We start from the raw sequence: 57,671 nt of genomic DNA, 5'->3' as shown, positions 1-57,671 counted from the left end.
CCAGCTGTTCCCGCGGCTCGGCATGACCCGCTACTGGGCCAACTTCAAGGGCCTTGCCGACAACCGGCCGGCGATCGCCAGCTGGGGTATCTCGCTGATCTTCGGTTTTGGGCTCAATGTCCTCGACGTGATGCCGTTCTACTACCTGTTCCTGCCGACCTGGTTTGTGTCGATCCTGGTCTACGTGGTGCTGGCGCGAAGGGCCGGTGCCTGTGAGGCCTATCCAGAGAAGGAAAAGGCCCAGCAGGAGTTCAACGAGCGGGTGGTCGAACATCACCGGCGCAAGGCGGCGGAAAAGTACCGCGAAGGCGTGGAGGACAAGACACTGCTATCCAAGGGCATCAAGGTGATGTGGGGGATCGTTGGACTGGGTGTGCCAGCGGTGCTGGCCTGGCGGGTGATGTTTGAAAGCCCCGACCTGTATCAGTACTACGTCAATCGTGAGCTGTTCTACGACATCACCATCTGGTGCACGGTTATCTACTTCGTCTTCGCCTACTGGGGCCTGCAGCGCTCCAAGCAGTTCAAGCGTCGGGAGCCCGAGGGCACACCGTCCCAGGCATCGACAGGTTGAGTAGAAGCAGAAAATAGCCGGAGCCTGGCCTGCGGTGGACGCCAAGGGCAGCCACAGGCCAGCGACGGCGGAAGGACGGTGGATCGCAGCCCTGGAGCGTCAAGATGGGAGCTGGACGAAGAGAAAGGAAACGAAGCGAAGCGCAGAGCGAATGACAGCAAGCGCTGCAACAAGAAGGGGCCGCCCATGGGCGGCCCCTTCTCCTTTCTTTGGCCTGCCGGCAACCTCACGGCACCGCCTGCCTTGCGGTCGTTCAGGCGCTCAGTGGGGCGCCGTCGACGTACTTGGGTTCGAAGCGACGACCGTTGAGGCGCTCGTTGTCCGGGTCGTTCTCGATCAGCACCTGCAGCGTCTCGCTGGCGCGATCACGCAGGCCCATGCCGAGGTAGCCTTCGACCATCACCGCCAGGGCGTCGCGGGTAGCCTCGGCCTGGGGGTAGTTCTCCAACACCCAGCGACCCCGCTGCACGGCGGCCATGTAGGCCTTCTTGCGCAGGTAGAAGTCGGCCACATGCAGCTCTTGCTGGGCCAGCAGGTTGCGCAGGTAGATGATGCGCTGTTGCGCGTCGGGGGCGTACGGACTGTCCGGATAGCGGGTGATCAGGTCGGTAAAGTCGGTGTAGGCGTCTCGGGTAGCGCCGAGGTCCCGCTCCGAGATATCGATGACCTTGAGCGACTCCAGGCTGAAACGACCGGCCTGCCAGGCGGCCAGCCCGCGCATGTAGTAGGCGTAGTCGACCTGCGCATGGTTGGGGTGCAGGCGAATGAAGCGGCTGGCGGCGGCCCGGGCGGCTTCCCAGTCATCCATCTCGTAGTAGGTATAGATGAGTTCGAGCTGGGCCTGTTCGGCGTAGTCGCCGAAGGGGAAGCGGGTGTCAATGGCTTCCAGGCGGTTCATGGCCGTGGTAAAGCTGCCGTTCTCCAGGGCCTGGCGACCTTCCTGGTAGAGCTGGCGTTCGGTGGCGCCGTCGTAGCGCTCTTCCTCGACGTCGTTGCTGGCGCAGCCGCCGAGTACCGCGCCCATCAACACCAGGGCGCCCAGGCGAGCGGCGGAAGTAGTGAAAACGCGCATCTTGGTCCTCGTGTCAAACAACCCGGGTCGGCCGTGGTAGAATCGGCCGCGATCCGCCCACTATAAAGCACCTTGCCTGGAAACGCAGTCTTCCTGCTGCGGGCCACGTGTTTTGTGCGCGAGCTGCCATCAATCTTCGATCCCCACAGAGAAGTGTTCCGAACCATGTCACAGACCCTCGACGTCCACAGTCGCATTCCCCTCGACATGGCAGGCTATCGCCTGGACCAGGCCGCAGCGGAATTGTTTGCCGACTATTCCCGGGAGCGGTTGAAGGGTTGGATCAAGGACGGTTCCCTGACCCTGGATGGGGCTGCGGCCAAGCCCAAGGACAAGGTCCACGGTGGTGAAAGGCTGGTGCTCAAGGCCCTCATCGAGGACGACACTCGCTTCGAGGCGCAGGATATTCCGCTTGAGGTAGTGTTCGAGGACGACCAGGTACTGGTAGTCAACAAGCCGCCGGGGCTGGTGGTTCACCCCGCTGCGGGCAACCCCGACGGGACCCTGCTCAATGCCTTGCTGCACCACTTTCCCGACGCCGCCACCTTGCCTCGTGCCGGTATCGTGCATCGCCTCGACAAGGACACCAGCGGGCTGATGGTGGTGGCCAAGTCCCTGGCCGCCCACGCTGACCTGGTAGCGCAGCTGCAGGCGCGTAGCGTGTCGCGGGAGTATGACGCCATCGTGGTGGGCAAGATGACCTCCGGCGGCACCGTGGATGCGCCGATCGGCCGACACCCCAAGGACCGCAAGCGCCAGGCGGTTACCGCCTCGGGCAAGCCGGCGGTGACCCACTATCGTGTGGTGGAACGCTTTCGTGCCCATACCCACGTTCGCTGCAAGCTGGAGACCGGCCGTACTCACCAGATTCGCGTGCACATGGCGCACCGGCGCTTTCCATTGATCGGCGACCCGGTTTACGGTGGGCGACTCAAGCTGCCGCCCGGAGCGGAGCAGACGCTCAAGGAGATCCTGCGCGAGTTTCCGCGCCAGGCGCTGCACGCGCGTCGACTGGCCTTCGTCCACCCGAGTCGCGGTGAGGAGGTCAGCTTCCAGGCGCCGCTGCCGGATGACCTGCTGATGCTGCTGGACTTCCTGCGTGACGATGCGGAGACCATGCAATGATCGATGCCCTCGACCTGCGCCCCAGCGTGATCGTGCCCGACTGGCCTGCTCCGGCCAATGTCGGTGCCTTCGTCACCACCCGCGAGACCGGCCCCAGCCAAGGGCCCTACGCCGCCTTCAACCCGGCCAGTCACGTCGGCGACAAGCCGGAACATGTGGAGCTTTGTCGGCGTCAGTTGAGCAAGGAACTGGGCGATGAGCGTCCGCTGCTGTGGCTCGATCAGGTCCACGGTGCCAGCGTCCAGCATGGCTTCAGTGACACCATACCCAAGGCCGATGCCTCGGTGGCGACCACCCGTGACTACGCCTGCGTGATACTGACGGCGGACTGTCTGCCGGTGTTCTTCTGTGATCGTGGCGGAGAGCGCGTGGCGCTGGCCCATGCTGGCTGGCGCAGCCTGGCCGGTGGCGTGCTGGAGGCTACCGTGGCCTCCCTGGGCACTGCGCCTGGGGAACTGATGGCCTGGTTGGGGCCGGCGATCTCCAACGCTCAGTTCGAGGTTGGCCCCGAGGTGCGTGAGGCCTTCTGCGGCGTGCACCCCGAGGCAGCCAGCGCCTTTGAACCGAGCCCATATCGCCTGGGGCACTATATGGCGGACCTTTACAAGCTGGCGCGTCTGCGGCTTGAACGTCTTGGCGTCTCCCACGTCAGCGGCGGGCACTTCTGCACCGCCTGTGAATCACGCTTCTATTCCCATCGTCGTGACGACGGCGTCACTGGACGCATGGCCAGCGTGATCTGGCTGCGATAGAGCGGACCGACGTCGCACTTTTCCCGAGACTCCCCTCTAGACGTGAAACTGCTTCTCTAGACTTGAAACGTCCCTAAAGCACCGCCATATCTCTGTCAAGTCACATTGACAGGGTCAAGCGGTGCGTCCAAACGCATCGCCATCCCGAAAGGAGATATCGATGCGTTTTGACAAGTTTACCGCCAAGCTGCAGCAGGCTATCGCCGACGCCCAGTCCCTCGCCGTGGGGCGCGGGCACAATCAGATGGAACCTGCGCACCTGCTGCTGGCGCTGCTCGACAACCGCGACACCGGCGTCAAGGCGCTGGTACAGAAGGCGGGGGGCGACGCCGGTCGGCTGCGTGACGCCCTGGCGGGCCAGATCGACGATCTGCCCCAGGTCGCCCAGTTCGACGGCGAAGTGCAGCCGTCCCGGGATCTGATCAAGCTGTTCAACCTCACCGATGCCGAGGCCCAGAAGCGTGGCGATCAATACATCGCCAGTGAACTGGTGCTGCTGGCGGCAATCGCCATGAAGCATGCCGTGGCCAAGGCGTTGACCCAGGCTGGCCTTGCGCGCAAGTCGCTGGAGGGCGCCATCGATAGCGTGCGCGGTGGCCAGAAGGTGGATGACGCCAACGCCGAGGACAGCCGCGAGGCGCTGGAGAAGTACACCCTGGATCTGACCCAGCGGGCCGCCGACGGCAAGCTGGATCCGGTGATCGGGCGTGACGACGAGATCCGTCGCACCATCCAGGTGCTGCAGCGGCGCACCAAGAACAACCCGGTGCTGATCGGCGAGCCCGGCGTCGGCAAGACCGCCATCGTCGAGGGGCTGGCCAGCCGCATCATCAACGGCGAGGTGCCCGAGGGGCTCAAGGACAAGCGCGTGCTGTCGCTGGACATGGGCTCGCTGCTGGCTGGCGCCAAGTTTCGCGGCGAATTCGAGGAGCGCCTGAAGGCGGTGCTCAACGAGCTGTCCCAGGAAGAAGGGCGGGTCATCCTGTTCATCGACGAATTGCACACCATGGTCGGTGCGGGCAAGGCCGAGGGCGCCATGGACGCCGGCAACATGCTCAAGCCGGCGCTGGCCCGGGGTGAGCTGCACTGTGTCGGTGCCACCACCCTGGACGAGTACCGCAAGTACATCGAGAAGGATGCGGCGCTGGAGCGGCGTTTCCAGAAGGTGCAGGTGGACGAGCCCAGCGAGGAAGACACGGTGGCGATCCTGCGTGGCCTCAAGGAGCGCTACGAGGTGCACCACGGCGTCGACATTACCGACGGCGCGATCATCGCGGCGGCCAAGCTGTCGACGCGCTACATCACCGATCGTCAGCTGCCGGACAAGGCCATCGACCTGATCGACGAGGCGTCGTCGCGCATTCGCATGGAGCTCGACTCCAAGCCGGAGGAAATGGACCGTCTGGATCGTCGCCTGATCCAGTTGAAGATGGAGCGCGAGCACCTCAAGAAGGAAACCGACGAGGCCTCACGCAAGCGCCTCGATACCCTTGAGGAACAGATCGGCGAGCTCGAGCGCGAGTACGCCGACCTGGACGAGATCTGGAAGGCCGAGAAGGCCAGCATCCAGGGCGCGGCCCAGTTCAAGGACGAGCTAGACCGGGCGCGGGTCGACCTGGAGCAGGCTCGCCGCCAGGGCGACCTGGGGCGGATGTCGGAACTGCAGTACGGGGTGATTCCGGAGCTCGAGAAGAAGATTGCCGAGAGCGGCGATGCCGAGGCGGACACTCGTCACCACAAGCTTTTGCGCTCCAACGTCACCGAGGAGGAAATCGCCGAGGTGGTGTCACGCTGGACCGGCATTCCGGTGGCCAAGATGCTCGAGGGCGAGCGCGACAAGCTCCTGCGCATGGAGGAGGCCCTGCACCAGCGGGTCATCGGTCAGGACGAGGCGGTCACCGCCGTGGCCAACGCGGTGCGGCGCTCCCGCGCGGGCTTGGCCGACCCCAACCGGCCCAACGGCTCCTTCCTGTTTCTCGGCCCGACCGGGGTGGGCAAGACCGAACTGTGCAAGTCGCTGGCCAACTTCCTGTTCGACACCGAGGAAGCCATGGTGCGCATCGACATGTCCGAGTTCATGGAGAAGCACTCGGTGGCGCGGTTGATCGGCGCGCCTCCCGGCTATGTCGGCTATGAAGAAGGCGGCTACCTGACCGAAGCGGTGCGCCGCAAACCCTATTCGGTGCTGCTGCTCGATGAGGTGGAGAAGGCCCACCCGGACGTCTTCAACATCCTGTTGCAGGTGCTGGAGGACGGTCGCCTGACCGATGGGCAGGGACGTACGGTGGACTTCCGCAATACCGTTATCGTGATGACCTCCAACCTTGGCTCCGACATCATCCAGCAGTTCGGTGGTGACGACGCCGACTACGACAGCATGCGTCAGACGGTGATGGAGGTGGTTGGCAGCCACTTCCGGCCTGAGTTGATCAACCGCATCGACGAAGTGGTGGTGTTCCACGCCCTCGGCCAGGATCAGATCCAGGCGATCGCCGGTATCCAGCTTGAACGTCTACGCGCCCGACTGGCGGACCACGATCTCGGGCTCACGGTCTCCGACGAGGCGCTGGCCCTGTTGGCGGTGGTCGGCTTCGACCCCGTCTATGGGGCTCGTCCGCTCAAACGTGCCCTGCAGAGCCGGATCGAGAATCCGCTGGCACAGGACCTGCTGGCAGGCAAGTTCAGCGCTGGCGACGTGATCCGCGTGGTCGCCGACGATGGCCAGTTACGTTTCGATCACTGACCACGGGCCGGTCACGCAAGAAGGCCCCTTCGTCAAGGAGGGGCCTGATGCCTTCGGCTGACAGTCGTTCGTGATTGGTAATTCGAATACCCATTCTCAAGCAAATGGTTAATCGGTCGCTATACTGAAGGTCAGGTTGCGTCCTGTGACCCCCTTGCCCGCCCGGTTCCCCACCCGGCGGGCTTTTTCGTGGCGTTCATCAAGGCTTGGGTTCTGCCCGAAAAGGCAGCGAGCGCGGGCGCGTTTCAGAAAAGTGCTAGCGCGCCGCCCGGGCGCCGGACAAGTGCACGCGACGCAGACGCACGTTGTCGCCGACCAGATGCTTTTGCAGTTCCTCGAGACTGACGTTCTTGGTCTCAGGCATCAGGAATATCACGAACACCAGTTGCAGCAGCATCATTACCGCGAAGAAGGCGAATACCGGCCCGCCGTTGAAGGTGCCCAGCACCCAGGGCATGACCAGGGTGATCAGCGCGGCAAAGACCCAGTGGATCGAGGCACCGAAGGACTGACCACGGGCACGCACGTGGTTGGGGAAAACCTCGGAGATGAACACCCAGATGACCGCGCCCTGACTGATCGCGTGGGCAGCGATGAACAGCCCCAGCAGCAGCGGGACTTCGAGTCCGCCGAGTGCGTCGGCGAAGAAGGCGCGAGAGATCAGCACCAGCGACAGCAGATAGCCGGCCGAGCCGATGAACAGCAGGGTACGGCGGCCAAAGCGGTCGATCAGCGACATCCCGATCATGGTGAAGACCAGGTTGACCAGACCGATGCCGGCGGTGGACAGAAGCGCTGCCTGGCTACCGAGTTCGGCGGCTTCGAGCACCCGGGGGGCATAGTAGATGATGAAGTTGATGCCCGAGAGCTGGTTGAAGAAGGCGATCAGGAAGGCCAGCAGAATCGGCAGACGATAGCGACGCGAGAAGAAGGGGGCCTTGGCGGACGCTTCGTCGGTTTCGGCGGCGCGAATGGCGTTGATCTCGGCGTCGACATCGGCGTCAGGGTTGATCTGGCGAAGTACCTGGCCGGCTTCCTCGATAGCGTTCTTCTTGAGGATGAGCCAGCGCGGACTGCGCGGGACACGGGTGATCATCAGGGTGTAGATCAGTGCAGGGATGGCCTCGATACCCAGCATCCAGCGCCAGGCGTCGTCGCTCATCAGGCTGCCGATCACATAGTTGGAGACGAATGCCATGAGGATGCCGAAGACGATATTGAACTGGTACATGGCGACCAGAAAGCCGCGATGGCGCGGCGGGGCGATCTCGGAGATATAGGTGGGGGCCGCCACCGACGAGATGCCGACGCCGATGCCGCCGATCAGGCGGAAGAAGGCGAACAGCCAGGGGTCGGACACCACCGCCGAGCCCACCGCGGAGACCAGGTACAGCACACCGATCATCAGCAGGGTGGCGCGCCTTCCCAGCGCATCGGTGGGCCAGTTGCCGAAGATGGCACCGATCACGGTGCCCCAAAGGGCCATGGACATGATCAGCAGGCCATGCTGCAGGTCGCTGAGACCCCACAGCGCCTGGATGGGCTTGTCGGCCCCGGAGATGACCGCGGTGTCGAAGCCGAACAGGAATCCTGCCAGCGCCACGGTGATGGACCATTGCACGATGCGAGACATGTAGTGCTACCTCCTGTGAAAGGGGGGGCGTTGTTGTGGTTGTCTAGGGCTTGTCTGAAAAGTGCCTGCGCTCGGTAATACGGCGTTAAAAATCGGATCAAAATGCTCATTTACACCCCGTAAACTGCGCTGTCTCACCGATTTTTGCCTTGTCTAACCTTCGCTCGTCGACTTTTCGGACAGCGCCTAGAGACATCCTTGGGTGAATCGATTCTCTCTTGAGGCGTCAGCGATCCAGATGGCAAGTATCAGCGACCCGATTTGAAAGCGTCGGCGAGTCGTTCGCTGATCGTCAGCGGTGCCGATCAGACCCGGGGCGGGGCAGAGAGAAACTCTCCTGTCGTCATGCTCCGGCTGTCGTGGCGACTTTCCGCCGCACCCTCTCCATCGGTGTCTGGTAAAGTAAGTGAATCGTGTCACCTGGCGTCATTACAGCAGCGTCATGGCCAGATTTCGAGAAAACGGCGTTAGACATTGGTCTTGCTGCACCCGCGAAAAGAGGCCTTTCAGAGTGCTCTGACCGAGCGCGATGGGAACGGCGGTTGACAGTCACAGAGCGCTATTGGAATCTTGAGGGTTCCTGACTGCGGGCGCGGCACGATGGGTGACCCCCAACGCCGCGTGAAGGGTAGGCCAATGGGCCTCTACCCGCCGAAGGACTACCAGGTTCGGGTTAACCGCCCCGCCTGGCCAACGCCCCGACGCGGTGACCCGCCGTGATGAGAGTGCAGGCCCCAACCGGGCCGACGGACGCCAGGGTTTGGCATCAGGTGCCGGTGCGCCGGCAGCAGCATACCGCTGCACTCGACTTCGTACCCACGACAGGTGCGAATCGCACTCGAGACCTCCAGGGGAGATACATCTGTGGAATTGCTTTCAGGCGCGGACATGATCGCCCGCTTCCTCCAGGATGAGGGCGTGGAATACATCTACGGCTATCCGGGCGGCGCCGCACTACACATCTACGACGCCTTGTTCCGTCAGGACAAGGTCAAGCACATCCTGGTTCGCCACGAGCAGGCCGCGACCCACGCCGCCGACGGTTATGCGCGGGCGTCCGGCAAGCCTGGGGTAGTACTGGTCACCTCGGGCCCGGGGGCCACCAATGCGGTGACCGGCATCGCCACCGCTTACATGGACTCGATCCCGATGGTCGTGCTCTGTGGTCAGGTGATGAGCCATTTGATCGGTGACGACGCCTTCCAGGAGACCGATATCGTCGGTGTCACCCGGCCGATCGTGAAGCACAGCTTCTCAATCAAGCACCCGAGCGAGATTCCCGAGGTGCTCAAGAAGGCCTTCTATCTCGCCGCCACCGGACGTCCCGGTCCCGTACTGGTGGATATACCCAAGGACATGACGGCGCCCACCGAGCGCTACGAGTACGTCTATCCGAAGAAGGTCAAGATCCGCTCCTACAACCCGGTCAGTCGTGGCCATACCGGACAGATCAAGAAAGCCGTCGAGCTGATGCTCAAGGCCCGTCGTCCGGTGTTCTACACCGGTGGTGGCGTGGTCCAGGGCCGTGCTTGCGAGGGCCTGACCGATCTGGTCAAGCAGCTCGGCTTTCCGATCACCACCACCCTGATGGGTATCGGGGCCTATCCGCAGAGCGATGATCAGTGTCTGGGCTGGCTCGGCATGCACGGCAGCTACGAGTCCAACATGGCGATGCATCACGCCGACCTGGTAATCGCCATCGGTGCGCGTTTCGACGACCGTGTGACCAACAACACCTCGAAGTTCTGCCCCACGGCCAAGATCATCCACGTCGACATCGACCCCAGCTCGGTGTCCAAGACGGTGCGGGCCGACGTGCCCATCGTCGGACCGGCGGCCAGCGTCATCAACGAGATGATCAGCCTGGTGCAGGGCCATGAGATTGCCAACCCCGACGCAATCAAGGACTGGTGGAAGACCATCGACGAGTGGCGCGACGAGCGCAAGGGCAAGCTTTACGAACCGTCCAGGCCCGGTGAGGTGCTCAAACCGCAGGAGGTGATCGAGGCCATCTGCCAGGCGACCCGTGGCGAGGCGTACGTCACCACTGACGTGGGCCAGCACCAGATGTTCGCGGCTCAGTACTACAAGTTCGACAAGCCCAACCGGCTGATCACCTCCGGTGGACTCGGCACCATGGGCTTCGGTTTTCCCGCGGCCATGGGCGTCAAGCAGAACTTCCCCGATGAGGAGGTCGTCTGCGTGACCGGCGAAGGCAGCTTCCAGATGATGATGCAGGAACTCTCCACCTGTAAGCAGTTCGGCGGTGGGGTCAAGATCATCAACCTGAACAACGGCTCGCTGGGCATGGTGCGCCAGTGGCAGGACCTCAACTACAAGTCCCGCCACGCCCATTCCTACATGGAGTCGCTGCCGGACTTCCAGATGCTGATCGAGGCCTACGGTTTCACCGCGCTCAGGGTCGAGAAGAAAGAGGATCTGGAAGAGGCGCTGGCGCGTACTTTCGCTGACACCCATGAGCTGGTGTTCCTGGACGTCGCGGTGGACCCGCACGAGCACGTCTATCCGATGCAGGTGCCTCTGGGCTCCATGCGTGACATGCTGCTTTCCAAGACGGAGCGGACCTGATGCGACATATCATCTCGATTCTGATGGAAAACGAACCGGGTGCGCTGTCGCGGGTCGTGGGGCTGTTCTCCCAGCGCAACTTCAACATCGAAACGCTCAACGTGGCGCCCACCGATGACCCGACCCTGTCGCGTCTGACCGTGACCACCGTCGGGGATGACCGGGTGATCGAGCAGATCACCAAGCACCTCAACAAGCTGATCGACGTGGTCAAGCTGGTGGACCTTACCGAAGGCAACCATATCGAGCGTGAGTTGATGCTGGTGAAGGTCAAGGCGCTGGGTGCTGCCCGCGATGAGGTCAAGCGCACGGTAGACATCTTCCGTGCCCAGATCGTCGACGTCACCCCGAGTCTGTACACCGTGCAGATCACCGGCGATGCCGAGAAACTCGACGCCTTCCTGCAGGCGATGGGGCCCGTGGGCATACTCGAAGTAGCGCGCACCGGCGTCTCAGGTATCGCCCGTGGTGACAAGGTGCTGAGCCTCTAGCAACCCGCTGGCCCTGGTGGTCAGCCGGTAGCCTGATACGCCGCCTCTCGGGGCGGCGTTTTCGTGTCCGGCCTCAACGTTCCACGACTTCCTGCCACAGCGCGTCGATCAAGGGGCTCTTCAGGCGCCGCTCCAGTACACAAAGGCCCACGTCGTAGTGCGGCAGTTCCGGCTTGACCGGGAGTATTCTCACGCGTTCGGCCAGCGGGCTCGCCTCCAGCACGATGCGTGGCACCACACCGATGCCGAAGCCAAGCCCCACCATGCTGACGATGGCTTCGTGGCCGGCCACCTGGGCGTAGATGGTCGGCGTCACGCCCAGCGCCTTGAACCAGGTGTCGGCAAGTTCCCGCGATAGCCCAGCCTCCGACAGGATCATCGGCACCCCTTGCCACTGTGCCTGGCTCGGGCTCATCGGTTGCTGCGGCACCCACGGCCGTTGCTCCTCGGGGGCGATGAACACCAGTGCCGAGCGCCTCAGCGACTTGAAGGCGAGGCCATCGGGCAGTCGGCGCGGGCGCGAGGTGATGGCCATGTCTTCGTCACCTGCCAGTACTCGCTGGATGGCTCGGGCAGGGTCGCCGGTGTGCAGCTTGAGCTCGATGGCGGGGTAGCGTTGGCGGAAGTCGGCCAGCAGACTGTAGAGGAAGCTGTAGCTCGCGGTCACCGAGCAGTAGATGCTGATTTCACCACTGAGGCGCTTGGCCTCGCTCTGCAACGACAGGCGGACCTGTTCCCACTCTTCCAGGGCTTCCTTGGCATAGCGCTGGAAGCGCTTTCCCTGGGGGGTCAGCACCACGTGCCGATTGTCACGGTTGAACAACACCACGCCGAGTTGTTGTTCCAGTTGGCGAATGGAACGGCTCAGGGTCGATGGGCTCACGTGGCAGGCCTCGCTGGCGCGGCCGAAGTGCAGTGAATCGGCCAGCATCAGAAAGTGCTTCAGGGGGCGGAAGTCCATGGAGGAGTCCTGACCTGTAATTGCATATTTTGGCACGTAGTATTGCAAATATAGCGTTTTACGCAACACGGGCGCTGGCGTAAGGTGTGATGCATCGACGGAGGGCGAGCCCCCTCGTCAGCCCAGCGCCGCACAAGACGGCGCGGGTGGCCATCAACGCTGAACGCAACACGACACAGACAAGATCTCTTCTATCGCCGAGCAGGCACTCGTTTTCAGGAGCACCAGATGCGCGTTTATTACGACAAGGACTGCGATCTTCAGCTGATCCAGAACAAGCAGGTCACCATCGTCGGTTACGGCTCCCAGGGCCACGCCCATGCCAACAACCTGAAGGAATCCGGCGTCAGCGTCACCGTCGCGCTTCGCCCGGGTTCTTCTTCCGCCGCCAAGGCGGAAGCCGCCGGCCTGAAGGTGGCCTCTGTGGCCGAGGCTTGCCAGTCCGCCGACGTCGTCATGGTGCTGGCGCCGGACGAGAACCAGAAGGCCATCTACGAGCAGGAAATCGAGCCGAACCTCAAGGAAGGCGCTACCCTGGCCTTCGCCCACGGCTTCAACATCCACTACAACCAGATCGAGCCGCGCAAGGATCTGGACGTGGTGATGATCGCGCCCAAGGCGCCGGGCCACACCGTGCGCTCCGAATTCGCCCGTGGCGGCGGTATTCCTGACCTGATCGCCATCCACCAGGATGCCACCGGCCAGGCCAAGGAGCTCTGCCTGTCCTACGCCGCCGCCATCGGTGGTGGCCGTAGCGGCATCATCGAGACCACCTTCAAGGACGAGACCGAAACCGACCTGTTCGGTGAGCAGGCTGTCCTGTGTGGTGGCGCCGTCGAACTGGTCAAGGCCGGCTTCGAGACCCTGACAGAAGCGGGCTACGCCCCCGAAATGGCCTACTTCGAGTGTCTCCACGAGCTCAAGCTGATCGTCGACCTGATGTACGAAGGCGGCATCGCCAACATGAACTACTCCATCTCCAACAATGCGGAGTATGGCGAGTACGTGACTGGCCCCGAGGTCATCAACGACGAGTCGCGTGCCGCCATGCGCAACGCGCTCAAGCGTATTCAGACCGGCGAATACGCCAAGATGTTCATCAACGAGGGCAACAGCAACTACCCCTCGATGACCGCGCGCCGTCGTCTGAACGCCGAGCACGAGATCGAGCAGGTCGGCGAGAAGCTGCGTGGCATGATGCCCTGGATCGCCGCCAACCAGCTGGTCGACAAGTCCAAGAACTGATGGGTTCCTGGTAACCCATCGTAGGGCTTGCCCGACGATGGGGACAGCAACGGGGGAGGAGCACACTCAGTGCTCCTCCCCCGTTGCGTCATGGGTGAACGACTGAGAGGTCATGGTGCTGCCGCATGAATCCTGCGCTGTGCCTTGCGTTTGGCCCACAGGTGCCCGAGGCTGGGGGAGAGGGCGGCTGCCGCGAGGTTGGCGGTAACGGCCGGCCGGTCGTGTAGAATGATCCCATACTCGAAGCCAATGGATGACAGAGATGAGCGAAGACGCAGGCAAGCGTGAGCAGGAACCACGAGAGCCCCAGGATGAAGATCTGGCCAGCGCCTTCATGCGGGAATCCGAAGTCGTGGAAGAAGCGGTCGAGGATGGCAAGAAGGTACGACGGCGGGGGATCTACCTGTTGCCGAACCTGTTCACCACTTCGGCACTGTTTTCGGGCTTCTTCGCCGTTGTCGCCGCCCTGAATGGCGATTTCACCGCCGCCTCGGTGGCCATCTTTATCGCCATGGTGCTCGATGGCCTCGACGGCCGGGTAGCCAGGCTCACCAACACGCAAAGCGAGTTTGGCGCCGAGTATGACAGCCTCGCCGACATGATCTCCTTTGGCATGGCACCGGGTCTCGTCGCCTTTACCTGGATCCTGCAGGACATCGGCAAGACCGGCTGGGTGGTGGCGTTTCTGTACGTGGCCTGTGCGGCGCTTCGCCTGGCGCGGTTCAACGTGCAGATCGGCAGCGTCGACAAGAAGTGGTTCATCGGCTTGCCCAGTCCCTCGGCGGCGGCGCTGGTGGCCGCTAGCGTGTGGACCTTCCACAGCTTCGACGCCACCGCTCTTGGCTTCAAGCTATTGATGCTGCTGGTGGTGGGGGCGGCCGGTATTCTGATGGTCAGCAACATCCGCTATTACAGCTTCAAGGATGTCGATCTGAAGGGGCCGGTGCCCTTTGTCGCCCTGCTGGCCATCGTGCTGGGTTTTGTCGTGATCTCGATCGAGCCCTCGGTCATGCTGCTGCTGCTGTTCGGCACCTATGTGGCATCCGGCCCGGCGATGGCCCTGATGCGCAAGTTCAAGTCCTAGCCCACGACCTTGCGGCAATGATAGGGGCCGGTGCGAGCAGGAAGCCCACCGTTTCGTTATACTGACGACCAGACAGCAACGCCCGCCTAGCGCGGGCGTTGCTGTTCTTGTGTCAGTGCTGAAGGCGTCTTCCAGGTGAACGCCCGCAGTCATCCACAAGGGGTTGTCATGGAAGGCGTGTGGATAAGACAGCTTCGCTGCTGGGTCGGCACTTCTTCGATGAGTTGGCATTTTTTTGCGAAAAGCGCTTGCCAAGGTCGGCCCTGATCCGTAAAGTACGCATCCGCTGCCGGCGACGAGCAAACGTCACAGGCGGTGAAGGGTGGTAAAAGTGATTGTTTTGAAAAGGCTTTTTAAAGTCTTCGATAAATTCTCCACTTGACGGGCAACGAGAAATCGGTAAAATGCTCGCCACTCGATCGGAGTCGCCAGGACGGCATCGCAGGATGTGCGTCAGGCTCGCTTCGCTTTCTCTTGGGTCCTGCAGGCATCGCTTGCACGGCGAAAAAAGAAAGCCTTGACGAAACGCTTCGATTCTGTAGAATACGCCTTCTTCGCAGGGCGCTGTGACTAGCCTTCGGGCTGAGGCGCAGCAAAGCGAGACGCTCTTCCGGCCAGGTGCCGCAAGAGCCGCTCTTTAAGCTCTCTATAGAGTCCGGAGCACGCTCTTTAATAATTTGATCAGGTAATTCATGTGGGCGCTTGCCGATGAGTCAGTGACACTGTCACTGAAATATCAAGGCAAGCGACTCGTCAAACGAGACGTTTGAACCTTGAGCCAAGTTTGGTCCGCTTAACGGACTATCAGACTTTAAACTGAAGAGTTTGATCATGGCTCAGATTGAACGCTGGCGGCAGGCCTAACACATGCAAGTCGAGCGGAAACGATCCTAGCTTGCTAGGAGGCGTCGAGCGGCGGACGGGTGAGTAATGCATAGGAATCTACCCGGTAGTGGGGGATAACCTGGGGAAACCCAGGCTAATACCGCATACGTCCTACGGGAGAAAGCAGGGGATCTTCGGACCTTGCGCTATCGGATGAGCCTATGTCGGATTAGCTAGTTGGTGAGGTAACGGCTCACCAAGGCTGCGATCCGTAGCTGGTCTGAGAGGATGATCAGCCACATCGGGACTGAGACACGGCCCGAACTCCTACGGGAGGCAGCAGTGGGGAATATTGGACAATGGGCGAAAGCCTGATCCAGCCATGCCGCGTGTGTGAAGAAGGCCTTCGGGTTGTAAAGCACTTTCAGTGAGGAAGAAAGCCTTGAGGCTAATACCCTCGAGGGAGGACATCACTCACAGAAGAAGCACCGGCTAACTCCGTGCCAGCAGCCGCGGTAATACGGAGGGTGCGAGCGTTAATCGGAATTACTGGGCGTAAAGCGCGCGTAGGCGGCTTGATAAGCCGGTTGTGAAAGCCCCGGGCTCAACCTGGGAACGGCATCCGGAACTGTCAGGCTAGAGTGCAGGAGAGGAAGGTAGAATTCCCGGTGTAGCGGTGAAATGCGTAGAGATCGGGAGGAATACCAGTGGCGAAGGCGGCCTTCTGGACTGACACTGACGCTGAGGTGCGAAAGCGTGGGTAGCAAACAGGATTAGATACCCTGGTAGTCCACGCCGTAAACGATGTCGACTAGCCGTTGGGCTCCTTGAGAGCTTTGTGGCGCAGTTAACGCGATAAGTCGACCGCCTGGGGAGTACGGCCGCAAGGTTAAAACTCAAATGAATTGACGGGGGCCCGCACAAGCGGTGGAGCATGTGGTTTAATTCGATGCAACGCGAAGAACCTTACCTACCCTTGACATCGAGAGAACTTTCCAGAGATGGATTGGTGCCTTCGGGAACTCTCAGACAGGTGCTGCATGGCTGTCGTCAGCTCGTGTTGTGAAATGTTGGGTTAAGTCCCGTAACGAGCGCAACCCTTGTCCCTATTTGCCAGCGATTCGGTCGGGAACTCTAGGGAGACTGCCGGTGACAAACCGGAGGAAGGTGGGGACGACGTCAAGTCATCATGGCCCTTACGGGTAGGGCTACACACGTGCTACAATGGCCGGTACAATGGGTTGCGAATCCGCGAGGTGGAGCTAATCCCATAAAGCCGGTCTCAGTCCGGATCGGAGTCTGCAACTCGACTCCGTGAAGTCGGAATCGCTAGTAATCGTGAATCAGAATGTCACGGTGAATACGTTCCCGGGCCTTGTACACACCGCCCGTCACACCATGGGAGTGGACTGCACCAGAAGTGGTTAGCCTAACTTCGGAGGGCGATCACCACGGTGTGGTTCATGACTGGGGTGAAGTCGTAACAAGGTAGCCGTAGGGGAACCTGCGGCTGGATCACCTCCTTAAACGACACGTCATCTGACTGTCGGTAAGTGCTCACAATGAATTACCTGATCAAGCAAGAGTAACGACTGTTTGGGATTTATGCCCAATATTGCTCGGCAATGGGTCTGTAGCTCAGTTGGTTAGAGCGCACCCCTGATAAGGGTGAGGTCGGCAGTTCAAGTCTGCCCAGACCCACCATCTTCATAGGTTCAGCGAATGCACGCCTTTGGTGTAGTGAAGATCGGTGAGCTCGCCGGGTAGCATCGGATTTGCCCAGGCCCATCGTTTGATAGCTGGTTCTGGTCAAGCATACCCGACAGGATATGGGGCCATAGCTCAGCTGGGAGAGCGCCTGCCTTGCACGCAGGAGGTCAGCGGTTCGATCCCGCTTGGCTCCACCATTTCTCATCTCGAGTAAAACAGTCGTCAAGTTCTAAGCAAGATGCTTGTTCGCCATCAGGCGATATCAAGTCTCTCGCTTAGAGCTTTTGCTCTAACGCTCTTTAACAATGTATATCATGCTGACAAAGTAAGATACGTTTCAAGCGTATCCGGCAATTGTCGTGACATCATCGATTGACAGACCCTTTGGGGTTATATGGTCAAGCGATGAAGCGCATACGGTGGATGCCTAGGCAGTCAGAGGCGATGAAAGACGTGGAAGCCTGCGATAAGGTTCGGCGAGGTGGCAAACGACCTGCGACCCGGACATCTCTGAATGGGGAAACCCACCCAAGGTAACTTGGGTATCTCATGTTGAATATATAGACATGAGAGGCGAACCGGGGGAACTGAAACATCTAAGTACCCCGAGGAAAAGAAATCAACCGAGATTCCCCTAGTAGCGGCGAGCGAACGGGGACCAGCCCTTAAGCAACACAACTGGTAGGTGAACAGACTGGGAAGTCTGGCCATAGTGGGTGATAGCCCCGTAACCGAAACCTGAGTGTTGTGAAATCGAGTAGGTCGAGGCACGTGAAACCTTGACTGAAGACGGGGGGACCATCCTCCAAGGCTAAATACTCCTGACTGACCGATAGTGAACCAGTACCGTGAGGGAAAGGCGAAAAGAACCCCGGAGAGGGGAGTGAAATAGATCCTGAAACCGTATGCGTACAAGCAGTGGGAGCCAACTTGTTTGGTGACCGCGTACCTTTTGTATAATGGGTCAGCGACTTATTTTCAGTGGCGAGCTTAACCGTATAGGGGAGGCGTAGAGAAATCGAGTCTTAACTGGGCGACCAGTCGCTGGAAATAGACCCGAAACCGGGCGATCTATCCATGAGCAGGTTGAAGGTTGAGTAACATCAACTGGAGGACCGAACCAGGATCTGTTGAAAAAGATTTGGATGACTTGTGGATCGGAGTGAAAGGCTAATCAAGCCCGGAGATAGCTGGTTCTCCTCGAAAGCTATTTAGGTAGCGCCTCACGTATCACCGCCGGGGGTAGAGCACTGTTTCGGCTAGGGGGTCATCCCGACTTACCAACCCGAGGCAAACTCCGAATACCGGTGAGTGCAAGCGTGGGAGACACACAGCGGGTGCTAACGTCCGTTGTGAAAAGGGAAACAACCCAGACCGTCAGCTAAGGTCCCGAAATCCTGGTTAAGTGGGAAACGATGTGGGAAGGCTTAGACAGCTAGGAGGTTGGCTTAGAAGCAGCCATCCTTTAAAGAAAGCGTAATAGCTCACTAGTCGAGTCGGCCTGCGCGGAAGATGTAACGGGGCTCAAACCAGGTACCGAAGCTACGGGTGTGTTCGCATCACTTAAGGTGATTCGATAGTGTCAGTTCGCTGCCATCGCGAAGCGATGGCAAAGCGCTTCCCGAACGTTGAGTCGGGCAGGGCAAGGTGAACGGCCTGAGTCATTTTAAGGATGCGAACACGCGGTAGAGGAGCGTCGTGTAAGCCGATGAAGGTGTGTTGAGAAGCATGCTGGAGGTATCACGAGTGCGAATGCTGACATGAGTAACGACAAGGGGAGTGAAAAACTCCCCCGCCGGAAGACCAAGGGTTTCTGTTCGACGCTAATCGGAGCAGAGTGAGTCGGCCCCTAAGGCGAGGCCGAAAGGCGTAGTCGATGGGAAACGGGTCAATATTCCCGTACCTCACAGTATTGCGATGGGGGGACGAAGAAGGCTAGGTGAGCCAGGCGTTGGTTGTCCTGGTGAAAGCCGGTAGGCTGAGGATTCAGGTAAATCCGGATCCTCAAGGCCGAGAGGCGAGACGAACTGACTACGGTCAGGAAGTCATCGATGCCACGCTTCCAGGAAAAGCCTCTAAGCTTCAGATACTGTGAGACCGTACCCCAAACCGACACAGGTGGTCAGGTAGAGAATACCAAGGCGCTTGAGAGAACTCGGGTGAAGGAACTAGGCAAAATGGTGCCGTAACTTCGGGAGAAGGCACGCCGCATTAGGGTGAAGGTCCTCGCGACCGGAGCCTGACGCGGTCGAAGATACCAGGTGGCTGCAACTGTTTATTAAAAACACAGCACTCTGCAAACGCGCAAGCGGACGTATAGGGTGTGACGCCTGCCCGGTGCCGGAAGGTTAAGTGATGGTGTTAGCTCACGCGAAGCTCCTGATCGAAGCCCCGGTAAACGGCGGCCGTAACTATAACGGTCCTAAGGTAGCGAAATTCCTTGTCGGGTAAGTTCCGACCTGCACGAATGGCGTAATGATGGCCACGCTGTCTCCACCCGAGACTCAGTGAAATTGAAATCGCAGTGAAGATGCTGTGTACCCGCGGCTAGACGGAAAGACCCCGTGAACCTTTACTACAGCTTCACACTGGACGCTGATGTTGCTTGTGTAGGATAGCTGGGAGGCTTTGAAACCCTGTCGCCAGATGGGGTGGAGCCAACCTTGAAATACCAGCCTGGCATCATTGGCGTTCTAACTCAGGACCGTAATCCGGTTCGAGGACCGTGTGTGGTGGGTAGTTTGACTGGGGCGGTCTCCTCCCAAAGAGTAACGGAGGAGCACGAAGGTACCCTCAGCACGGTTGGAAATCGTGCAGTGAGTGCAAGAGCATAAGGGTGCTTAACTGCGAGACAGACACGTCGAGCAGATACGAAAGTAGGTTCTAGTGATCCGGTGGTTCTGTATGGAAGGGCCATCGCTCAACGGATAAAAGGTACTCCGGGGATAACAGGCTGATACCGCCCAAGAGTTCACATCGACGGCGGTGTTTGGCACCTCGATGTCGGCTCATCACATCCTGGGGCTGAAGTCGGTCCCAAGGGTATGGCTGTTCGCCATTTAAAGTGGTACGCGAGCTGGGTTTAGAACGTCGTGAGACAGTTCGGTCCCTATCTGCCGTGGGCGTTGGAGATTTGAGAAGCGCTGCTCCTAGTACGAGAGGACCGGAGTGGACGTACCTCTGGTGTTCCGGTTGTCACGCCAGTGGCATTGCCGGGTAGCTATGTACGGACGGGATAACCGCTGAAAGCATCTAAGCGGGAAGCCCCCTTCAAGATGAGATCTCCCTGAGGCCTTGAGCCTCCTAAAGGACCCAGCAAGACCAGCTGGTTGATAGGCCGGGTGTGGAAGCGCTGCAAGGCGTTGAGCTAACCGGTACTAATGGTCCGTGAGGCTTGACCATATAACACCCAAAGGGTTTTGGTCGATGATGTCTCGAATCAATTGACGGATACGATGAAACGTATCGTCGGCATGATATATATTGTCTTTTTTCCGCCTGACGACCATAGCGAGTGGGAACCACCTGATCCCTTGCCGAACTCAGAAGTGAAACCGCTCAGCGCCGATGGTAGTGTGGGGTCTCCCCATGCGAGAGTAGGTCATCGTCAGGCATTTATTCAGAAGAAGCCCAGTTCCGAGAGGAGCTGGGCTTTTTCGCATGCATGGGGCAGACCCCGCTTTTTATATGTGGGGCCGCACTGCGTGCGGTCCGGCCGCTCGCAGGCTCGCGTCGTTCGTCCCCCCTTGCGGCGTTGCCGCAAAACCCTGGGGTGACTCACCCCCATGCGAGCGACCTTGCTGTCTAAGCGTCATCGTCAGGTATCGATTCAAAAGAAGGCCCAATTCCAGGAGGAGTTGGGCCTTCTTTTTGTAAAGAGCGCATGCATTGGCTCTCTACAAATTTAGCCCCTCTCTTTATATGTGGGGCCGCGCCGATAACCCCCTCGGTGCGGTCCGGCCTGGCTCTTCTCAAGGGCGGGCTCGCGTTGTTTGTCCCCCTTTGCAGCTTCGCTGCAGCCCTTGTTAAGAGCGCTGGGGTGACTCACCCCCATGCGAGCGACCTTGCTGTCTAAGTATCATCGTCAGGTATCGATTCAAAAGAAGGCCCAATTCCGAGAGGAGTTGGGCCTTCTTTTTGTAAAGAGCGCATGCATGGGCTCTCTACAAGTCCAGCCGAATAAGGCGAGGTGACTCGCCCCCATGCGATTACCCTGTCGTGAACAGATCAGGCATGTATCACGAAGAAGCCCGCTTCCGAGAGGAGGCGGGCTTCTTTGGTTTCAGGCAAGTTTCAGCAAGACGGCTGTCGCGGCTCTGTGCCTAGGCGCTGTCCGAAAAGTCGACGAGCGAAGGTTAGACAAGGCAAAAATCGGTGAGAAAGCGCAGTTTACGGGGTGTAAATGAGCATTTTGATCCGATTTTTAACGCCGTATTACCGAGCGCAGGCACTTTTCAGACAAGCCCTAGAACGCGATGGTGGAGACGACCAGTTGGCTCGCTTGCAGCGAACGCAGGCCCAGGCGGTCGCCGGGTTCGATGACCAGAAGATCACCGGCCGCGAGTACCTCGCCGGAGACGAGTTCCACACGACCACTGATCAGGTACCAGGCTCGAAGTAGTGCGGGTTCCGGTGACAGGTGCAGGGTTTCCTGTTCGCTCAGCAGCTGGTGTGTGAGGTAGCCGCGACTGCCGTATCTCACCATCAGGTTGAAGTCGCGATAGAGCCCCTGGCTCAGGGTTTGCCAGGCGCCGTCAAAGGTGTCGACTTCGAAGTGCCTGAGGTCCCTGGAGCGGTGCCCTTGATGCTCAAGGTGGGCCGTGCCTTCCAATACCATGAGGTGTCGTTCGTAGCCTGCCAGTGGGGTGAACAGGCACTCTTCGGACTCTACCGTGGCGGTGCTCAGGCGGACCTGAAAGTTCCGGTCGGCATAGTCACTGTCAACGGGAGCGATGAACAGCTCCCGCGTCGTGCCGCCGGACCAGAGGCGCGCGGGTGTCTCGGATGAGCGTCGAATGATCATGGGAGGTTGGCCAGCGAGTGCTGCGCCTCCTTTTGCCAAGGATCGTTTCATCGTCTCAAGGGTTCAAGTCGATGTGCTTGATCTGGCTCAAGAGATGCTGGGGTAGAGCGACTCTCACTCGGCGCCGACTCCTGAATCACAACAGAACTGCGAAGAAATTGTGCTCACATCAAAATGATAGTTCTACGCCTGCATAGAAGGAACGGTCCGGCGCCGGTTCGAAATAGCGGTCGTTGCTGGCATTGATGCGGACATTGGCATAGTGGTCTTCGTCAAACAGATTGCGGATGCCGAGGTAGGTCGACAGTATCTGATTGCCGCCCAGTCGCCAGCCGTCACCCGCACGAAGGTTGACCAGCCAGTAGCTGTCGACGTCTACCCGGTTGGCATTGTCCGCGACCATGTCGCCCACATACTGGGTTTCCAGGGTGGCAAAGTAACGGGTGTCCTGGCTGCCTGTCCCGTACCAGGTGAGCTGGTTGACCCAGGTTGTCTCCGGAAGCCCGGGCAGACGGTTGCCGTCCAGGTCACTACCGGAAACCTGGTCGAACTCGTAGCGTGCCAGGGTCAGGGCGGTATTGAGCTCCAGACGCGCCGAGGGCTGCCATCCTAGCGCGACTTCGAGCCCGTCGCGGCTGGTGTCGCCAAGGTTTTCGTAGAAGGTGCGATCGCTGCCATCGATCTCGTAGGGGACCAGTTCATCGTCGACGTCGATCGAGAACAGGGTGACGTCGTAGTCCAGCCCGACGGGCAGGGTGCCGCGCACCCCGAGCTCACGGCTCCAGCTCTCCTGGGGTTCGACGTCGGGGTTGAAGCCACCACCTGCGGGATTGGCAAACTCCGAGAAGGTCGGTGTCTCGAAGGCGGTGGAGGTGTTGGCGTAGACCTGATGCAAGGGATGGAAGCGGTAGCTGATTCCCAGGCTTCCATTGGTTTCGTGGAAGGTGCGTTCACCGCTCTGGTCGCCATCGTTGTCGTAGTCGTCGTCGATCTGCATGTCGATGCGATCGAAGCGTCCGCCGGCCGACAGCGTCCAGTGCTCATTCAGGGCAAGGTCGCCCTGGGCGAAGATGCCCAGGCTGGTCGCCGTCTGGGTCTCGTCAGCCACTTCTCCCGTCACGCTGCCATCGAAGGCCACATCGCGGCGATGGCGGTCGTCTTCCTGGCGAGCGCCGTCGATACCCACCATGCTGTCCAGCGTCATGCCGGCGAGGTTGAAGTGTTGGTGATATTCGGCGCTGCCACCGAAGTGGTGACGTCGGTAGTCGATCAAGCTGTCGCCCGGATAGGGCAATTGCTGTTCGAAGTCTCGCCAGGTGGTAAATCCCTTGAGGTAGAGCTCCCCGGGGCCGAAGCCAAGATCCTCGTACTGCAATCCCACGACCTGCTGGTCCACCTCCTGGCCGGTGTCGTAGTCCTCGGTGAAGCGGCCCGCCTGTCGGCGATCTTCATCGACCTGGTCCTGGGTCAGGCCACCAGGATCTTCGGAACGGGGGTTGTCGAGCAGGTTGATGATGGCGGTGAGGCGGCGTTGATCGCCCATATCCCGTGAAAGGCTGGCGTTCAGCAAACGCTTCTCGGTGCGGCTGTGATCCCGATAGCCGGCTAGTTCCAGTCGCGAGGCACCCAGGTGGTAGGCCCAGCCGTCGTGCTCGCCGCCGGTGGAAAGGGATTGCTTGTTGTAGCCGTCGCTACCGATACCGGCACGTATCGTCGTCGAGTTGTCACCTTCGTCACGCCCGTCCGCTGTTGTGACCGAAATGACGCCACCGGCGGCATTGCCGTACTGAACCGCCGCCGGTCCCCTGATGACCTCGATCTGTTCTGCGTTGTCCAGGTCGATGGCATCGAGCTGGGCCTGGCCATCGGGGAGGGAGTAGGGAATACCGTCCACCAATATGGTGATGCCGCGCACGCCGAAGGGAGCGCGGGCACCAAAGCCCCTGATGGAGACACGAGCACCCTGGGCGAAGTTGTCGCGATTCTGGATGAAGACCCCAGGCACTCGAACCAGGGATTCATCGAGACGGACCCGCTGCTGACCTTGATGGATGTCGTCTTCATCGACCATCGAGACAGCCATCGGGGTGGTCAGCAGCTCGCGCTCCAGGCGCGGCGCCGACACCGTCAACACGGGTTGCTGCAGCTCGACGGCGCGGTCATCGGTTGCGACAGTCTGTGCGGTGACAGGCGTTGTCAGCGGGAGCAGCAGCAGGGTGGCGGCCGGGCGAGAGGTCATCAGGTTCATCCTTGAACGGCGAGGCGAGAAGGGAGTGGTGGCTCGAAAGAGCATCTTTATCGTTTAAGCACAATTCTAGAGAAGTCGCATCCTTGGCACCACTCTGGTGAAGAGAGCCTGGTTCCCGTCGGTGCCTGGCCTTCCGCTAGACCAAAGTCGCTTTTCGTTGTGTGGCCAGGTAGTTTATCTTTTGAGCTGGAAAACGAACAGAAGTTCACTATGCGAACGAGTGCCACTGGTCGAGTTGCCGGAAACGGTGTCGAGCGAGAGACCAATAATGAGCGCGCGTCGACGATAACGATAAAGTCCGGAGGATCCCCATGAAGACCCCCCTCGCGTGCCTGATGGCCGCATCCCTGACGGCCCTTTCCTGTGCTTCGGTTCAAGCGGCGACCACGCTGCGCATGGCCCACTTCTGGCCTGGTGCCTCTGGTATCAATACCCAGATCTTCGAGCAGTGGGCCAAGGCGGTGGAGGAAGACTCCGGCGGTGATCTGCGTGTTCAGGTCTTCCCTTCCGGTACCCTGGCCAAGGCTGACGACATCTATGAGGCGACCGTAAACGGCATCGCCGATATCGGCGCCACCGCTCAGGGCTATACCGCCGGGCGCTTCCCGCTGTCGCAGATCGTCGAACTCCCCGGGGTGGCCGATTCCGCGATACAGGGTTCATGCATCCTGCAGACGCTGCACGACGATGGCGGCCTGGGGGGAGAGTACGACGATACTCGCGTGTTGTTCATGTTCACCACCGGTCCCGGTTACATCCATACCGTGGATACCGACGTCCAGGTACCGGCCGATCTGGAAGGGCTGCGAATCCGTCGCCCGACCGCGGTGGCAGGCGATATCCTCGAAAACATGGGGGCAAGCCCGGTAGGCATGCCTGCCCCGGATATCTATACCTCCATGCAGCGGGGCGTGCTCGATGGCTTGAGCTTTCCCTGGGAAGGCATGAAGGGATTTCGTATCAACGAGCTGGTCGAATACCACACCCAAGTGCCGTTCTATTCGCTGATCTTTGTGGCGACCATGAGCCAGCGTGCCTACGATCGGCTGACGCCGGAGCAGCAGGCGGTCATCGATGCCAACTCCGGCATGCAGTGGGCACTCAATGCGGGGGAGGTGTTCCACGCCATCGACGAGGTGGGGCGGCAGGAAGCGGTGGATGCCGGCCACACCATTCGGGTGGTCGATGCGCCCCTCGACAACGCCGACTGGGCGCCGCCGCTCCAGCAGGGCATCGAGGATTACCTGAGCGGACTCGAGGAGCGCGGCTTGACCCAGGCGCATGACGTCTATCAGGCTGCGCTGGCGGCACGTGAAAGCTGCGTCGGGACGGAGTGACGCCATGCAAGCCTTTCTGGAAGGGGCCAGCCGTTGGCTGGCCCTGGTCTGTCGCTGGGTGGCAGGCGGCTGTCTGATACTGATGCTGGCGGTGACCATCGCCGACGTGGTGACACGCTACCTGCAGCGTCTCACCGATGGCGCCATCTCCTTTCAGGTCTTCGGCAGTGTCGAGCTTGTCAGCTACCTGATGCTGTTTGCCTTGCTGGCGGCCATGTCGGCCAGCGTGGAAAAGAGCCAGGTAGTGGTCGAGGCCTTTTCCCACCGTCTTCCTGCGTCCATCGCGGCGCGCCTGCATGGCGTCTATCTGCTGGGCTTTGCGGTGCTTGGCGGGGTGCTGGCGACGGGCCTGGTGGGAGCAGCCCACGCGGCTGTCGAGTACGGCGAGGTAACCCAGGACCTGAGGATCTCGCTCGGGCCGATCTATCTGATCGCTGCAGGACTCAGCGCTCTGCTGGCGTTGCGCAGCCTGCTGCACGCGCTCCTGGGGGCGCTGTTTGGGCAGAGTGCGGAGGTGTCCCATGGCGACTGAGACGATCGGCGGGTTCGGCCTGCTGCTGCTGTTGGTGCTGATGATCCTGCGAGTGCCGGTGGCACTGGCGATGCTATTGGTCGGCGTCGGTGGCTTTGCCACGATCATCGATCTTGGCGCGGCGGTATCGATGCTGAAGTCGGTGCCGGTTGAGGTATTGTCCAGCTACAGCTTCAGCGCGATTCCAATGTTCATTCTGATGGGCGTGCTGGCGGCACACTCCGGTATGGCCGGTAAACTGTTCCAGTCGGCGCGGGTGATCTGCGGTGGCTGGAAGGGCGGCCTGGCGATCGCCGCCGTCGGCTCCTGCGGTGTCTTTTCGGCGATTTCCGGCTCTTCACTGGCCACCGCCAGCACCATGACCCGGGTGGCCCTGCCGGAAATGGAACGATATGGCTACCATCGTGGCCTGGCCACCGGGGCGCTGGCTGCGGGCGGCACCCTCGGCATCATGATCCCGCCCAGTATCGCCCTGCTGATCTATGCCATCCTGACCGAGCAGTCGGTAGGCGACATGTTCATGGCGGGGCTGGTGCCCGGGCTGCTGGGGCTGGTGCTGTACGCCCTGACCGTCAGCGTGGTCATGCGGGTAAAACCGGATCTGGCGGTGGCAGGGGAAGCGACGGGCTGGGGCGAAAAGCTTGCCTCGCTCGGTGGCCTGGTGCCCTTCTTCGCGGTCTTTCTGGTCATGATCCTGGGTATCTACCTGGGCGTCTTCACTCCCACCGAGGGAGCCAGTGTCGGCGCCTTTGCCACCCTGATCTACGCTCTGGTCAAGGGGCTGCGTGCGCGGCAGCTATGGTCTGCGGTCCAGGAGACCCTGGCGCTGTCGGCGGTGGTGTTCTTCATGCTGGTCGGCGCCGAGGCGCTGGGCTACTTCATTTCGCTCTCACGCATCTCGTTCTCCATCAGCGACAGCCTGTTTGCCATGGAGCTGACACCCTTCGTTGTCGTGCTGTGCATTCTGGCGATGTACTTCCTGCTGGGCATGTTCATGGACTCGATCGCCATGCTGGTGATCACGGTACCGGTGGTGTTCCCGATCATCCAGAGCCTGGGAATCGACCCGGTGTGGTTTGGTATCGTCACGGTGCTGACGGTCGAGCTGGGGCTGATCACGCCCCCGGTGGGGATGAACGTCTTCGTGATCAAGGCCATGGCACCCCACGTGGGACTGGGGGAGATCTTCCGAGGCGTTTCTCCCTTTATCGTGTCTGACTTTGTGCGCCTGGCCCTGCTGTTGTTGTTCCCGACCCTGAGCACGCTCTTTTTGCTGTAGTCGGCATCGAAGTAGCGGCCAGTATTACGCTCAGCTCACCCCAAGCCCGCCATACGGCGGGCTTTTTTGATGTAACTGATGCCCGAAGGATGAGGACTCTGATATGCCGGTCTAATCCAATATAAGCCTGTGCTGAACCCACGTTTCACTAAGCTTACAGCGTAAAAAACATCGTAGTGACGCGAGGGCTTGAAGTGAGTGCGCGCAATATTTTTGTGGTGGGGCTGAACGATGACAATCATGAGCGCCTGCTGCGCTTGAAGGGTGCCGAAGAATGGCGCTTTCACCGCATTATTGCGCCGGAGGCGGTCTATGACACCGAAGAATTCGATATTCCTGCGATGCTCGAGGAAGCCGGCCAGACCCTGGACCGATTCGGCAGGCCGATAGACGCGATCATCGGCTACATGGACTTCCCGGTGTCGACGATGCTGCCGATCCTGTGCCAGCGATTCGGTACCCGCTCGACGTCGCTGGAAAGCCTGCTGAAGTGCGAACACAAGTACTGGAGCCGCTGTGTTCAGCGCGAGGTGGTGCCGCAGTACATCCCCGGGTTCACCGCCTTCGACCCCTTCGACGAGTCGGCGTTGGGTCAGATCGGTGCGGCGGGGCTGTCCTTTCCCTTCTTCGTCAAGCCGATCAAGTCGTCGGGATCACGACTCGGTTTCCGCATCGAGACGCCGGAAGATTTTGCCCTTGCCATCGGCCGTCTGAAGGCGGAGATCGGCTCCATCGCCGAGCCGTTCAACAGCGTGCTGGATCAGGCCAACCTGCCTCCGGAGATCGCGGCGATCGATGGCCATTACTGCATGGCCGAGGAAATCATCGGCGGCTGGCAATGCACGCTGGAAGGCTACGTCCACGATGGCGAGGTCGTGGTCTATGGTGTGGTCGACTCGATTCGCTACCCAGGGGTGTTGAGCTTCTTCCACTATCTGTACCCCTCGGCCCTGCCACAAAGGGTTCAGCAGCAGATGATCGACGCCACCCGCCTGGTCATGACCCGTACCGGCTTCGATCAATCCGCGTTCAACGTCGAGTTTTTCTGGGACGAACTCCAGGATCGCATCTGGCTGCTCGAGATCAACACACGCATTTCTCAGTCACATTGCGACCTGTTCGAGAAGGTCGACGGGATCAGCCATCAGCAGGTGACGGTGGACCTGGCGCTGGGGCAGCGTCCGAGACTGCCCCACCGGGAGGGCGCCTACGCGGTCGCGGCCAAGTTCTTCTATCGCGTGTTCTTCCATGACGCCACCGTCGAACGCCTTCCGTCGGCGCAGACCCTCGCACAACTCGAGCAGGACTACCCCGGCACGGTGATCAGTCTGCAGGTCGAGGAGGGGCAGCGTCTGTCGAGTCTGCCCGAGCAGGATAGCTACAGCTTTGCATTGGCCTATATTTGGATGGGGGGCGACGACTATCAGGCGTTGCTGCGTCGCTATCAGCAACTGGCGGCCCGGCTGACCTTCGACTTCGGCGATATCGATAGCTGAGCAGGAGTCGTCGCTGTACCAAACGCCACCGAGAGCGCTGGTGCGGCAGGGATGTGCTGGATAAGGCGATCTCCACCGGGTGGCATGCATAGGGCTAGCTCGACAGTGCAAGGAGCGACGATGCGGGTGGTCAGCGATTTTCCGCGCGAGGTGATGGAGCAGGAAACCTGGATTCCACTGGCCGATGGCACCCGGCTGGCTGCCCGCATCTGGCGGCCGGTCGACGCCGACGATGACCCGGTGCCGGCGATCCTCGAGTACCTGCCCTATCGCAAGCGCGACCTGACCGCGGAGCGAGACGCCCAGGTGCATCCTTACTGGGCCGGGCATGGCTATGCCGGGGTTCGTGTCGATATCCGGGGCACTGGCGAATCCGATGGCGTCCTCACCGACGAGTACCTGCAGCAGGAGCTGGACGACGGAGTGGCGGTGCTCGAGTGGCTGGAGCGCCAGCCCTGGTGCACGGGACACGTCGGCATGGTCGGTATTTCCTGGGGGGGCTTCAACGGCCTGCAGATCGCTGCCATGCGGCCACCGCAGCTCAAGGCGGTGATCACCATCTGTTTTACCGATGACCGTTACGCCGACGATATCCACCACATGGGTGGCTGCCTGCTGGCCGACAATCTTTCCTGGGCGTCGACCATGTTCGATGGCAATGCCATCCCGCCTGACCCGGCGCTGGTAGGTAGCGACTGGTTCAGGATGTGGCTCGATCGCCTGGACGGCAGCGGCCTCTGGCTTTCCCGCTGGCTTCAGCACCAGCGTCGTGATGACTACTGGAAGCATGGCTCGGTGTGCGAGGACTACAGCCGCATCCAGGTGCCGGTCTACGCCATCAGTGGCTGGGCGGACGGTTACTGCAACGCGGTCTTTCGGCTGTTGTCCGGCTTGACGTCGCCGCGCAAGGGGCTGGTGGGGCCCTGGGCCCACAAGTACCCCCACCTCGGGGTGCCGGGGCCGGCCATCGGCTTCCTGCAGGAAGGGCTACGGTGGTGGGACCAATGGCTGAAGGGGCAGGACACCGGGATCATGGACGAGCCGATGCTGAGGGTCTGGATGCAGCAATCGATGCCGCCATCGGCGCGTTACAGCGCTCGTCCCGGTCGCTGGGTCGCCGAGCCGAGCTGGCCCTCTCCCCATATCATGTCCCGGAGCTGGCGGCTGACGAGCGGCCATGACCTGTTGAGCGAAGACGGCATCGACGTGGAGGACGGCGATGATAGCGTGAGTCTGGATATCCGCTCGCCGCTGTCGGTGGGGCTTTATGCCGGCAAGTGGTGTTCCTACAACGCACCGCCGGATCTGCCCCACGACCAGCGTGACGAGGACGGAGGCGCCCTGATTTTCCAGACGCCCCGGCTCGAGCAGACGCTGGAAATCTGTGGTGCCCCGTCGGTACAGCTGGAACTGTCCGCCGACCAGCCGGTGGCGATGGTGGCGCTGCGTCTTGTTGATATCGCCGAGGACGACAAGGCGACGCGGGTGTCCTACGGGGTGCTCAACCTGACCCATCGTGACAGCGACGAGCACCCGGAGCCTCTGGTGCCGGGGCGCCGCTACCGGGTGACGGTGTGTCTCAAGCATATCGCTCAGCAGTTTCCGGCGGGGCACGCCATTCGGCTGGCGATCTCGACCAGCTACTGGCCATTGGTATGGCCTGCGCCAAGGCCGGTACGCCTGACACTGTGGCCCGGTGCCTGTCGTCTGGTGCTGCCGACCAGGGCCCCCAGGCCGGCGGAAGAAGCGGCGCTGCGTCCCTTCGAGGAGCCCGAAGGGGCGCCTCCGCTGGCCAAGACGCTGCTGCAGCCTTCCCAGGAAAGCTGGAAGGTGATTCGAGACCTGGCCAATGACCAGACCACGCTGGAGGTGTTCCACGACGAGGGCAGCTACCGGCTGGACGATATCGCGCTGGACATCTCCGGCTCGGTGACCGAGCGCTACAGCTACTCCTACGGCAACTACGACAGTGTCACCGGCTGGACCGAGTGGCAGCGTACCTTCCGCCGGGGGGACTGGGAGATCCATACCCTGACTCGCACTCGGCTGACCAGCGACGCCCACAGCTTTCGGGTGCGCGCCACCCTGGACGCCTGGCAGGGCGATACCCGAATCTTCTCGCGAAGCTGGGACGAGGTCTTCCCCCGGGATCTGGTCTAGGTTCTGTCCGAAAAGTCGACGAGCGCAGGCACTTTTCGGACAAGCCCTAGGGCGAGCTTGGCGATCCGTCGCCTTGATGATGGAACTGACGGCGGCGGAAGTCGCGAGGAGCCACTCCGCTGAGCCGCTTGAAGAAGCGGGTGAAGTAGGCGGGCTCGGAAAAGCCCAGACCATCGGCGATCTGGGCGATAGTCAGGTTGGTATAGGTCAACTCGCGCTTGGCTTCGAGTAGCAGACGCTGGTGCAGCACCGCCAGGGCGCTCTGGTCCGCCAGGCGCCGACACAGCGCGTTGATGTGGGCCGCGCTGACGTCCAGCTCGCGCGCCATTTCCTCGATGCTCGGCTGCTGGCGAAAGCGCCGTTCGATCAGTGCCTGGTAGCGGGCCAGGTGGCCGTGGCCGGGATCGGTGCTCACGGCAGACCTGGCCCGGGTGGCCGGATGCGTCGCCAGGCGAGCCGCTTCCACCGTCAGCGCCTGGATCAAGGCGTCGAGCAGCACGCCGCGGTCCCGTGCCGGCCGTCGATATTCCCCGTCGATATGCTCCACCAATGTCTGCAGTCGGTGTCTGGCGTCGGGCAGTGCGGTGACGCCCGCGCTGCGCCAGACCCTGCTGGCGTCCGGCATGACCCGCTCGAGGTGGCTGACCAGCGGTGCCGCCAGGGTCAGGATGTGGCCCTGGATGTTCGGGGCGAAGGCAAAGCCGTGAATAGTGAGCGCAGGTACCAGGATCAGCAGCGGGGCGGCCCGTCGTTGCCGACTGTCTTCCAGCTCCAGTTCGACCTCGCCCGCTTGCAGCAGCAGCAGGTGAGTCAGGTCGACGTGGCGGTGGGGATGGATGCGCCAATCGTGAAGCCGACTGCGTTCGGCGATGGATTCGCAGTGCAACAGGTCGGGGGTCGGCCAGCTACCGGTTTCCCCGTAAAGGGTAAAGGTGGGAACCGCTGACGATATCGTGGTGGACGGGGTCTCGGGGTTCATGGTCCGCGCTCCTGGCGGTTGCCGGGGATGGCTGAGGTGACTACGACAAATGTCAGGGTAGATTCCGCGAAAAGTCCAGTTTATGGCGGGGAATATGCCTTATCTGGGGTGGTGTTTCAGCGAAAAATACAAGGCATAACCATAACGTTCCGCTGACGAGGTAGCCACCATGACGACAACGCCTTCCCCCAAGCGTATCGATAGTGAACTCACGACCCAGGTCGCCATCATCGGGGCCGGCCCCTCCGGGCTGCTGCTGGGGCAGCTGCTCAGCCGGGCCGGAATCGACAACGTCATAGTCGAACGCAAGAGCGGCGCCTATGTGCTGGGGCGTATTCGTGCCGGCGTGCTCGAACAGGGCATGGTCGACCTGCTGCGTGAAGCCGGTGTCAGCGAACGCATGGATGCCGAGGGCCTGCCCCACCACGGCTTTGAACTTGCCTTCGACAACCGTCGGGTACGCGTCGACCTTGCCGGCCACACCGATGGCAAGCAGGTAATGGTGTACGGCCAGACCGAAGTCACCCGGGACCTGATGGAGGCACGCGAGCGCGAAGGCGGCATCAGCTACTACGAGGCCAGCGACGTCACCCCCCATGATCTGGACAGCGAGTCGCCCTTCCTCACCTTTCAGCATGAAGGCAAGGGATACCGTCTGCGCTGTGCCTATGTGGCCGGGTGCGATGGATACCACGGTGTGTCACGCCAATCGATCCCGCAGGAGCGTCTGAAGACCTTCGAGCGGGTCTATCCGTTTGGCTGGCTGGGGCTGTTGTCCGACACACCTCCGGTGACCGATGAGCTAATCTACGCGCGCCACGAGCGCGGCTTCGCCCTGTGCAGCATGCGGTCGGAGAACCGCAGTCGCTACTATGTGCAAGTGGGCCTCGATGAGAAGGTCGAGGACTGGTCCGATGAACGTTTCTGGGGCGAACTGAAACGGCGCCTGCCCGAAGATGTGGCTCAGAATCTGGTGACGGGGCCTTCTATCGAAAAGAGCATCGCGCCACTGCGCAGCTTCGTGGTCGAGCCGATGCAGTACGGTCGCCTGTTTCTGGTGGGAGACGCCGCCCATATCGTGCCGCCCACCGGGGCCAAGGGGCTCAACCTCGCGGCGAGTGACGTCAACACCCTGTATCGCCTGCTGGTGAAGGTGTTCAACGAAGGGCGCAGCGATCTGATCCCACGCTACTCCGAGGTGTGCCTCAAGCGCATCTGGAAGGCCGAGCGCTTCTCCTGGTGGATGACGTCGATGCTGCATCGCTTCAGCGACGAGGAAGACTTCGAGGCACGCATGCAATTGGCGGAACTCGACTACCTGACCGGCTCGACGGCGGGCCTGACCACCATCGCCGAAAACTACGTGGGGCTGCCCTACGAACCTCTGGAGTAGCGCCAGCGGTTGAGCCGCCGGCGAGGGGGAGGCAGGCGTCAGCCAGGCTCCTTGCCGAGACCTGGCCAAGACAGGGAAAGGCGCAATGGGGTCGTCGTTGACCAGGAGAGGGTGCGGCGGGCGTCGTGCCGCTAGGCAGCTTCCAGCGCATCGCGTAAGGTCGTGATTCAGTTTCCCGATCGATGTCGAACCCCATGAACCAAGAGCGTCTTTCTCCTTTTCAGATCCTGATTCTGATCCTCTCCTTTTACGTGCTTGGCGCCATGGCGGTACAGGAGCTGAACGACCTGCCGCCGGAGGTCGATGATCTGCTGTTCAAGCTGGACCTGGTGGTCTGCGGCTTCTTCTTTGCCGATTTCTGTATTCGCTTCCACCGCGCGGAAAGCAAGTGGCGCTTCATGCGCTGGGGCTGGATCGACCTGTTGGCGAGCATTCCGGTGAGCTACTTGATGGCCGGGCGCCTGATGCGCGTGGTGCAGATCATCCGCATGCTGCGCGCGATCAAGTCGGTACACCTGATCTGGAACCTGCTGTTTCGCAACAAGGCCAAGGGCATCTTCGCCTCGGTGGCGTCGGCCACAGTACTGCTGTTGATCTTCGGCTCGGTGGTGATCCTGGTGGTGGAAGGCCCCAACCCGGAAAGCGCCATCGATACCGCTGAAGAGGCGCTGTGGTGGGCCTTCGTCACCGTCACCACGGTGGGTTACGGCGACTACTATCCGGTGACGTCGCTGGGACGAGTCGTGGCGGCGCTGTTGATGGTGGCCGGTGTGGGTCTGTTCGGTAGCTTCGCGGCCTACGTCGGTTCACTGTTCATCGATGATCAGGAGGACGAGTCCGAACGGCTGCATCGGGTCAATCGAGACATGCTGCGAGAGTTGCACCGCGAGGTGCGGGAGCTCAAGGCCGAGGTGGTGGCCCTGAGGGGAGCGCTCGATGGTAGCAGCGGCGCCCCGTCAAGCGGGCAGGCTGTCGGTGAAGACCCGGCGGGCCGGTCTGATCAGGCGCCCGAGCCCGATCCCGAGCGGCTACCGGGAGGCGATCCGCGCGAGTGACGTCCACTCGTCGCTGCATCGCCCGCCGGGTGCTTCACTTGACTTCATACTGACCTTCCCAGACGCGGGCATCGTCCTGTTCGGGGGCTCGGGTGGTCGCCCCCGGGGTGATGTCGTCGGCATGATCGGCGCGGTAGGCCTCCATGCGCTTCTTCATGCGGTGACGCACCAGCGGCATCAGCGCCAGTCCCACCAGGCTCAGCATCAATGCCATCATGGTGGCCAGCACCAGGGTGGCGGCACCGACCAGGGTGGCGAGAGCCAGCTTGAGGCCACCCATCCGGCGCGTGGGGCGTGCCTGGCGGGCGCGTTGCTGCCAGCGGGACGCCGCCCTCCAGGCGGCGTTGTGCTGGTAGTCGTCGGTACTGAAAGAATGATCAGTCGTCATGCTGGACTCCGGTCACGTCAAAGGTATGGCGATCGAGGCGGACCTCGAGCTCCTGGTGCTGGGCGTCGTAGCCGTCGATCTCGATATCACCTGTACGGTCGACATCCAGCGAGCTGAACAGTTCCAGGCCGGCCGACTGGGCGGCGTCCAGCGCCTTGCCGACATCGTCGCCGCTGAGGCTCCAGGTCGGGATCTCGCTCTGGCGCCGCTGTTCGCCCAGCAGGCTGCCGTCGCGCAGATCCATGTCGACGTCCAGGCGCCAGCCGTCGCCGCGCCAGCCTTCCGCCTCGAAGCGATCGCCGTCGTCGATATCCAGCTCGTCGTAGTGGGTGAAGCCGTATTCCCCGGTGCTGGCCAGCAGGCGGTCGATCTCTTCCCGATTGACGGCCTCGTCGTCGGCCATGGCGGTGGTGGCGAGGGTGCCGCTCAAGGTCAGGGCGGCCAGGCTCAGGGTGACGGTCTTGTTCATGCTGGGGACTCCATTCGCTGTTGAGGTAAGCTCACCGTGTGCTTGGTGATCTCGGCGAGTGGGACCATCCTGACAGGGGGTACCTGTCGTCAGCCTGACGGGATCGTTCATCTTTCATTCATCTAGCGTGGGTCAGACTTCGCCTCATGACTTCCAGGACCCTTTTCTTGCTATGCATGTCCGTGATGGCCGCGAGCCTGGCTCCGCGCCCGAGTGACGACGTCAGCCTCGCGGCACGGGCGACCGAATTGCTGGGTATCGGCTCTGCTCGCGCGGATGATGACTGGCGTGACTTGCACCAGGAGGTGAGTGAAGGCCGGCTGGTGGCGTTGCCGACGCTGCTGGAGTGGCTCGATGAGCGCTACGACGGGCAGGTGCTCGAAGTGGAGCTCGAACGTGACGACGGCCGAATCATCTACGACATCGAGCTGGTCGGCGCCCAGGGACAGGTCGTGGAGTTCGAGTTCGACGCGGGCAGTGGTGAGCTGTTGAGCATCGAAGGGGTCGGCATCGATGCCATGCAGCGCCCCGCGCCCCGCGACGCCGACTAGCCCGCGGGGATCACCGCAATACAGGGATGACGCCGGAGGAGGCGCGGCATGAAGATTCTGCTGGTCGAGGACGACCAGGCGCTGAGCGAAGCGCTCGCCGCGTCCCTCGAGGAAGGCGGGCTGCTGGTGGAGGTCGCGGCGACCGGAGGCGAGGCGGATTTTCTGCTGCGCACCGAGCGCTACGACGCAGTCGTGCTCGACCTGGGACTGCCGGATGGCGATGGCACGCGCTGGCTTTCTCAGTGGCGCGACGACGACATCGATCTGCCGGTACTGGTGCTGACCGCGCGTGAGCGCTGGTCCGACAAGGCGGCGGGTTTCTCTGCCGGGGCCGACGACTACGTCACCAAACCCTTCGAGACCGCCGAAGTCATGTTTCGGCTACGGGCACTGGTGCGCCGCAGCCACGGCCACGCCCACCCGGTGCTCAGCGCCGGGGCGCTCAGCTTCGACACCCACACAGGGGCCGTGACGCTGGCCGGTAGGCCGGTGGCGCTGACGGCCCAGGAGTCACGGCTGCTGTCCTATCTGATGCACGCCCGTGAGCGAGTGGTCAGTCGCGGCGAGCTGTCCGAACACGTCTATGACCGTGACCATGAGCCCGATTCCAACGTCATCGACGTCCAGATCAGTCGCCTGCGGCGCAAGCTCGGCAGCGAGCGGATCGAGACGCGGCGAGGCGAGGGCTATCGCCTGGTGACCCCGGCCGGAGAGGATGCACCGTGACGTTGCCGCGGGGCTCGCTGACGCGGCGTCTGCTGGTGGCGTCGCTGGTGCTGGTGCTGGTGATCCTGCCGCTGGTGGGATGGGGGCTGTCCTACAGCTTTCGTGAGTCGGCCTCGGCCTCGTTCGATGAACGCCTGTCGTCGATGCACCGGGTGCTGCTGGCGGCCCTGGATCGAGACCCCCAGACCGGTGCCCTGGTGGTCAACGACAGTCTCGGCGATGCCCGCTTCGATCAGGTGTTCTCAGGTTGGTACTGGCAGATCAGCGACGGCGAACGTCTTTCCCGGGGCTCGCGTTCGCTATGGGATCAGCGCCTGCCGATCACGGCCTCCCCGGACACCGTCTGGCGCACCATCGAAGGACCTCGGGGGCAGCGACTGAGACTGGTCGAGCGTTCTCTCAGGCTGTCGGGGCACCCCTACCCCGTGCATGTCAGCCTGGCGGTCAGCCGCCAGGAGCTCGATGCCGAAGTGGCGCGCTTCGAATGGCTGCTGTGGCTGTCGCTGTTGGGGCTCGGCGTGCTGCTGCTGACCGGTCTGGCGCTGCAGATCCGCTGGGGGCTGGCCCCCTTGAGGTCGCTTCACGCGGATCTGGCGGCGGTCAAGGGCGGCCAGCGGGAGCGCCTCGATACCCGGTTGCCGACCGAACTGGCGGAACTGGCGGCGACCATGAACGAGGTGCTCGACCATGACCGCAGACTGATCGAGCGCGGTCGTGCCACCGCCGGCAACCTGGCCCACGCCCTCAAGACCCCGGTCAGCGTGCTGATGACCCAGGCGGAGCGCCTTCCCGAGACCGAGCGCGCCAAGATGCGCCAGGAGCTCGGACGTGTCGATGCTGCGGTGCGCCACCACCTGGCCCGCGCCAGCGCCGTCGGCAGCGCCGCCCTGGCCGCCAGGGTGCGTCTGGCCAAGGTGCTGGCGCCGGTGCTGGACGGCCTGTCTCGGCTGGCCGCTCGTCGCGGTATCCGCCTCGAGACCCGCGTGGCGGATGATCTGGCGCTGCGTATCGATCCCAACGATCTGCAGGAGCTGGCCGGTAACCTGCTGGAGAATGCCATCGACTGGGCGCGCACCAGGGTCGAGCTCGATCTGTGGCTCGAGGGGGACAGCGCGCGCCTGCGTCTGGAGGACGACGGTCCAGGCATGAGCGCGCAAGAGCGTGAGGCGGTGCTCAAGCGCGGCGTGCGTCTGGATGAGCGCCGTCCCGGCAGTGGGCTAGGGCTTTCCATCGTCGAGGAGCTGGTGTCACTGTACGGCGGTACGATGACCCTGGATCGCGCGGCGCTTGGTGGGCTGAGGGTTAGCGTCACGCTGCCCGGCGGCTGCCTGGAAAAGCTCCCGGCCGAGTAAGCCTGCGTTGTGCCGGTGTGCCTGGCTTGCGATGATGCAGGCTGTACGAACAGCCAGAGAGACGATGCGTGGACAAGTTCGAGGTCAAGCTGGACCAGGCCGCACGGGCCGCCTGGCTTTCCTATGTGGGTGGACAGACGCAGGATGAGATCGCCGCACAGCTCGGAGTCTCCCGTCCGGGCGTACAGCGACTGCTGGCGCTGGCCAGGCAGGAAGGCCTGGTCAAGGTCCATATCGACCACCCGGTGGCCCACTGTACCGCCCTGTCCCAGGCCATCCGTGAACGTTTCGAACTGGACTACTGCGACGTGGTGCCGGCGTCAGCCACCGCCGAAGACAGCACCCCCTATCTGGCGGTGGCCGGTGCCGAGCGTCTGTCACGGATCATCGAGCGCAGCGAGCCGCAGACCCTGTCACTGGGCTCCGGCCGCTCGATTCGTGCGACCGTGGAGGCCCTGAGCCGGATCGACCGTCCACGTCATCGCTTCGTCTCGCTGGTCGGTAACGTGGCCAGGGACGGCTCGTCCAACCGCTACGACGGGGTCATGGTGGCGGCAGACAAGACCGGTGGCGAGCGTTACCTGCTGCCGACGCCGGTGGTCGCCAGTTCGGTCGAGGAGAAGCGTGCGCTGGCGGCGCAGCCACTGTTCCGTGCCATCGGCGAGGTGGCCGAACAGGCCAGCGCGGCCTTCGTCGGGGTCGGGCGGATCGATCGCCAGGCGACGCTGTTTCAGGATCATTTCATCAGCGAGTCGGAGCTCGACGAACTGCTGGCGCTGGATGCGGTGGGCGAGCTGGTGGGCTGGCCGATGGATGCCGACGGCATGTTGATCGACTGCTCCACCAGTCAGCGGGTGACCAGCCTGCCGCTGACCACGCTCAAGCGTCAGGCGATGGTGGCGGTGGCCGGTGGCCGCGACAAGGGGCCGGCCATCCTGGCGGCACTGCGCGGCGGCTGGCTGACCAGCCTGATCACCGACGATCAGGCCGCGCGCTATATCGTCGAGCGTCTTTCCTAGCGTAGAGAGACCGCGCGGCAGCGATATCATCGAACGCCTTTCCTGGCACCTTTCCTGACACCATCGCGCCCCGGCGGCTCGCCGGGGCGCGATGGTGTTGTCGGGTGCGCTTCTTCGTCACTTCGTGTGGAACTGGCCTGTCCCTGCCTTCACACCTGCTGGTGCTGCAACTGCTGCTCCTTGCGCGCGGTGATCGCCTTGAGCTTGAGCGATGCGAACATGCCGACGATGCCCATGCAGGCGATGTAGCCGAAGTACAGCTGGTAGGCGGTGACCGCCTCGAAGCGTGCCGACAGGAAGCCGTAGATCTGTGGCAGAAAGATGTCCGGGGTGTAGGCGAGCAGCGAGATCACGCCGATGGCCAGTCCCGCCACCTCCATGGAAATATCGCAGTCGTCGAGTATCGCCCAGTACAGTCCGCGCAACGCATAGGTGAGCACACCGATCATCAGCACCACCGCCAGCAAGGTCACCGTACCCACCGAGGTCGGCATCAGGATCAAGGTGGCCAGAAAGGCGGTGGCGCCCAGGAACAGCAGTGCCAGCACATTGGTCTTGCCGAAGCGGTCACCGAGAAAGCCGGCGGTGATGCCGCCGATGGGACGCATCCATAGCTTGGCCACGGTAATGGCGCCGGCGGCGACAGCGGTGACGCCATATCCTTCCTGGACATAGGCCGAGAACGAATAGGTCGCCCAGAACAGCTGATAGCCGCACAGGATGATAAGCGCAACCAGCCACAGTGCCGGAATCGACGCCAGATGCTTGAGATCGGCGATCACGTTGCCGCTGGTCTTGATCTTCTTGGCGCGTATCTCGGAGCCGTCATGGCGAGTGAAGAAGATGAAGGTCAAGGCGGCGATCACCAGGCAGGTGAACGAGTACATGTAGACCACCACCCTGAGCGCCTCGGTGGTGTTGTCCTGCTGATCGTTGAGGTAGTAGGCGAACAGGCTGATCGCAATGGTCGCCAGGATCGCCTCGATCAGCCCACGCCCGCCGTCGAGGATACCGAAGAAGCGGCCCTGCTCGTCTTTCTTGGCCAGCATCTTCACCCCCTTCAGCATCGCCGACCAGAAGGTCAGGCCCGAGGTCAGCCCCCAGCCGAGAAAGACCATGGTCAGCATGACGCCGGAAGGGATGGTCGCGAACAGCAGCCCGAGCAGTCCGGTGCCGGCCATGGAGACCGTCACCAGCAGGCGGGGCGAGAACTTGTCGGCAAGCCAGCCGCTGGGCAGGTAGCACAGAAAGAACACGACACCCAGCATGGAATAGAAATTACCGAGTTCGCTCGAGGTGATGTTGAAGACCTCGAGGATCGGTGTTTCGAAATTCTGGCGCAGGTAGAGCAGGGGATAGATGGACCCGGCAGCCAGCAGCATCAGACTGAACTGGAAGTAGCGCTTGCGATTGGACTTGTTGGCGATGGCCGGGGGAAGAGCAGCGTGGTCTGTCATTGTTGTGGCTCCCTCGATCCTGGATCGATTGGCGTGGCATGCGTGGTGGCGTGGGGCCTGCCGGCATGCTCGGCGAGGCCCTGGCCGGCGCTTCACGCAAGGGCCCCGGGGCGCCGGACGAGAAGGCAGGGAAATAAATGACAGGTCGCGCGGTGGATCTGCAGAAGTGCCGCAAAGGACGCATCGAACTGCCGGATCAGCGATCGATCGAAGCCTAGGAGGCGGGTCTGAGAGCGTCAATTTTATTCCATATAGGGAAATAAATTTCTGTATATGGAAATTTATGCGATTGGCGAGTCACTACCTTGTTTTTTCAGGAAATACTGGCGGTTCTATTGGCTTGTCGGGGCAAGAGGGCAGGCCGAAGGCCGTGGCGGGCAGCGACCATGACAAAATAAAAAGTCGTTAAACAACAAAGTAATGAAGGGACTGAATATCTAATATTTGCTGTTCTGTGCGAGCTCGGTGAAGGCCAGCCGTTTGGCTGATCTACGTCGATGAGTGGTTGCCGGGGCAGGGGCTGAAAGGCTTCCGTGTACCGCTAAAGTCTAAAGCTTTGGGCTTTGCGTTTTCTGTGGTCGTGTTCGATCATTTGATCATCAAGTGATTTGATTGATCATTTTTTGGGTGGAGTATCCGTAGCGCTGACTTGCTCGGATGCACGCAAAGCCCGACCACCACGACGAGTCCGAGAATTCGCGTCGGCGGTACAACAATATCCCCGCCAAGCGGGTAACGATCAGGAGTGCGCCATGAAGCCGTCTTATACCCTCCGTCCTCTTTGCGCGGCGCTGTCCAGGCCGCTGGTGCCGACCAGCGCGCTGGTGCTGGCACTGGGCGCGTCAGCTGCCCAGGCCGAGACCATCACCGTCGCCACGGTCAACAACAACGACATGGTGATCATGCAGAGCCTGACCGAGGAGTTCGAGAAGGCTCATCCGGACATCACCCTCGACTGGGTGGTACTGGAAGAGAACGTGCTGCGTCAGCGCATGACCACGGATATCGCCACCCAGGGTGGCCAGTTCGACGTCATGACCATCGGCAGTTACGAGGCTCCGATCTGGGCCGAGCGGGGCTGGCTCGAGCCGTTGGATGATCTGCCCGAGAGCTACCAGGTCGATGACCTGCTGGGACCCGTGCGCGACGGCCTGAGCCATGAAGGTAGCCTTTATGCGCTGCCGTTCTACGCCGAAAGCTCGATGCTCTACTATCGCAAGGACCTGTTCGCCGAGGCCGGCATCGAGATGCCCGAGCAGCCCATCTGGAACCAGGTGCGTGACTGGGCCGAGACCCTGCATGACGACGACGGCGAAGTGGCCGGCATCTGCCTGCGTGGCAAGCCGGGCTGGGGCGAGAACATGGCCTTCGTCTCGACCTTGACCAACACCTTCGGCGGTCGCTGGTTCGACATGGACTGGAACGCCCAGATCGACAGTCCGGCCTGGCAGGAGGCGGTCGCCTTCTACGTCGACCTGCTCGACAACTACGGCCCCGCCGGTGCCAGTTCCAATGGCTTCAACGAAAACCTGGCGCTGTTCTCGCGCGGCAACTGCGCCATGTGGGTGGACGCCACCTCGGCGGCGGGCAAGCTGTTTGATGCCGACGAGTCACAGGTCGCCGACCAACTGGGCTTTGCACCGGCGCCGGTGGCCGAAACCCCCAAGGGTTCTCACTGGCTGTGGGCCTGGGCGCTGGCCATTCCTGCTTCTTCGGACGCCAAGGACGCTGCCCGTCAGTTCGTGACCTGGGCCACCTCGCCGGAGTACGTGGCGCTGGTCGGCGAGCGTGAAGGCTGGACCAGCGTGCCTCCCGGCACCCGCCAGTCCACCTACGACAACGCCGAGTACATCGAGGCCGCGCCCTTCGCCAGCTTCGTGGTCGACGCGATCAGCAAGGCCGACCCGCTCGACTCGAGCCTCGAGCCGAACCCCTACGTGGGCGTCCAGTTTGTCGGCATTCCCGAGTTTCAGGCCATCGGCACCCAGGTCGGCCAGATGGTCGCCTCGGCCCTGACCGGCGAGACCAGCGTCGAGCAGGCGCTGTCCGCCGCCCAGCGGGCCACCGAGCGCACCATGGAACGCGCCGGCTACACCGACTGAAGCTCGTTCGCGGGCCGGCCTTCATGGCCGGCCCCTGGCTCCGATCGCCTGTGGCCTTACCCCGCAGGCCTGACCAAGCGTGATCCCTCATGAACAAGAATCGTACTTCCGGGCGCACCGTCGGAGGGCTTCGCACCCTCTCGCTGCAGGCGCCGGCCGTTACTCTGCTGCTGCTGTGGATGATCGTGCCGCTGGCGATGACCGTCTGGTTCTCGTTTCAGCGCTACAACCTGTTGATGCCGAGCATGACCGGCTTTGCCGGTTTCGAGAACTACGAATACCTGCTGACCGACCCGGCGCTGTGGTCGGCCATGGGCACCACCCTGCTGCTGGTGGGCTGGGTGCTGGCCATCACCGTGGTCGGTGGCACCCTGCTGGCGGTGCTGTTCCAGCAGGACTTCATGGGGCGTGGCGTCGCCCGAGTGCTGGCGATCTCGCCGTTCTTCGTGATGCCCACCGTCAGTGCCCTGGTGTGGAAGAACATGATGATGCACCCGGCCAACGGCGTGTTCGCCTGGCTCGCCGAGAGCCTGGGGCTGCCGGCGGTGGACTGGTTCTCGAGCCTGCCGCTGACCTCGATCATCATCATCGTGTCCTGGCAGTGGCTGCCCTTTGCGCTACTGATCCTGCTGACCGCGATGCAGTCGCTGGATGATGACCAGGTCGAGGCGGCGCGCATGGATGGCGCAGGCCCGGTGGCGATCTTCTTCTACATCACCCTGCCGCACCTGAAGCGTGCCATCAGCGTGGTGGTGATGATCGAGATGATCTTCCTGCTGACGATCTTCGCCGAAATCTTCGTCACCACCTCGGGTGGGCCGGGGCTGGCCACCACCAACCTGGCCTACCTGATCTACATCCGTGCGCTGCTCGACTTCGACGTGGGCACCGCCTCCGCCGGCGGCGTCATCGCCATCATCCTGGCCAACATCGTCGCCATCTTCCTGGTGCGCATGGTGGCCAAGAACCTCGAGCAGTAGCGCCTTGCGGCCGCTGACGACCCATCGACCAACAACAAGCTGACGAGGTGCACCACATGACCACCACCACTACCACCGGCGACAGCGTCAAGGCGCCGGTCGCCGACGCCGGGCGAGGTGCCTCGGCCCTGCGCGCCCAGCGCAGGCGCAAGTTCGGCATCACCCTGCTGGGTTGGGGCGTGGCCCTGACCATCTTCTTTCCGATCTTCTGGATGATCATCACCGGCTTCAAGACCGAAGCCGAGGCCATCGCCGACCCCAGCCTGATCTTTACCCCGACGCTGGAAAGCTATGTCGAGGTACAGGAGCGGGCCGACTACCTGAAATTTGCCTGGAACAGCGTTGTCGTTTCCTTTGGTTCGACCCTGCTGGCGCTGTTGATCGCGGTGCCCTCGGCTTACGCCATGGCCTTCCTGCCGACCAAGCGCACCAAGGGCACTCTACTGTGGATGCTGTCCACCAAGATGCTGCCCTCGGTGGGCGTGCTGGTACCGATCTATCTGCTGTTCCGCGACTTCGGCCTGCTCGACACCCGCATCGGCCTGACCATCGTCTACACCCTGATGAATCTGCCGATCGTGGTGTGGATGCTCTACACCTTCTTCAAGGACCTGCCCAGGGAAATTCTGGAAGCGGGCCGCATGGACGGCGCCAGCACCTTCCAGGAGGTGTGGTACCTGCTGCTGCCGCTGACCCTGCCGGGGATCGCTTCCACCGGACTGCTGTCGGTGATCCTGAGCTGGAACGAGGCCTTCTGGAGCCTGAACCTGACCACCTCTCAGGCGGCGCCGTTGACCGCCTACATCGCGTCGTTCTCCAGTCCCGAGGGACTGTTCTGGGCCAAGCTGTCGGCGGCCTCGACCATGGCCATCGCACCGATCCTGATCTTTGGTTGGTTGACCCAGAAACAGATGGTCCGTGGTCTGACCTTCGGCGCGGTGAAGTGAGCGACCTTTGGCGCGGTGAAGTGAGCGACCTTTGGCGCGGTGAAATAACCGACCTTCGGCGCGGTGAAAGACGCACCGCCAGACAGATATTCCAGGCGGCGCCACGGCGTCCCTGACAGAACTTCGAGGACAACAAGATGGCAACACTGACACTCAACCAGGTGGTCAAGAGCTTCGGCGACACCCACGTCATCAAGGGCGTCGATCTGGAGGTCAAGGACCAGGAATTCGTGGTCTTCGTCGGCCCGTCCGGCTGCGGCAAGTCGACCCTGTTGCGCATGATCGCGGGGCTCGAGAGCACCAGCGACGGCGATATCGTCATCGACGGCCAGCGGGTCAACGACCTCGGGCCTGCGGAGCGTGGGCTGGCCATGGTGTTCCAGAGCTATGCCCTCTACCCCCACATGACGGTGGAGGACAACATGGGCTTCAGCCTCAAGCTGGCGGGGGTGTCCCAGCAGGAACGCCGCCAGAAAGTGCTGGACGCGGCGAAGATCCTGCAGCTGGAGCCCTTGCTCGAGCGCAAGCCCAAGGCGCTCTCCGGCGGTCAGCGCCAGCGCGTGGCGATCGGCCGCGCCATCGTGCGCAACCCCAGCATCTTCCTGTTCGATGAGCCCTTGTCCAACCTGGACGCGGCGCTTCGGGTACAGATGCGCATCGAACTGGCGCGTCTGCACGAAGAGCTCAAGGCGACCATGATCTATGTGACCCACGACCAGATCGAGGCCATGACCATGGCCGACAAGATCGTGGTGCTCCAGGGCGGCGTGGTGGAGCAGGTCGGCTCGCCGATGGAGCTGTATCACCATCCGCGCAACCGTTTCGTGGCCGGCTTCATCGGCTCGCCCAAGATGAACTTCCTGAAGGTCGAGGCCGTTGCCGGCGACGCCCAGGGGGTCGAGGTGCGTGTGCCGGGCGGCGATACCGTCAAGGTGCCGGTGGAAGGCGATGACGTGGTCCAGGGGCAGGCGCTGGAGCTAGGCATCCGTCCCGAGCATCTGATGCTCGACGACCAGGGGCCGCTGAAGGCCAGCGTCAGCGTGATCGAGCGGCTGGGCGGACAGACCTCGCTGTACGTGGAGATGGACGGCGACTTGCTGACGCTGATGGTGGATGGCGACGTGACCCACCGGGTGGGAGACGAGATTCGCTTCGGCTTCGAGCCGGGCCGCGCTCACCTGTTCGGTGAGCAGGGGCTGGCACTGGCAAGCCTTAAGCGTCACCCGCTGGCCTCGCTGACCCGCCAGGACAATCGTGCCGCCAGTACCGCGGAAGCCTGAGGAGCGACCATGACGACCCTGATCTTCGACTGCGATGGCGTGCTGGTGGACAGTGAGGTGATCGCCGAGGCGACCCTGGCCGAGCGGCTGGCCGAGTGGCTGCCCGACCTCGACGTCGAGGCGGCCCTGAATGAAGCCCTGGGCCGCACTACTGCGGCGATTCTCGAACTTCTCGACGACCAGAGTGCTCATGCGCTGCCAGAGGACGCGCTGGCCCTGCTCGACGACGAGATCGAAGCCCGCCTCGCCCGCGAACTCACCGCCATCGATGGCGTGGCACAGGCACTGTCGGCGATTCCCGGTGCCAAGGCGGTGGTCTCCAACAGTCGTCGTCAGCGGGTCGTCGCCTCGTTGTCGCGTACCGGCCTGGACCGAGTACTGGGCACGGCGCCGATCTTCTGTGCCGAGCAGGTCGACAAGCCCAAGCCCGATCCCGGCGTCTACCTGCTGGCCGCCGAGACCCTGGGGGTCAGTCCTGCTGCCTGCCTGGTGGTCGAGGACTCCATCGCTGGCGCCAGCGCTGCCCTGGCCGCCGGCATGACGGTCATCGGCTTCGTCGGGGCAAGCCATCTGCCTGCCGATCACGCCGAACGGCTCAGCCAACTCGGAGTGTGGCAGGTGATGACCCATATGGCGCAATTGCCCGCCCTGGTGTCCAGCTGGCAGCAGCGTCAGCAGGCCAGCGCATGAAGGACGCCGCTGTTGGCCCGTTGGCAGGCAAGCTTCAGGACAAGACCGCCGTGATCACCGGTGGCGCACGCGGGATCGGGCTTGCCATCGCGAGGCGTTACGCCGAGGAGGGGGCGCGCGTGGTGATCGCCGATGTCGACAGTGAGGCGATCGACCAGGCGCTGGAAGGCTTCGACCGCGAGCGTGCGATGGGTGCTGTGCTGGATGTCCGCGACAACGCCGCCATCGCTGCTATGGTTCGAAAGGTAGAGAAACGTTTTGGCACTATCGACGTGCTGGTCAATAATGCGGCGGTATTTGGCATGGCGCCGGTGCTCGAGGTGGAAGAGGCCGACTTCGAGCGCCAGTTCGCAGTCAACGTCAAGGGGCTGTTCTTCACCCTGCAGGCGGTGGCCAAGGCGATGGTCGAGGCGAAACGCGGCGGCGTCATCATCAATATGGCCTCCCAGGCCGGGCGGCGTGGCGAGCCTCTGGTCAGCACCTACTGTGCCACCAAGGCAGCGGTGATCAGTCTGACCCAGTCCTGTGCGCTGGATCTGATTCGCCACGGTATCCGCGTCAACGCTATCGCCCCGGGTGTGGTCGATACCCCCATGTGGGACGAGGTCGACGCCTTGTTCGCCCGCTACGAGGGACGCCCCCTCGGCGAGAAGAAGCGACTGGTGGGCGAGGCGGTGCCCTGTGGCCGCATGGGGCGACCGGACGACTACGCCGGCGCTGCGGTGTTTCTGGCCAGCGCCGACAGCGACTATGTCATCGCCCAGACCCTGAACGTCGACGGCGGCAATTGGATGAGTTGAGCCACGGGCACGAGCGAGGTGATACATGACCCCCTCCATGGAAGCGATCGCTGACGAACTACTGACGCGCAGCGAGGGCAGGGCACGCTTTATCGTTGCCCTGGCCGGCCCGCCGGGGGCCGGCAAGTCCTTTCGCTCCGCCTGGCTGGCGCGTCAGCTCAACGAGCGGCAACCCGGTGTCGCCGAGGTGGTGCCCATGGACGGCTACCACTTCGACAACGGCGTGCTCGAATCCCAGGGGCTGCTGCCCATCAAGGGCGCGCCGGAAACCTTCGACGTGGATGGCCTGCGCCATGACCTGGAGCGGCTGAGGCGCGCCGACCGGGACGTGGCCGTACCGGTATTCGACCGACCGCTGGACCTGGCTCGGGCCGGGGCTCGGGTGATCACGCCCGGTCATCGCGTGTTGATCGTCGAGGGCAACTACCTGCTGCTGGATCACGGACCCTGGCCAGCACTGGCGGACTACTTCGACTTCAGCCTGTTTCTCGAGGTCGCCGACCCGGTGCTCGAGCAGCGATTGATCGAGCGCTGGCTCGGCATGGGCCAGGATCAGGCCGGGGCCATCGCCAAGACCCGGGACAAGGACATGCTCAACGCGCGCCTGATCAAGACTCGCTCGATCACCGCCGATCTCCACTGGCACTAGCCAATCCCATTTTCGGAAAGCGGCTCTGTTTTCTCATTGTTCATCTGGCGGAGAGCCTTCATGACACGACTTTGCAACGCGGAACTGGCTGGTCTCGCTCCGCATATCTCGGTGCCCAGCTACGATCGTCGGACGCTGACACCGGGCATCGCCCATTTTGGCGTCGGCGGTTTTCATCGGGCCCATCAGGCCATGTACCTGGATCGTCTGATGGAAGCCGGGCAGGCCCATGACTGGGGCATCGTCGGCATCGGCGTGATGCCGGGTGACAAGCGCATGCAGGAGGCATTGGCCAGCCAGGATCACCTCTATACCCTGGTGGTCAAGCATCCCGACGGCACGCTGGAACCCCGCGTCATCGGTTCGATCATCGATTACCGCTTCGCACCGGACGATCCCGAGGCGGTGATCGAGACCCTGTCGGACCCGGCCATCCGGATCGTCTCGTTGACGGTGACCGAGGGCGGCTACAACGTCCATCCGGTCACCGGCGAGTTCGATCTCGATGCCGCCGAAGTGGTGTATGACCTGTGCAACCCCGAGCGTCCGCGTACCAGTTTTGGCCTGATCGTGGCCGCGATCGAGCGCCGGCGCGAGCGCGGTGTCCCTCCCTTCACGGTGATGTCCTGCGACAACATTCCGGGCAATGGCGAGGTAGCGAGGCGCATGTTCACGGCCTTCGCCTACGCTCGTGATCGCGCGCTCGGGCAGTACGTCGAGGCCGAGGTGCCTTTCCCGAGTTCAATGGTCGATCGCATCACGCCGATGACCACACCGAGCGACATCGAGGAGCTTGCCGAACGCTTCGGACTGGAAGACGCCTGGCCGGTGATCTGCGAACCCTTCACCCAATGGGTGCTGGAGGATCATTTTGCCAGTGGCCGGCCGGCGCTTGATGAGGTCGGCGTGCAGCTGGTCGAGGACGTCGAGCCCTACGAGCTGATGAAACTCAGGTTGCTCAACGCGGGGCACCAGGCGCTTTGCTATGTCGGCTATCTGGCCGGCTATCGCTACGCCCACGAAGTCTGTCAGGATCCGCTGTTCATCGACTTCCTGCTCGGCTACATGGCCGAGGAGGGCAGCCCGACCCTGCCTCCGGTCCCTGGCGTCGACCTCGATCAGTACCGGCGCACCCTGATCGAGCGCTTCGCCAACCCCGAGGTGCGGGACACGCTTTCGCGACTGTGTGCCGAAAGCTCGGACCGAATCCCGAAATGGCTGTTGCCGGTCATTCGTCACCAGCTCGAGCATGGCGGCGAACTCAAGCGTTCTGCCGCGGTGGTGGCAAGCTGGGCACGCTACGCCGAAGGCATGGACGAGCTGGGCCAGCCCATCGTGATCGTCGATCGCTGGAAGGAGCGTCTGACCGAACTCGCCGCAACCCAGCGCGAGCACCCCACCGCCTTTATCGAGAACCGTGAGCTGTTCGGGGATCTCGCCGACTCGCCGCGCTTCGTGGTGGCCTACGTCGAGGCGTTGAAGCTGTTGCAGGACAAGGGGGCCAGGGCGACCCTGGAAGCGCTGGCGTCCTGACCCAGCGGTGAGCGCGTCGGCCTCGGCGCGCCGCGTTGATGGGGCAACAAGGAATCGTTACATGTATCTCGGCGTGGATTGTGGCACTCAGAGCACCAAGGTGGTGGTGGTGGATCTGGCGCGTGGCGCCACCATCGGTGAGGCCAGCCGGCCCCACCGCATGATCGAGGGCGCCAGGGGGCGGCGCGAGCAGGACCCGGCACAGTGGATCGAGGCCTTTGTCGGCGCCTTCCACGCGGCGATCGCGTCGGCCGGGGTCAGCGCCGGTGATATCCGCGGCATCGGTGTCTCCGGCCAGCAGCATGGCATGGTGGCGCTGGATGCCAGAGACCAGGTGCTGTACCCGGCCAAGCTGTGGTGCGATACCGAGACCCATGCCCACAACCAGGCCCTGATAGGCGCTCTGGGCGGGGAAGAGGGCTGCCTGGCGCGTCTCGGCCTGGTGCCTCAGACCGGCTACACCGCCTCCAAGGTGGCCTGGCTGCGCGAGCATCATCGCGACATCTATGATCGCGTGGATGGCGTGCTGTTACCCCACGACTACCTCAATCTGTGGTTGACCGGCGAGCGTGTCAGCGAGGCGGGAGACGCCTCGGGTACCGGTTATTTCGATAGTCGCTCACGGCGCTGGAGTCCTGAGGTGTGGCAGTGGATCGCCCCTGAGCTGGACCCGGCCCGGGTGCTGCCAAGACTGATCGAGTCCCGCGACACGGCAGGGCAGGTCCGGCCGGTGCTGGCCCGGGAGCTGGGGCTTTCCCCGGGCGTCGCGGTCGCCAGCGGCGGCGGAGACAATATGCTCGGCGCCATCGGCACCGGCAACATCGTGCCGGGCAAGGTAACCATGAGCCTTGGCACCTCGGGCACCGTCTGCGCCCACTCCGATCACCCGGTGCTGGCTGATTCCGCCATGGTCGCCAACTTCTGCGCCAGCCACGCGGGCTGGCTGCCGCTGGTCTGCACCATGAACACCACTTCGGCCACCAATCGCGTGCGTGAGCTGTTCGGTCTCGACCTGGCGGGGTTCAACCAGGCCCTGGCCCAGGCGCCTGTCGGCGCCGATGGCGTGACGGTCTTGCCGTTCTTCAACGGCGAACGGGTACCGAGCCTGCCCGAGGCCAGCGCCTCCTTTCTCGGCCTGACCAGCCGCAACACCAGCCCCGCCCATCTGTGTCGCGCGGTGGTGGAGGGCGCCACCTTCTGTCTGCGCTACGGCCTTGACCTGATGGGGCCGCTGGCTGACCAGGCACGCCAGATTCGGCTGATCGGCGGCGGCGCCCACAGCGCCGCCTGGCGCCAGATGGTGGCGGACATCACCGCCACCGAGGTGGTGTGCCCCCGGGTGACCGACGCCGCCGCGCTTGGCGGCGCCATCCAGGCGGCCTGGTGTGCCAGGGAGGGCGACCTGGACGAGCTGTGCCAGGCGCTGGTGCAGCTGGATGAAGGCTCCCGGGCCGAGCCCGACGCAGGCCGAGTCAAGCGCTATGGTGAGGTCTACCTGGGCTGGCTGGTCGCCCTCGATCGTCTGCATGGATGACAGCGGAGGCTCTTGCATAAGTGACAGCTGAGGCTCCGCCCGCTAGCGTTGGAACATGTCGGGCCAGCCCGCTCGTCTCAATGCCGTGCAGCGAGGACGCCATGCCTATTCCACCGCCATCGTCACCTTTACCGTCTGATTCGGCCACCTCACCGCCCGGCGCTTCATCCTCTGCTCCGTCCGTGGGCGAGGGCGCCACCAGCCCTGCCCAGCGCGAGATCCTGGCGCTGGGAGCGCTTGCGCTGTCCCGGGCGATCCATGCACGAGAGCTTAGTTGCCGCGAGGTGATGGACGCCTACCTGGCACAGATCGACGCGGCCAACCCGGTGGTCAACGCCATCGTCTCTCGCCGTGACCACGAGGTGCTGATGGAAGAGGCCGGGGAGTGCGACCGCGAACTGGCGGCGGGGCGCTCTCGCGGCTGGCTCCACGGCATTCCCCAGGCGATCAAGGACCTTTCGGCCACGCGTGACCTGCCGACCTCGATGGGCTCGCCCTTGTTCAAGGGTCAGGTGCCACAGCAGGACGGCATCATGGTCAGGCGGATGCGCGAGGCCGGTGCCATCTTTGTCGGCAAGACCAACACGCCGGAGTTTGGCCTCGGTTCCCAGACCTACAACCGCGTCTTCGGCGCGACCCGCAACGCCTTCGATCCCGCCCTGTGCGCCGGTGGCTCCAGCGGCGGGGCCGCTGCCGCCCTGGCCATGCGCATGCTGCCGGTGGCCGATGGCAGCGACATGATGGGGTCTTTGCGAAACCCCGCCGCCTACCACAACCTGTTCGGGATGAGGCCTTCCTTCGGTCGCGTTCCCCATGGTCCAGGCCCTGATATCTTCGGCCATCAGCTGGCCACCGAAGGGCCCATGGCGCGCAGCGTCGGCGACCTTGCCAGACTGCTGGCGACCCAGGCCGGGGCCCACCCCCGCGCTCCCCTGTCACTCGCCGATGATCCCGAGCGTCTCGCCGATCCGTTCGATGACGCTGACGCGGCGTCGGGCCTGCGTATCGGCTGGCTCGGCGACTGGCAGGGCTACCTGGCGATGGAAGAGGGTGTGCTGGACGTCTGCCAGGGGGCGCTGTCGGTGTTCGAGCGCCTCGGTGCCCGGGTCGAGCCGGTGGTGCCGGAGATGTCACCCGAGCGGCTGTGGCAAAGCTGGCTGGTGCTGCGCCAGTGGGCGGTGGCGGGCAGTCTGTCAGAGGTCTGGGCCGACGATAGCCGTCGTTGCCAGCTCAAGCCCGAGGCCTGCTGGGAGGTCGAGCAGGGCATGGGCCGAACGGCGCTGGATGTGCACCGTGCCAACGTCGAGCGCAGTGCCTGGTACGCCTGCCTGCTCGGACTGTTCGAGCGCTTCGATGCGCTGGCCCTGCCCAGCGCCCAGGTATTTGCCTTCGACGTCGACACACCCTGGCCCGGGCAGATCGCCGGGCGAACGATGGACAGCTACCATCGCTGGATGGAGGTGGTGATCGCCGGCTCCCTGTCGGGGTGCCCGGTGATCAATCTGCCGGCGGGGTTCAACCCGCGCGGTCAGGCCATGGGCGTCCAGCTCATCGCTCCCCATCGTCGTGATCGCGACCTGCTGCGCTGGGCTCATGCCTTCGAGCAGGCCGCTCCCGACTGGCTCGAGCGCGAGCCCGAATGGCGTACGCCCGGGGCTCACCCTCCGCGTTGAGGCCCCGTCGCGCCACGTTGCCGGGCGGGGCTCAGCCTAGCCATACCTCAGCGACCAGGCGGTAGCTCTCGAGGCGATCCTCCAGGGCATAGGTGTCGGTGTTGATCATCAGCTCATCGGCCTGGGTGCGTTCGAGCAGGCGCTCCAGACCGTCGCGCACCGTCGCCGGGCTGCCGATCACCGCGGCGCCAAGAAACCCTTCCACCTGGGCGCGCTCCATGGGGGTCCAGTCCAGCGTCGCCACCGGTGGCCGGGCGCGTCCGCGCTGGCCGCGAATCAGGCCCAGAAACTTCTGCCTTGCGGTGCTGGCGAGGTAGTCGGCGCGCTCGTCCGTAGCGGCGGCCAGCACCGGCAGGCCGACCATGGCGTAGGGCGCCGCGAGCACCTCGGAGGGGCGGAAGTCGCGGCGATAGATGGCCAGCGCTTCGTCGAGCTGGGCCGGGGCGAACTGGGCGGCGAAGGCAAAGGGCAGCCCCTTGTGGGCGGCCAACTGGGCGCTGTACAGGCTCGAGCCCAACAGCCAGATCGGTACTCGGGTGCCCTGGCCGGGCACCGCCCGGACCCGTTGCTCCGGTCGGGCCTCGCCAAGAAAGCCTTCCAGTTCGGCCAGACGCTGGGGGAAGTCCTCGACGCCAGCGTGGGGATCGCGGCGCATCGCCGCCATGGTGGCCGCGTCCGAGCCCGGCGCCCGGCCCAGCCCCAGGTCAATGCGGCCCGGATAGAGCGTCTCCAGGGTGCCGAACTGTTCGGCGATCACCAGCGGTGGATGGTTCGGCAGCATGATGCCGCCGCTGCCCACGCGGATGCGTGAGGTCTTCTCCGCCAGGTGTCCGATCAGTACCGAGGTCGCCGCGCTGGCGATCCCCTCCAGCCCATGATGTTCGGCCAGCCAGTAGCGGGTGAAGCCAAGCGATTCGCTCAGGCGGGCGAGGGCAACGCTGTCATGGAAGCTGTCGGCGACGGTGCCGCCATCCCGGATCGGCGCCAGGTCCAGGACCGAAAGGGGCGTAGTGTCGAGACGGGCCATGGGGCTCTCCTTTTCTTGGGCCGAGTTTTAGGCCGAGTTTCTGGCCGGGTTCTTGGTCGGGTTTCTGGCCGGGCTTTTAGCCGGGCTTTTGGTCGGGAAAATTCGTACCTGAGGCGACGAATTTGGCGGATGTTTTGCCGCGCCGACTGGCGGGTGGTGGATTCCGCTGTCTTGTTGGCGAACTTCACTATGATGTCACCGAGGTCCCTTCGAGGACTTCGAGTCTCCAGTGGCAGTCCAGTGTCAGCTTAGTGCCAAGCCGGATCGGTGGGCTGCCCGGGGATGATAGATAACAACCTAACGGTTATCAAAGTACGGGTCTGCAAAGGCTGCTCGGCGAATGCCCGGGCAGAAGCGTTCGATAAGGAGCGTCCGAGCGTGGTCTTCGCCGGAGCGGCGCTGCACAGGCCTTCCAACAAGCAGTCGAACAAAAGGAAGGCGATATGCAACGCAATGAAGGACAGCGGGTCTTTTACGTCTCCGCGATCATCATCCTGATCCTGGTGGCCCTGGGGGCCATGTTCCCTGAAGGTTTCGGCGAAGTCGCCAGTCGCGCCCTGGGAGGCGTATCCCACTATTTTGGCTGGTTCTATCTGCTGTCGGTCACCGGCATCGTGGTATTCCTGCTCGGCCTTGCCATGAGCAAGTACGGCAAGGTGCGCCTGGGGCCGCAGGACGGCAAGCCAGAATACGGCTTCTTTTCCTGGGTCAGCATGCTGCTGGCCGCCGGCTTCGGGGTTGGCCTGGTGTTCTACGGCATGGCCGAGCCCATGACCCACTATATTGCACCACCCTACGCAGACATGACGCCGGAAAGCGCGGAGTCGGCCCGGTACGCGATTCAGTACAGCTTCTTCAACTGGGGGATTCATCAGTGGGCGGCCTTCGCTCTGGTGGGCTTGATCATCGCCTACTACCAGTTTCGCAAGGAGCAGGCGGGCCTGGTGTCGGTGGTGCTGCGTCCGCTGACCGCCAAGCGACCGGGGCTGCGCAAGTTCAACGGCGCCCTGGACGTCTTTGCCGTGGTGGCTACGGTGATGGGGGTGGCGACCTCGCTGGGGCTGGGCGTGCTGCAGACCAACGGCGGCCTGCACGCGGTGTTCGGCATCCCGGAGAACGGCCTGTGGCAGTTCATCATCCTGTTCTGTATGTTCCTGGCCTACATGGCGTCCACCTGGTCGGGCCTGGACAAGGGGATCAAGCGACTGTCCAACCTCAACATGATCATGTGTATCGCCATGATGGTCTACGTGCTGGCCACCGGCCCCACCATCAAGCTGCTGGAGACCATTACCCTGGGACTGGGCGACTACCTGCAGAACTTCTTCGTGATGAGCCTGCGCATGTCGCCCTACAACGATAATCCCTGGGCCCAGAACTGGACCATCTTCTACTGGGCCTGGGTCATCGCCTGGTCGCCCTTTGTCGGCACCTTCGTGGCGCGCATCTCCAAGGGGCGCACCATCAAGGAGTACGTGTTCGGCGTGCTGTTCGTGCCGCCACTGCTGGCCTGCCTGTGGCTGGGCGTGTTCGGTGGCACCGCCATCCATATGGAACTGGCCAACGAGGGCCTCGGCCTGGCCCAGGCGACCCAGGACAACATCACCGTGGCGCTGTTCGAGATGTTCGATCTGATGCCCTTCTCGGGACTCTTGTCGGTGATGGCGATGATGCTGATCTTCATCTTCCTGGTGACCTCGGCAGACTCGGCGTCCTATATCGTTGCCCAGATGACCGACAACGGCTCGATCAATCCTCCTCTCTACAAGCGGGTGCTGTGGGGTGTGCTGATCGCCGCCATCTGCCTGACGCTGATCGCCGCTGGCGGCCTCAAGGGACTGCAGTCGGCATCGGTACTGTCGGCGCTGCCGTTCACCTTCATCCTCTACATGATGGTGATCGTACTGGTGAGAGAGCTGCGCAAGGATCGCAAGCTGATGCTCGACGGTCTCTATCAGCACTACCGCGAGATGCCGGTCGGTGCAGACGCCTTCGAGGCGCGTGACCAGGCCAAGACCGAAGGCATGGAGCCCCCCGAGGAAGCGCTGAAAATGGATGACAGTGAGGAGGGTGGCTCCAGCGAGGCGATGGCCACACCGAAACCGCAGTAACCACGTGGTGGCGGCCGGGCCTCGATCACCCGTCTGTGATAGCCCCGGCTGGTAAGGGAGAGGCGGAGCCAGACCTGACCGCAGGAAACCAGAAGGCCCGCCCCATGGCGGGCCTTCTGCTATGTCGTCAACTGACGGCGCTATTGGAGGCACTATTTCCGACACTATTGCCGGCACTATTGCCGGCACTATTTCCGGTACCCCAGGGTGCCGGTAATTTTTTGTGCCGAATCGAATATTCGCCTACCGTGATGGAGAGTCCGACTTTTGTTAGGGTGCTACGCCCCTCACATCATGACCGCCGTCTGGCAAGGAGTGTCCATGAACGGTCGAGCGCTGCAGGAGCGCCTGCCGCTGTCTGGCAAGGATCGCGTCTTTCGTCTATCTGCCCTTATCATCATCGCCCTGGTCGCCGTGGGCGCCAGTTTCCCCGACGCCTTCGGTGACGCCGCCAACACCGCGCTGAGCCAGGTGACCCACTACTTTGGCTGGTTCTACCTGATGGCGGTGTTCGCCTTCGTCATCTTTCTGGTGGCGCTGGCGATGAGCAAGTACGGCAAGGTGCGCCTGGGGCCCCAGGATAGCACCCCCACCTACGGCACCTTTTCCTGGATCAGCATGCTGCTGGCGGCCGGCTTCGGCGTCGGTCTGGTGTTCTACGGCATGGCCGAGCCCATGACCCACTTCGCCGAGCCTCCCTATGGCGCGGTCCCCGCCGAAAGCGTGGAAGCGGCGCGCTACGCCATCCAGATGAGCTACTTCAACTGGGGGGTGCACCAGTGGGCGGCATTCTCGCTGGTCGGGCTGATCATCGCCTACTTCCAGTTTCGCAAGGACCAGGCCGGGCTGGTCTCCTCGGTGCTGTCGTCGATGACCGCCAAGCGCCCGGCGCTGCGCCCCTACACCGACTGGCTCGACATCTTCGCCGTGGTCGCCACGGTGATGGGGGTGGCGACCTCGCTGGGGCTCGGGGTACTGCAGGTCAATGGTGGCCTCAATGCGGTCTTCGGACTGCCGGAAAGCGGCCTTTGGCAGGCGGGCATCCTCGGGGTGATGTTCGTGGCGTACATGGCCTCGACCTGGTCGGGGCTCGACAAGGGCATCAAGCGATTGTCCAACCTCAATATGGCGCTGTGCATCGCGATGATGCTGTACGTGCTGTTCACCGGCCCCACGGTCAAGATCCTCGAGACCATCACCCTGGGCATCGGCGACTACCTGCAGAACTTCATCGGCATGAGCCTCAAGATGTCGCCCTACAACGATGACCCCTGGGCTTCCAGCTGGACCATCTTCTACTGGGCGTGGGTGATCGCCTGGTCGCCCTTTGTCGGCACCTTCGTGGCTCGGGTCTCGCGGGGACGGACCATTCGCGAGTACGTACTCGGTGTGCTGGTGGTGCCGCCGCTGCTGGCGTGTCTGTGGATCGGGGTGTTCGGCGGGGCGGCCCTGCATATGGAGCTGGGCGGTGATGCCGGCCTGGCCGCCGCCACCCAGGACAATATCACCGTGGCACTGTTCGAGATGTTCGACCTGATGCCGTTTTCCACGGTGCTGTCGGTGCTCGCCATGATCCTGATCTTCATCTTTCTGGTCACCTCGGCAGACTCCGCCTCCTTTATCGTCGCCCAGATGACCGACCATGGCTCCATCGCTCCGCCGCTGTACAAGCGGATCTGCTGGGGGCTGTTGATTGCCGCCATCTGTCTGACGCTGATCGTTGCAGGTGGGCTCAAGGGACTGCAGTCCGCCGCCGTGCTGGCGGCCCTGCCGTTCTCGTTCATCCTGTTCGGGATGATGTTCGTGCTGGTCAAGGAGCTGCAGGCGGATCGCCGCAACATGCTGTCACAGCTGTATCGTCAGCATGGCGAGACCCCGGTGGGCGCGGATCCGTTCGAGGCCGGCAACCTGGCCGAGGAGGAGCGTCTGCGGCGGGCCCCCAACGTGGTCAACCGGCGCATCAACCACTGAGGTGACGTCGACCGGCACCGGCGATCTGTGACCCCGGGCGAGCACCGTCAAACGAAACTTGGCGCAAAATGCAGTATCTACGATGCATTGGTAGTCAGGAAGAGTG

Annotated in this window: 41 protein-coding genes, 2 tRNA genes and 3 rRNA genes (1 of these 46 cut by a window edge); 36 read left to right on the top strand and 10 right to left on the bottom strand. The window is 62.7% G+C overall.

The genetic code is table 11. From position 1 onward, the window contains the following. Positions 1-574 carry the end of a cytosine permease gene (locus NKF27_RS17810; protein WP_253553868.1) on the top strand. The gene continues 1,193 nt to the left of window position 1, outside the view, so only the last 574 of its 1,767 coding nucleotides appear in the window; its start codon lies off the left edge, out of view; the stop codon is at positions 572-574. A 253-nt stretch (positions 575-827) separates the two neighbouring features. On the opposite strand, the gene NKF27_RS17805 is transcribed toward NKF27_RS17810, so the two are convergent. Further along, positions 828-1,646, bottom strand: a complete 819-nt coding sequence (locus NKF27_RS17805) for an outer membrane protein assembly factor BamD (protein ID WP_045994250.1) — start codon at positions 1,644-1,646, stop codon at positions 828-830. A gap of 165 nt (positions 1,647-1,811) precedes the next feature. On the opposite strand from NKF27_RS17805, the gene rluD reads away from it, so the two are divergent. From rluD to clpB, 3 genes are all read left to right on the top strand, one after another. After that, a complete protein-coding gene (rluD, locus tag NKF27_RS17800; RefSeq protein ID WP_108133540.1) occupies positions 1,812-2,771 on the top strand; it encodes a 23S rRNA pseudouridine(1911/1915/1917) synthase RluD in 960 nt (319 codons plus the stop codon). After that, positions 2,768-3,523 (top strand): peptidoglycan editing factor PgeF, encoded by a 756-nt coding sequence (gene pgeF, locus NKF27_RS17795; protein WP_045994252.1) that lies wholly within the window; start codon positions 2,768-2,770, stop codon positions 3,521-3,523. Before rluD ends, pgeF begins: the two co-directional genes overlap by 4 nt. 160 nt (positions 3,524-3,683) lie before the next feature. Next, the gene (gene clpB / locus NKF27_RS17790) at positions 3,684-6,266 is read left to right on the top strand and encodes an ATP-dependent chaperone ClpB (protein WP_253553866.1); all 2,583 of its coding nucleotides are present in this window, start codon (positions 3,684-3,686) and stop codon (positions 6,264-6,266) included. 256 nt (positions 6,267-6,522) lie between these two features. On the opposite strand, the gene NKF27_RS17785 is transcribed toward clpB, so the two are convergent. After that, a complete protein-coding gene (locus NKF27_RS17785) occupies positions 6,523-7,899 on the bottom strand; it encodes a sugar porter family MFS transporter (RefSeq protein WP_253553863.1) in 1,377 nt (458 codons plus the stop codon). Positions 7,900-8,763: 864 nt separating this feature from the next. Here NKF27_RS17785 and NKF27_RS17780 point away from each other — a divergent pair. Together NKF27_RS17780 and ilvN are read left to right on the top strand one after the other, a co-directional pair. Further along, a complete protein-coding gene (locus tag NKF27_RS17780) occupies positions 8,764-10,488 on the top strand; it encodes an acetolactate synthase 3 large subunit (RefSeq protein ID WP_253553860.1) in 1,725 nt (574 codons plus the stop codon). Beyond that, the gene (ilvN, locus tag NKF27_RS17775) at positions 10,488-10,979 is read left to right on the top strand and encodes an acetolactate synthase small subunit (protein ID WP_045994256.1); all 492 of its coding nucleotides are present in this window, start codon (positions 10,488-10,490) and stop codon (positions 10,977-10,979) included. The genes NKF27_RS17780 and ilvN overlap by 1 nt, the downstream gene beginning before the upstream one ends. Positions 10,980-11,052: 73 nt before the next feature. On the opposite strand, the gene ilvY is transcribed toward ilvN, so the two are convergent. Further along, positions 11,053-11,940, bottom strand: a complete 888-nt coding sequence (gene ilvY, locus NKF27_RS17770) for an HTH-type transcriptional activator IlvY (RefSeq protein WP_253553857.1) — start codon at positions 11,938-11,940, stop codon at positions 11,053-11,055. Positions 11,941-12,168: 228 nt separating this feature from the next. Between ilvY and ilvC the strand changes: the two genes are divergently transcribed. The 7 genes from ilvC to rrf all read left to right on the top strand — a co-directional run bounded on the left by ilvC (position 12,169) and on the right by rrf (position 20,417). Then, positions 12,169-13,185, top strand: a complete 1,017-nt coding sequence (gene ilvC, locus NKF27_RS17765) for a ketol-acid reductoisomerase (protein WP_045994258.1) — start codon at positions 12,169-12,171, stop codon at positions 13,183-13,185. 262 nt (positions 13,186-13,447) lie between these two features. After that, the gene (pssA, locus tag NKF27_RS17760) at positions 13,448-14,269 is read left to right on the top strand and encodes a CDP-diacylglycerol--serine O-phosphatidyltransferase (RefSeq protein ID WP_253553854.1); all 822 of its coding nucleotides are present in this window, start codon (positions 13,448-13,450) and stop codon (positions 14,267-14,269) included. A gap of 813 nt (positions 14,270-15,082) precedes the next feature. After that, positions 15,083-16,620: ribosomal RNA gene (locus NKF27_RS17755) — 16S ribosomal RNA — on the top strand. 101 nt (positions 16,621-16,721) lie between these two features. Then, a tRNA-Ile gene (locus NKF27_RS17750) sits at positions 16,722-16,798 on the top strand. 127 nt (positions 16,799-16,925) lie between these two features. Then, positions 16,926-17,001: transfer RNA gene (locus NKF27_RS17745), tRNA-Ala, on the top strand. 199 nt (positions 17,002-17,200) lie between these two features. Further along, positions 17,201-20,206: ribosomal RNA gene (locus NKF27_RS17740) — 23S ribosomal RNA — on the top strand. A gap of 95 nt (positions 20,207-20,301) precedes the next feature. Then, a 5S ribosomal RNA gene (rrf, locus tag NKF27_RS17735) occupies positions 20,302-20,417 on the top strand. The 16S, 23S and 5S rRNA genes sit together here with 2 tRNA genes alongside, the layout of an rRNA operon. A gap of 852 nt (positions 20,418-21,269) precedes the next feature. Here the strand turns inward: rrf and NKF27_RS17730 are convergent. After that, positions 21,270-21,827: a HutD family protein gene (locus tag NKF27_RS17730; RefSeq protein ID WP_253553851.1), complete on the bottom strand. Its 558-nt coding sequence runs from the start codon at positions 21,825-21,827 to the stop codon at positions 21,270-21,272. 169 nt (positions 21,828-21,996) lie between these two features. Beyond that, positions 21,997-24,066 (bottom strand): TonB-dependent receptor, encoded by a 2,070-nt coding sequence (locus NKF27_RS17725; protein ID WP_253553848.1) that lies wholly within the window; start codon positions 24,064-24,066, stop codon positions 21,997-21,999. Positions 24,067-24,386: 320 nt separating this feature from the next. On the opposite strand from NKF27_RS17725, the gene NKF27_RS17720 reads away from it, so the two are divergent. The 5 genes from NKF27_RS17720 to NKF27_RS17700 all read left to right on the top strand — a co-directional run bounded on the left by NKF27_RS17720 (position 24,387) and on the right by NKF27_RS17700 (position 30,879). After that, positions 24,387-25,412: a TRAP transporter substrate-binding protein gene (locus NKF27_RS17720; protein ID WP_253553845.1), complete on the top strand. Its 1,026-nt coding sequence runs from the start codon at positions 24,387-24,389 to the stop codon at positions 25,410-25,412. A gap of 4 nt (positions 25,413-25,416) precedes the next feature. Next, positions 25,417-25,944, top strand: coding sequence for a TRAP transporter small permease (locus tag NKF27_RS17715; protein WP_253553842.1), 528 nt, complete (start codon positions 25,417-25,419; stop codon positions 25,942-25,944). Continuing rightward, positions 25,934-27,223 carry a TRAP transporter large permease gene (locus NKF27_RS17710; protein ID WP_253553839.1) on the top strand — a complete coding sequence of 430 codons (1,290 nt, stop codon included), beginning with the start codon at positions 25,934-25,936 and terminating at the stop codon, positions 27,221-27,223. Before NKF27_RS17715 ends, NKF27_RS17710 begins: the two co-directional genes overlap by 11 nt. A gap of 194 nt (positions 27,224-27,417) precedes the next feature. Then, positions 27,418-28,719, top strand: coding sequence for an acetyl-CoA carboxylase biotin carboxylase subunit family protein (locus NKF27_RS17705; RefSeq protein WP_253553837.1), 1,302 nt, complete (start codon positions 27,418-27,420; stop codon positions 28,717-28,719). 120 nt (positions 28,720-28,839) lie between these two features. After that, positions 28,840-30,879, top strand: coding sequence for a CocE/NonD family hydrolase (locus NKF27_RS17700; protein WP_253553834.1), 2,040 nt, complete (start codon positions 28,840-28,842; stop codon positions 30,877-30,879). Positions 30,880-30,925: 46 nt separating this feature from the next. On the opposite strand, the gene NKF27_RS17695 is transcribed toward NKF27_RS17700, so the two are convergent. Next, the gene (locus NKF27_RS17695) at positions 30,926-31,858 is read right to left on the bottom strand and encodes a helix-turn-helix domain-containing protein (protein WP_253553831.1); all 933 of its coding nucleotides are present in this window, start codon (positions 31,856-31,858) and stop codon (positions 30,926-30,928) included. A gap of 169 nt (positions 31,859-32,027) precedes the next feature. Between NKF27_RS17695 and pobA the strand changes: the two genes are divergently transcribed. After that, positions 32,028-33,251 (top strand): 4-hydroxybenzoate 3-monooxygenase, encoded by a 1,224-nt coding sequence (pobA, locus tag NKF27_RS17690; RefSeq protein ID WP_253553828.1) that lies wholly within the window; start codon positions 32,028-32,030, stop codon positions 33,249-33,251. Positions 33,252-33,445: 194 nt separating this feature from the next. After that, positions 33,446-34,306 carry an ion transporter gene (locus tag NKF27_RS17685; RefSeq protein ID WP_253553825.1) on the top strand — a complete coding sequence of 287 codons (861 nt, stop codon included), beginning with the start codon at positions 33,446-33,448 and terminating at the stop codon, positions 34,304-34,306. A gap of 34 nt (positions 34,307-34,340) precedes the next feature. Here the strand turns inward: NKF27_RS17685 and NKF27_RS17680 are convergent, their stop codons facing one another. Both NKF27_RS17680 and NKF27_RS17675 read right to left on the bottom strand, forming a co-directional pair. After that, positions 34,341-34,694, bottom strand: a complete 354-nt coding sequence (locus tag NKF27_RS17680) for an exosortase/archaeosortase family protein (protein ID WP_253553823.1) — start codon at positions 34,692-34,694, stop codon at positions 34,341-34,343. Beyond that, positions 34,684-35,163 (bottom strand): PepSY domain-containing protein, encoded by a 480-nt coding sequence (locus NKF27_RS17675; RefSeq protein ID WP_253553821.1) that lies wholly within the window; start codon positions 35,161-35,163, stop codon positions 34,684-34,686. Before NKF27_RS17675 ends, NKF27_RS17680 begins: the two co-directional genes overlap by 11 nt. A 176-nt stretch (positions 35,164-35,339) precedes the next feature. On the opposite strand from NKF27_RS17675, the gene NKF27_RS17670 reads away from it, so the two are divergent. From NKF27_RS17670 to NKF27_RS17655, 4 genes are all read left to right on the top strand, one after another. Next, complete coding sequence (locus NKF27_RS17670) at positions 35,340-35,714, top strand: PepSY domain-containing protein (protein ID WP_253556502.1); 375 nt, start codon at positions 35,340-35,342, stop codon at positions 35,712-35,714. Between the two features lie 48 nt (positions 35,715-35,762). After that, positions 35,763-36,440 (top strand): response regulator transcription factor, encoded by a 678-nt coding sequence (locus NKF27_RS17665; protein WP_253553818.1) that lies wholly within the window; start codon positions 35,763-35,765, stop codon positions 36,438-36,440. After that, positions 36,437-37,792: a HAMP domain-containing sensor histidine kinase gene (locus NKF27_RS17660; protein ID WP_253553816.1), complete on the top strand. Its 1,356-nt coding sequence runs from the start codon at positions 36,437-36,439 to the stop codon at positions 37,790-37,792. The genes NKF27_RS17665 and NKF27_RS17660 overlap by 4 nt, the downstream gene beginning before the upstream one ends. A 68-nt stretch (positions 37,793-37,860) precedes the next feature. After that, positions 37,861-38,811: a sugar-binding transcriptional regulator gene (locus NKF27_RS17655; protein WP_253553814.1), complete on the top strand. Its 951-nt coding sequence runs from the start codon at positions 37,861-37,863 to the stop codon at positions 38,809-38,811. Between the two features lie 149 nt (positions 38,812-38,960). Here NKF27_RS17655 and NKF27_RS17650 read toward each other — a convergent pair whose 3' ends face one another. Beyond that, complete coding sequence (locus NKF27_RS17650; protein WP_253553806.1) at positions 38,961-40,268, bottom strand: nitrate/nitrite transporter; 1,308 nt, start codon at positions 40,266-40,268, stop codon at positions 38,961-38,963. Between the two features lie 752 nt (positions 40,269-41,020). On the opposite strand from NKF27_RS17650, the gene NKF27_RS17645 reads away from it, so the two are divergent. The 10 genes from NKF27_RS17645 to NKF27_RS17600 all read left to right on the top strand — a co-directional run bounded on the left by NKF27_RS17645 (position 41,021) and on the right by NKF27_RS17600 (position 52,456). Beyond that, entirely contained in the window at positions 41,021-42,370 is a 1,350-nt protein-coding gene (locus NKF27_RS17645; protein WP_253553805.1) for a sugar ABC transporter substrate-binding protein, read from the top strand. A gap of 89 nt (positions 42,371-42,459) precedes the next feature. Further along, positions 42,460-43,350, top strand: a complete 891-nt coding sequence (locus NKF27_RS17640) for a carbohydrate ABC transporter permease (RefSeq protein WP_045991261.1) — start codon at positions 42,460-42,462, stop codon at positions 43,348-43,350. 56 nt (positions 43,351-43,406) lie between these two features. Beyond that, positions 43,407-44,297, top strand: coding sequence for a carbohydrate ABC transporter permease (locus NKF27_RS17635; protein WP_253553804.1), 891 nt, complete (start codon positions 43,407-43,409; stop codon positions 44,295-44,297). Between the two features lie 137 nt (positions 44,298-44,434). Then, positions 44,435-45,577 (top strand): ABC transporter ATP-binding protein, encoded by a 1,143-nt coding sequence (locus NKF27_RS17630; protein ID WP_253553803.1) that lies wholly within the window; start codon positions 44,435-44,437, stop codon positions 45,575-45,577. Positions 45,578-45,586: 9 nt separating this feature from the next. Next, complete coding sequence (locus tag NKF27_RS17625; protein ID WP_253553802.1) at positions 45,587-46,267, top strand: HAD family phosphatase; 681 nt, start codon at positions 45,587-45,589, stop codon at positions 46,265-46,267. After that, the gene (locus NKF27_RS17620) at positions 46,264-47,067 is read left to right on the top strand and encodes an L-iditol 2-dehydrogenase (protein ID WP_253553801.1); all 804 of its coding nucleotides are present in this window, start codon (positions 46,264-46,266) and stop codon (positions 47,065-47,067) included. Before NKF27_RS17625 ends, NKF27_RS17620 begins: the two co-directional genes overlap by 4 nt. Before the next feature lie 25 nt (positions 47,068-47,092). Beyond that, the gene (locus NKF27_RS17615; RefSeq protein WP_253553796.1) at positions 47,093-47,716 is read left to right on the top strand and encodes a nucleoside triphosphate hydrolase; all 624 of its coding nucleotides are present in this window, start codon (positions 47,093-47,095) and stop codon (positions 47,714-47,716) included. Between the two features lie 60 nt (positions 47,717-47,776). Then, positions 47,777-49,249, top strand: a complete 1,473-nt coding sequence (locus NKF27_RS17610) for a mannitol dehydrogenase family protein (protein ID WP_253553792.1) — start codon at positions 47,777-47,779, stop codon at positions 49,247-49,249. Positions 49,250-49,310: 61 nt separating this feature from the next. Then, positions 49,311-50,783 (top strand): xylulokinase, encoded by a 1,473-nt coding sequence (xylB, locus tag NKF27_RS17605; protein WP_253553789.1) that lies wholly within the window; start codon positions 49,311-49,313, stop codon positions 50,781-50,783. A 101-nt stretch (positions 50,784-50,884) separates the two neighbouring features. After that, a complete protein-coding gene (locus tag NKF27_RS17600) occupies positions 50,885-52,456 on the top strand; it encodes an amidase (protein WP_253553786.1) in 1,572 nt (523 codons plus the stop codon). Positions 52,457-52,487: 31 nt separating this feature from the next. Here NKF27_RS17600 and NKF27_RS17595 read toward each other — a convergent pair whose 3' ends face one another. Continuing rightward, on the bottom strand, positions 52,488-53,483 hold the full coding sequence (locus NKF27_RS17595) for an LLM class flavin-dependent oxidoreductase (RefSeq protein ID WP_253553784.1): 996 nt from the start codon (positions 53,481-53,483) through the stop codon (positions 52,488-52,490). 443 nt (positions 53,484-53,926) lie between these two features. Here NKF27_RS17595 and NKF27_RS17590 point away from each other — a divergent pair, with 443 nt between their 5' ends. Together NKF27_RS17590 and NKF27_RS17585 are read left to right on the top strand one after the other, a co-directional pair. Then, positions 53,927-55,594 (top strand): BCCT family transporter, encoded by a 1,668-nt coding sequence (locus NKF27_RS17590; protein WP_222569970.1) that lies wholly within the window; start codon positions 53,927-53,929, stop codon positions 55,592-55,594. A gap of 321 nt (positions 55,595-55,915) precedes the next feature. Continuing rightward, positions 55,916-57,565, top strand: coding sequence for a BCCT family transporter (locus NKF27_RS17585; RefSeq protein WP_045991251.1), 1,650 nt, complete (start codon positions 55,916-55,918; stop codon positions 57,563-57,565). The last annotated feature ends 106 nt before the right edge of the window (positions 57,566-57,671 follow it).

This window comes from Halomonas sp. DN3 (assembly GCF_024137905.1).
Taxonomy (GTDB): domain Bacteria; phylum Pseudomonadota; class Gammaproteobacteria; order Pseudomonadales; family Halomonadaceae; genus Halomonas; species Halomonas litopenaei.
The sequence above is the reverse complement of the archived record's forward strand: the minus strand, read 5'-3'. Positions and strand labels throughout refer to the sequence as shown.

Excerpts from the sequence above, each read along its gene's own strand:
- NKF27_RS17680 (WP_253553823.1), bottom strand. The coding sequence starts at position 34,694 with ATGACGACTGATCATTCTTTCAGTACCGACGACTACCAGCACAACGCC.
- NKF27_RS17600 (WP_253553786.1), top strand. The coding sequence starts at position 50,885 with ATGCCTATTCCACCGCCATCGTCACCTTTACCGTCTGATTCGGCCACC.
- NKF27_RS17620 (WP_253553801.1), top strand. The coding sequence starts at position 46,264 with ATGAAGGACGCCGCTGTTGGCCCGTTGGCAGGCAAGCTTCAGGACAAG.
- NKF27_RS17700 (WP_253553834.1), top strand. The coding sequence starts at position 28,840 with ATGCGGGTGGTCAGCGATTTTCCGCGCGAGGTGATGGAGCAGGAAACC.
- NKF27_RS17590 (WP_222569970.1), top strand. The coding sequence starts at position 53,927 with ATGCAACGCAATGAAGGACAGCGGGTCTTTTACGTCTCCGCGATCATC.
- NKF27_RS17630 (WP_253553803.1), top strand. The coding sequence starts at position 44,435 with ATGGCAACACTGACACTCAACCAGGTGGTCAAGAGCTTCGGCGACACC.
- NKF27_RS17715 (WP_253553842.1), top strand. The coding sequence starts at position 25,417 with ATGCAAGCCTTTCTGGAAGGGGCCAGCCGTTGGCTGGCCCTGGTCTGT.
- NKF27_RS17710 (WP_253553839.1), top strand. The coding sequence starts at position 25,934 with ATGGCGACTGAGACGATCGGCGGGTTCGGCCTGCTGCTGCTGTTGGTG.
- pobA (WP_253553828.1), top strand. The coding sequence starts at position 32,028 with ATGACGACAACGCCTTCCCCCAAGCGTATCGATAGTGAACTCACGACC.
- ilvY (WP_253553857.1), bottom strand. The coding sequence starts at position 11,940 with ATGGACTTCCGCCCCCTGAAGCACTTTCTGATGCTGGCCGATTCACTG.
- NKF27_RS17805 (WP_045994250.1), bottom strand. The coding sequence starts at position 1,646 with ATGCGCGTTTTCACTACTTCCGCCGCTCGCCTGGGCGCCCTGGTGTTG.
- NKF27_RS17645 (WP_253553805.1), top strand. The coding sequence starts at position 41,021 with ATGAAGCCGTCTTATACCCTCCGTCCTCTTTGCGCGGCGCTGTCCAGG.
- NKF27_RS17610 (WP_253553792.1), top strand. The coding sequence starts at position 47,777 with ATGACACGACTTTGCAACGCGGAACTGGCTGGTCTCGCTCCGCATATC.
- rluD (WP_108133540.1), top strand. The coding sequence starts at position 1,812 with ATGTCACAGACCCTCGACGTCCACAGTCGCATTCCCCTCGACATGGCA.
- NKF27_RS17720 (WP_253553845.1), top strand. The coding sequence starts at position 24,387 with ATGAAGACCCCCCTCGCGTGCCTGATGGCCGCATCCCTGACGGCCCTT.
- pgeF (WP_045994252.1), top strand. The coding sequence starts at position 2,768 with ATGATCGATGCCCTCGACCTGCGCCCCAGCGTGATCGTGCCCGACTGG.
- NKF27_RS17615 (WP_253553796.1), top strand. The coding sequence starts at position 47,093 with ATGACCCCCTCCATGGAAGCGATCGCTGACGAACTACTGACGCGCAGC.
- NKF27_RS17625 (WP_253553802.1), top strand. The coding sequence starts at position 45,587 with ATGACGACCCTGATCTTCGACTGCGATGGCGTGCTGGTGGACAGTGAG.
- NKF27_RS17665 (WP_253553818.1), top strand. The coding sequence starts at position 35,763 with ATGAAGATTCTGCTGGTCGAGGACGACCAGGCGCTGAGCGAAGCGCTC.
- NKF27_RS17725 (WP_253553848.1), bottom strand. The coding sequence starts at position 24,066 with ATGACCTCTCGCCCGGCCGCCACCCTGCTGCTGCTCCCGCTGACAACG.
- clpB (WP_253553866.1), top strand. The coding sequence starts at position 3,684 with ATGCGTTTTGACAAGTTTACCGCCAAGCTGCAGCAGGCTATCGCCGAC.
- NKF27_RS17635 (WP_253553804.1), top strand. The coding sequence starts at position 43,407 with ATGACCACCACCACTACCACCGGCGACAGCGTCAAGGCGCCGGTCGCC.
- pssA (WP_253553854.1), top strand. The coding sequence starts at position 13,448 with ATGAGCGAAGACGCAGGCAAGCGTGAGCAGGAACCACGAGAGCCCCAG.
- NKF27_RS17650 (WP_253553806.1), bottom strand. The coding sequence starts at position 40,268 with ATGACAGACCACGCTGCTCTTCCCCCGGCCATCGCCAACAAGTCCAAT.
- NKF27_RS17785 (WP_253553863.1), bottom strand. The coding sequence starts at position 7,899 with ATGTCTCGCATCGTGCAATGGTCCATCACCGTGGCGCTGGCAGGATTC.
- NKF27_RS17695 (WP_253553831.1), bottom strand. The coding sequence starts at position 31,858 with ATGAACCCCGAGACCCCGTCCACCACGATATCGTCAGCGGTTCCCACC.
- NKF27_RS17640 (WP_045991261.1), top strand. The coding sequence starts at position 42,460 with ATGAACAAGAATCGTACTTCCGGGCGCACCGTCGGAGGGCTTCGCACC.
- NKF27_RS17730 (WP_253553851.1), bottom strand. The coding sequence starts at position 21,827 with ATGATCATTCGACGCTCATCCGAGACACCCGCGCGCCTCTGGTCCGGC.
- xylB (WP_253553789.1), top strand. The coding sequence starts at position 49,311 with ATGTATCTCGGCGTGGATTGTGGCACTCAGAGCACCAAGGTGGTGGTG.
- NKF27_RS17675 (WP_253553821.1), bottom strand. The coding sequence starts at position 35,163 with ATGAACAAGACCGTCACCCTGAGCCTGGCCGCCCTGACCTTGAGCGGC.
- ilvN (WP_045994256.1), top strand. The coding sequence starts at position 10,488 with ATGCGACATATCATCTCGATTCTGATGGAAAACGAACCGGGTGCGCTG.
- ilvC (WP_045994258.1), top strand. The coding sequence starts at position 12,169 with ATGCGCGTTTATTACGACAAGGACTGCGATCTTCAGCTGATCCAGAAC.
- NKF27_RS17585 (WP_045991251.1), top strand. The coding sequence starts at position 55,916 with ATGAACGGTCGAGCGCTGCAGGAGCGCCTGCCGCTGTCTGGCAAGGAT.
- NKF27_RS17670 (WP_253556502.1), top strand. The coding sequence starts at position 35,340 with ATGTCCGTGATGGCCGCGAGCCTGGCTCCGCGCCCGAGTGACGACGTC.
- NKF27_RS17595 (WP_253553784.1), bottom strand. The coding sequence starts at position 53,483 with ATGGCCCGTCTCGACACTACGCCCCTTTCGGTCCTGGACCTGGCGCCG.
- NKF27_RS17685 (WP_253553825.1), top strand. The coding sequence starts at position 33,446 with ATGAACCAAGAGCGTCTTTCTCCTTTTCAGATCCTGATTCTGATCCTC.